The 57671-nt window shown below is 73.3% G+C and carries 5 protein-coding genes (1 of these 5 running past the window's edge); all 5 read right to left on the bottom strand.

The window, feature by feature from the left end:
- Window positions 1-3867, bottom strand: the 5' portion of a protein-coding gene (locus BMZ82_RS41320; protein ID WP_093780172.1) for a type I polyketide synthase. It extends 32757 nt beyond the left edge of the window; the window shows 3867 of its 36624 coding nt (coding positions 1-3867); the start codon lies at window positions 3865-3867; its stop codon lies beyond the left edge, outside the window.
- A 61-nt stretch (window positions 3868-3928) separates the two neighbouring features.
- On the bottom strand, window positions 3929-20731 hold the full coding sequence (locus tag BMZ82_RS41315; RefSeq protein WP_218159053.1) for a type I polyketide synthase: 16803 nt from the start codon (window positions 20729-20731) through the stop codon (window positions 3929-3931).
- Window positions 20721-20984, bottom strand: coding sequence for a hypothetical protein (locus tag BMZ82_RS40355; protein ID WP_143098919.1), 264 nt, complete (start codon window positions 20982-20984; stop codon window positions 20721-20723). The genes BMZ82_RS41315 and BMZ82_RS40355 overlap by 11 nt, the downstream gene beginning before the upstream one ends.
- Before the next feature lie 156 nt (window positions 20985-21140).
- Complete coding sequence (locus BMZ82_RS42065; protein ID WP_256252142.1) at window positions 21141-47993, bottom strand: type I polyketide synthase; 26853 nt, start codon at window positions 47991-47993, stop codon at window positions 21141-21143.
- 109 nt (window positions 47994-48102) lie between these two features.
- Window positions 48103-57671: type I polyketide synthase (locus BMZ82_RS42060; RefSeq protein WP_256252141.1), on the bottom strand; the 9569-nt coding region annotated here is incomplete at its 5' end.

Genomic DNA, 57671 nt, shown 5'->3' with positions numbered 1-57671 from the left:
CGCGGTGAGTTCGTCGGCGAGTTCGCGCGCGCCGGGCGCGTCGGGGCCTCGGCGGCTGGTCAGTACGAGGTGCTGGGCACCGTTGTGCGCAAGCCAGCGCGCGACGTGACCGCCGAGCGCGCCGGTGCCGCCGGTGACGAGGACCGTGCCGCGCGGCCGCCACCCGGGGGTGCCGGACTGCGGGGCGTGTTCGAGACGGCGGGCAAACAGTCCGGTGGGACGCAGGGCGACCTGGTCCTCGGCGGCATGCTCGTCAGCGCCGGCGGTGGCGAGGAGTGCGCGCAGCCGGGCCGCCGCGCGGTCGTCCAGGGTCTGCGGAAGGTCGACCAACCCGCCCCAGCGGCCCGGCTGTTCGAGCGCGACGACCCGGCCCAGGCCCCACAGCAGTGCCTGGTCGGGGTCTGCGGCGGCATCGGCGCGGCCGACCGAGACGGCACCGCGCGTGAGGCACCACAGGGGTGCGTCCAGGGCGGCGTCGGCCAGGGCCTGGCAGAGCAGCAGGGTCGCGGCGAAACCGGCGGTCAGCTCGGGTACGGCCGGGTGCGGGGCGGTGTCGGCGGCCAGCAGCGAGACAAGGCCGGTCAGCGGCTGCGCGCCGTCTTCGGCGGCGAGGGCGGTGAGACGGGCGGCCAGGGCGGCCCGGTCGTCGTTCGGGTGGACGGTGAAGGTGGTGCAGCTCGCACCGGAGCCGGTCAGGACGGCGGCGATCGACTCGGCGCGGTCATGGTCGTGGTGGTGGGCGTGGTCGCTGGGGACCACGAGCAGCCATCGGCCGGTCAGCGGGCCTACGGCGGTCGTGGCGGTGGCGGGCAGGGTGAACGGTTGCCAGGTGGTGCGGTAACGCCAGCCGCCGAGTGCGGAGTTCTCGCGCTGGCGGTGCCACCACGCGCTGAGGGCGGGCAGCACCGAGCCGAGCGCGTCGGCGGTGTCCGCGCTGTCGGGGCCGAGGTCGAGGGTGTCGGCGAGCGCGGTGTGGTCGGCGCGTTCCACCGCGTCCCAGAACCCGGCCTCGCCGGCGGTGGCGGTGGCGAGGCCCTCGGTGTCGGCGGGGGCGGCGGGGGCCTCGGTGAGCCAGTAGTGCTCGGGCTGGAAGGCGTACGTCGGCAGCGTGATCGTACGGGCGCCGGTGCGGGCGAGGTAGCCGGACCAGCCGGACGGCAGGGCTCCGCGCACGTGGAGTGCGGCGAGGGCGCGGGCCAGCGCGCGGGGTTCGGGCCGGTCGCGCCGCAGGAGCGGCACGGCGGCGCAGTCGGCCCCCATGGTGTCGGCGGTCGCGGCGAAGGTCTCCTGGGCGAGGGCCGTCAGGACGCCGTCCGGGCCGAGCTCCAGGAACGTACGCACACCGCGCGCGCCGAGCGTACGGACACCGTCGGCGAAGCGGACGGCCTCACGGACGTGCCGTACCCAGTACTCGGGCGAGCACAGGTCCGCCGCCGTGGCCAGTTCACCGGTGAGGTTGGAGACGACGGGGATCCGGGGGGCGTCGTAGGCCAGCCTCTCGGCCACGCGCCGGAACTCCGCGAGCATCGGGTCCATGAGCGGGGAGTGGAAAGCATGACTGACCGTCAGCCGCTTTACACGCAAGCCCTTTTCACGCCAGCGCGACTCCAACTCCTCGACGGCTTCCGCCGTACCGGAGACCACGATCGAGGAGGGTCCGTTGACCGCCGCCACGGCGAGGCGCTCGTCCAGTTCGGGACGTACGTCCGCCTCGGTCGCCTCGACGGCCAGCATCGCGCCGCCCGCCGGCAGCGCGGCCATCAGCCGGCCGCGCGCCGCCACCAGCGTGCACGCGTCCTCCAGGGACCACACCCCGGACACGTACGCGGCGGCGATCTCGCCGATCGAGTGACCGGCGAGGTAGTCCGGCCGTATGCCCCAGGACGCGAGCAGGCGGAACAGTGCCACCTCGATCGCGAACAGCGCGGGCTGGGTGAAGTCCGTCCGGTCGATCAACTCCGCATCCGGAGAACCCGGTTCGGCGAACAGCACCTCGCGCAAGGGGCGTTCCAGCAGCCCGTCGAAGCACGCGGCGATCTCGTCGAGGGAGCGGGCGAACTCCGGTTCGGTGGCGTGCAGTTCGCGGCCCATGCCGATGCGCTGGCTGCCCTGGCCGGTGAACAGGAAGGCGAGCTTGCCACGGGTGACGCTGCCGTGGACCACCTCGCCGGTGTCGGACTCGCCCGCCAACCGGGCCAGCCCGGCGAGGAGTTCGGTGCCGTCGGTGCCGAGCACGACGGCCCGGTGCGGCCAGCCGGTGCGGGTGGTGGCCAGGGAGAGCGCCACGTCCCAGGGGTCCGGCGCGGGCGACGCTCCCGTGCGGCGCAACTGCGCCAGCAGACGGGCGGCCTGACCGGGCAGCGCCTCGGCGGTGGCGGCGGACACCGTCCAGGGCGTCGTGTGAGGGCGCTGGATGTTCCCGGGGGTGGGTACAGAGGCACCGGGGACGTCAGAGACTTCGGGGGTCTCGGGGGCGTCGGCCGCCGGGGGCTCCTGCTCGATGATGACGTGAGCGTTGGTGCCGCTGATGCCGAAGGAGGACACACCGGCGCGACGGGGCCGGCCGGTCTCGGGCCAGGCGGTCGGTTCGGTGAGCAGGCTGACCGCGCCGGTCGTCCAGTCGACGTGCGGCGTCGGCTCCGCCACGTGCAGGGTGCGGGGCAGCAGCCCGTGCCGGATGGCCATCACCATCTTGATGACGCCGGCCGCACCGGAGGCCGACTGGGTGTGGCCGATGTTGGACTTCAGGGAGCCGAGCCACAGCGGCTGGTCCTCCGTGCGGTCCTGCCCGTACGCGGCCAGCAGCGCCTGTGCCTCGATCGGGTCGCCCAGGGCGGTGCCCGTGCCGTGCGCCTCGACGGCGTCGACGTGCTGCGGGGTGAGCCCGGCGTTGGTCAGCGCCTGCCGGATGACACGCTGCTGGGAGGGGCCGTTCGGGGCGGTCAGGCCGCTGCTCGCGCCGTCCTGGTTGACGGCGGTGCCGCGCACCACCGCCAGCACCGGGTGACCGAGCCGCCGGGCGTCCGACAGCCGCTCCACCAGGAGCATGCCGACGCCCTCGCCCCACCCGGTGCCGTCCGCGTCGGCAGAGAACGCCTTGCAGCGGCCGTCTGCCGCGAGGCCCCGCTGCCGGTTGAACTCGACGAAGATGCTCGGCGTGCCCATGATCGTCACGCCGCCGGCCAGCGCCATCTCGCACTCGCCGGACCGCAGCGCCTGGACCGCCAGGTGCAGCGCCACCAGCGACGACGAGCAGGCGGTGTCGACCGTGACCGCCGGGCCCTCCAGGCCGAAGGTGTAGGCGAGCCGGCCGGAGACCACGCTCGTGGCGTTGCCGGTCAGCAGGTGTCCCTCGGCCCCCTCGGGCACCCCCCGCAGCGCGCCGTACCCCTGCCCGGCCGCGCCGACGAACACTCCGACCTGCCGACCGCGTACGGCGGCGGGCACGATCCCGGCGCGTTCGAACGCCTCCCACGACGTCTCCAGCAGCAGCCGCTGCTGCGGGTCCATCGCGAGCGCCTCACGCGGCGAGATACCGAAGGCCCCGGGGTCGAACTCCCCGGCGTCGTAGACGAATCCGCCCTTGAGGGTGGGTACGGCGGCCAGCGCGCCGGCCTCGGCCGTGCCGTCGTCCGGCGTGGGCCAGCCACGGTCGGCGGGGAACTCCGCCACCGCGTCCACGCCGTCCGCCACCACCCGCCACAGGTCCTCGGGAGAGCGCACCCCGCCGGGCAGGCGGCAGCCGATGCCGACGATCGCGATGGGCTCGCGGCTCGCCTCCTCGACCTCGCGCAACCTGCGCCGGGCGTCCCGCAGATCTGCGGTGGCCCGCTTCAGGTAGTCGAGGTACTTCTCCTCATTGGCCATTACAGGTCCCTTTGCGCGGCTTGTTCGGGGGTTCGACGATCGGCGGGGCTGAGGCGGCAGGTCAGGACGTGCCGAGCTCGTTGTCCAGCAGGCTGAACAGGTCGTCGGCGGTGGCTGATTCGAGTTCGATGTCGTCGGCGGTCACGGTGTTCTCGCCTTGCAGGTCGTTCCAGGTGGTCAGCAGGCGACGCAGGCGGGAGGTGATGCGGTCCCGCTCCTGGTGATCCCGCTGCCTGCTGCCGCTACCGCCGTCACCATCGGCGTCGCCGTCGCCGTCTGCGGCGATGGTTGCCAACAGGGCTTCGAGCCGGTCGAGTTCGGCATGGACCGACGGGGCCGGCGAGCCGCCCGCACGGGGAAGTTCGGCGTCCAGATGCCCGGCGAGCGCGCCCGGCGAGGGGTAGTCGAAGATCAGCGTGGCGGGCAGGCGGCGGCCCACGACGGCACCGAGCCGGTTGCGCAGTTCGAGGGCGGCCAGCGAGTCCACGCCCATCTCCAGGAAGCCCCGTTGGGGTTCCACGCTCTCGGGGGAACTGTGTCCGAGCACCAGCGCGGTCTGGCTCTGCACCAACTCCAGTAGCGCCGCCTCCCGTTCGCCCGCCGCCAGCCCGGTCAGCCGCGCCAGGAACAGGGCGGCGTCCTGCCCGGCCGCCGTGTCGCCGGCCGACTGGACCGCCGCCGCGGTACGACGCGGGGTCACGCGGACCAACCCGCTGAGCAACTTGGGCAGTTCACCGGTAGCCGCTTGGGCACGCAACGCGGCGAGGTCCAGACGGAGCGGCAACAACGCTCCTTCGGGGCGGCCGATGGCCGCGTCCAGCAGCGCGAGCCCGTCGTCGGTGGCCAGCGCGGCCACCCCGGAACGGGCCATCCGGCTCAGATCCGCAGCCGCAAGGTCGCCGGTCATCCCGCCACTTGTCCCACCGGTCGCCCCGCCTGCCGTCCCGCCGCTTGCGCCGTCGCCCTGCGCCCACAGTCCCCAGCCGAGCGAGACAGCGGGCAGGCCGGCTGCGCGGCGGTGCGCCGCCAGAGCGTCCAAGTAGGCGTTGGCGGCTGCATAGTTGGCCTGACCCGCGCCGCCGAACGTCGCGGAGGCGGAGGAGAACAGGACGAACATCGACAGGTCGTGGGCGGCGGTGAGTTCGTGGAGGTGACGTGCCGCGTCGGCCTTCGGTGCCCAGACGGTCGCCAGACGGTCGGGGGTGAGGGCGGTCACCAGGCCGTCGTCCAGGACACCGGCGGTGTGGATGACCGCCGTCAGGCGTTCCGCCGCGAGCAGGGCCGCCACGGCGTCACGGTCGGCGACGTCGCAGGCCACGATCCGTACGGCGGCACCGGATTCGGTCAGCTCGGCGCGCAACTCCTCCGCGCCAGGGGCGTCCATGCCTCGCCGCGAGACCAACAGCAGGTTGCGGGCACCGTGTTCGGCCACCAGATGCCGGGCTACGTGTGCGCCGAGACCGCCCGTGCCGCCGGTCACCAGGACCGTGCGGTCCGGGTCCAGCGCCGCCGGGACGGTCAGGACGACCTTGCCGACATGCTTGGCCTGGCTCACGAAACGGAAGGCGTCCTGGGCCTGCCGTACGTCCCACGCCCGCACCGGCAGCAGCTTCACCGCACCCGTGCCGAACAGCTCCAGCAGCTCGGCCAGCAACTCCGCGATACGGTCCGGACCCGCTTCGGAGAGGTCGAACGCCTGGTACCTCACGGCCAGTTCGGCCGCATCACGGATGTCAGTCTTGCCCATCTCCAGGAACCGGCCACCCTCGGCCAGCACCGACAGCGAGGCATCGACGAACTCACCCGCGAGAGCGTTCAGCACCACATCAATGCCGCTGAACTTCTCCGCGAAGGACGTGTCACGGGAGGACGCGATGTGATCGTCGTCCAGGCCGAGCGAACGAAGAACATCCCACTTGCCCGGACTCGCCGTCGCGAACACCTCGGCACCCAGATGCTGCGCAAGCTGAATGGCAGCCATGCCCACACCGCCGGCACCGGCATGCACCAATACCCGCTCCCCGGGCTGCACTTGAGCCAGGTCCTGCCACGCATACCAAGCCGTCAGGAACACCACCGGCACCGACGCCGCCTCGGCGAACGACCAACCGTCCGGCACCCGGGCCAGCAACCGCCCGTTGGCGACGGCCACCGGGCCGAAGGAGCCTGCGACCATGCCGAGTACCCGGTCGCCGACCGCCAGGCCGGTGACCTCGGTGCCGACCTCCAGGACGACGCCCGCCGCTTCGCTGCCCAGGGGCCCGGCCGGTCCGGGGTACATGCCCAGGGCGTTGAGCACGTCGCGGAAGTTGAGGCCGGCGGCGCGTACGGCGATGCGTACCTCGCCCGCCGCCAAGGGGGCGGTGGCCTCCGGGAACGGAGTCGGTTCGATCGTGTCCAGCGTTCCGCGCGCGGCACTGTCCAAGTGCCAGGGGGCTTCCGGGCCTTCGACGTCTTCGGTCGGGCCTTCGGGGGTGGTGAGTGCGTCGTCCTCGCGGACGACGGCCAGGCGCGGCAGCAGTGCCGTCCCGGCGCGCAGCGCGAGCTGGGGTTCGCCGAGCGCGGTGGCTTCGGCGAGGGCGGACCACGACTGCGGGGTGCCGTCCACGTCGACCAGCACCAGGCGGCCCGGGTACTCGGACTGGGCCGAGCGGACCAGGCCCCAGAGGGCCGCGCTGCCCGGGTCGGCCACGGCATCGGCCGGACCGGTCGTCACGGCGTTGCCGGTGACCACGGTCAGCGGCCGGTCCGCGGCGGCGAGAGTGTCGTCGGCCAGCCAGTCCCGCAGGGTGCCGAGGACATGGTCGGGTACGGCCTGTGCGGCGGTGCCGTCGGCGTACAGCAGCGGGGCACCGGTCGCCAGGTCCTCGGCGGTGAGCGAGTCGGGGGCGGTCACGCGGGCCTCGGCACCCACACCGTGCAGGGCTGCGGCGGCCGACTTCTGGGCGGCGGCGTCGCCGATCAGCAGGTAGGGGGAAGCGGTGGTCGCCGGGGACGGTTCGGGCCTGGCCGGGGCGGCGGACCAGTCGAGGCGGTACAGCGCGCCGCCGGTGGCCGTCGGCTGCGCCGGGCGCAGTTGGTCGGCGCTGACCGGACGCAGCACCAGCGCCTCGATCGAGGCCACCGGCTGCCCGTCGACGTCGGCGACCTCGACGGCCACCGCGTCCGTACCGGCGGCGTCGAGCCGGACCCGGAGGGCGGCAGCTCCGGCGGCGTGCAGCCGCACCCCGGACCAGGCGAACGGCAGGTGGCCCTGGGCGTCGCCGGTCTCGCCCATGAAGTCGCCGAGCCCGGCGGCGTGCATGGCCGCGTCCAGCAGGGCCGGGTGCAGGGCGTAGGAGAGGGCGTCGTCCCGCAGGGCCTCGGGAAGTTCGACGTCAGCGAAGATCGTGTCAGCGCGCCGCCAGACCGCGCGCAGGCCCTGGAAGGCGGGGCCGTAGTCGTAGCCTCGGCGGGCGAGCGCCGGGTAGAAGTCGGCGACGTCCAACGGGGTGGCGTCGGCCGGCGGCCACTCGGCCAGGGTCGCCGTAGCGGCGGCCTGGACGGCGGCCTCGGTGGCGGGGGCCAGTCGGCCGCTGGCGTGGCGGGTCCAGACCGGGTCCGTGTCCTGGCCCCGGTCGCCGGGGTCACCGTGGTCGGCGGCGTCGGGTGCCGAGTGCACGGTCAGCGCGCGACCGCCGTCCGTGTCGGGGGCCCCGACCCGCACCTGGAGCCGTATGCCCTGGCGCTCGGGGAGGATCAACGGCGCTTCCAGCGTCAGATCGTCCACACCGGAGCAGCCGGTGCGTTCAGCGGCCTGGAGCGCCAGCTCCACCAGGGCGGTTCCGGGCACCAGGACGGTGCCGAGCACCATGTGGTCGGCGAGCCAGGGGGTCGTACGGTCGGACAGCCGGGCCGTGAAGAGCACGCCGTCCCCGTCGGCGAGGGACACGGCGGCTCCCAGCAACGGGTGTTCGGCGGACCGCACGCCCAGCGCGCTCGCGTTGCCGGGTGCCGGCGGTACGTCCAGCCAGTAGCGCTCACGCTGGAAGGCGTACGTCGGCAGCTCGACGGGACGCGCCCCGGACCCGGCGAACAACGCCGCCCAGTCCACCGCCACACCCCGCACGAACGCCCCGGCCACACCGGCCACCAGCGACTCCGCCTCGGGCCGCCCCGACCGCAGCACCGGCACACCGGCACCCTCCGGAACCAGCCCGGACAGCACAGCGCCCGGACCGACCTCCACGAACGTCACCACGCCACGGCTTTCCAGCACCGCAACACCGTCGGCGAACCGGACGGCCTCACGGACATGCCGCACCCAGTACTCCGGTGAGCACAACTCCTCGGCCGTGGCCATCTCACCGGTCACGTTCGACACGAGCGGAATGCGCGGGGCGTCGTACGACAGGCTCTCGGCCACGCGGCGGAACTCCGCGAGCATCGGGTCCATCAGCGGCGAGTGGAAGGCATGACTGACCGTCAGTTGTTTGACCCTGATGCCCTGTTCACGCCAGCGCGACTCCAACTCACCAACGGCTACAGCGTCACCGGAGACCACGACCGACGACGGACCGTTCACCGCAGCGACCGTGACCCGCTCGTCCAGCTCCAGCAGTACGTCCGCCTCGGACGCCTCCACCGCCAACATCGCACCGCCTGAGGGCAGTTCGCCCATCAACCGGCCCCGCGCAGCCACCAGCGTGCAGGCGTCGTCCAGGGACCACACCCCCGCCACGTACGCGGCGGCGATCTCACCGATGGAGTGACCGGCCACGAAGTCCGGCCGTACGCCCCACGACTCCAGCAACCGGAACAGCGCCACCTCGACCGCGAACAACGCGGGCTGCGTGAACTCCGTACGGTCGATCACCCCCGCCGCGTCCTCGAAGAGGACATCCCGCAGCGGACGTTCCAGCAACCCGTCGAACCGGGCGCACACCTCGTCCAGCGCATCCGCGAACACGGGGTAGGCGGCGTACAACTCACGCCCCGCGCCCATCCGTTGGCTGCCCTGGCCCGAGAACAGGAACGCGGTCCGGCCTTCCATTGCCGTGCCGCAGACCACGCCCGGCGCTTCCGCGCCCTGGGCCGTCGCGGCCAAGCCGCGTTCCAGCGTGGAGCGGTCGCGTCCGAACACCACCGTGCGGTGGTCGAAGACGCTGCGACCCTCGGCCAGGGAGAAGCCGATGTCCGTGGCGTCGGCTGCCGCGCCGTCGGTCTCGGACCAGGCCGTCAGCCGTTGCGCCTGGCTTCGCAGCGCTGCCGCGCCGCGCCCGGTGACGACCCACGGCACCACCGGCAGGGGGTGCCCGGCCCGGTCGCCCTCGCCGGTCTCGGCCGTCTCGGCGGTCTCTGCGGTCTCTGCGGCGGGGGCCTCCTCCACCAGCAGGTGGACGTTGGTGCCGCTGATGCCGAAGGACGAGATGCCGGCGCGGCGCGGGCGGTCGGTGCGCTGCCAGTCGACGGGCTCGGCGAGCAGTTCGACCGCGCCGGAAGCCCAGTCGACGTGCGGCGACGGCTCGTCGACGTGCAGGGTGCGGGGAAGGAGGCCGCTTTGGAGTGCGAGCACCATCTTGATCACGCCCGCCACACCGGCGGCGGCCTGGGTGTGCCCGATGTTGGACTTCACCGACCCGAGCAGCAGCGGCCGTTCGGCCTCACGGTCCTGGCCGTACGTCGCCAGCAGCGCCTGCGCCTCGATCGGGTCACCGAGCGACGTACCCGTACCGTGCGCCTCCACCACATCCACGTCGGAGGGCGTCAGCCGCGCGTTCGCCAACGCCTGCCGGATGACCCGCTGTTGGGACGGACCGTTCGGGGCCGTCAGGCCGTTGGACGCACCGTCCTGGTTGACCGCCGAGCCTCGCACCACCGCCAGCACCCGATGGCCCAGCCGCTCCGCGTCGGACAGCCGCTCGACGAGCAGCATGCCCGCACCCTCGGACATGCCCATGCCGTCGGCGGCGGCAGAGAACGCCTTGCAGCGGCCGTCGGCGGCGACACCGCGCTGCCGGCTGAAGGTCAGCAGGGCGCTGGGAGTCGACATGACGGTGACGCCGCCGGCCAGTGCCATGGTGCACTCGCCGGAACGCAGCGCCTGCGCGGCCAGGTGCAGGGCCACCAGCGACGACGAGCACGCGGTGTCGACGGTGACCGCCGGGCCTTCGAGGCCGAGGGCGTACGCGATACGGCCGGAGACGACGCTGACGGAGTTGCCGGTGGCGAGGTAGCCCTCGCCGCCCTTGGGAGCGCCCGCGAAGAACGCGGAGTAGTCGGAGCCGTTGGTGCCCGCGAAGACGCCGACCTGTCGGCCTCGGACCGACGCGGCGTCGATCCCCGCCCGCTCCAGGGCCTCCCACGAGGTCTCCAGCAGCAGCCGCTGCTGCGGGTCCATCGCGATGGCCTCGCGGGGCGAGATGCCGAAGAAGCCGGGGTCGAAGTGGCCTGCCCGGTGCAGGAATCCGCCTTCGCGGGTGTAGCTGGTGCCGTCTCGGTCCGGGTCGGGGTCGTAGAGGGCGTCGAGGTCCCAGCCCCGGTCGTCGGGGAACCCGGAGACGGCGTCCGTACCGGAGACGAGGAGCCGCCACAGATCCTCCGGGGACTCGACGCCCCCGGGATAGCGGCAGGCCATACCGATGATGGCGATCGGCTCGTCGGCGGAGGAGATAGAGGAAGAGGCGGGGGCCCTGTGGTCGGTGGCCCGGGCGTCGTCGCCCATGAGTTCCCGGTGCAGCAGGGCCGCGACCGCGAGCGGGGACGGGTGGTCGAAGACCAGGGTGGTCGGCAGGCGCAGTCCGGTGGCCGCGCCGAGCCGGTTGCGCAGTTCGACGGCGGTGAGGGAGTCGAAGCCGCAGTCCTTGAAGGCGCGGGTCGGCTCCAGCGCGTCGGCGGAGGTGTGGCCGAGCACGGCGGAGGCGTCGGCGCGTACCAGGTCCAGGAGCAGCGTGTCGCGTTCCTGGCCGGTCAGCGGGGCCAGCCGGGCGCGCAGCACGGTGGCGGCGGTGTCGGCCGGCGCGCCGTCCCGGCCGTCGGCGCGGGCCGCGGCCAGGGCCTGCCGGGCCTCGGGGATGGTGTCGAGCAGCGGGCGGGGCCGGGCGGAGGCGAAGGCGGGGGTGAAGCGGGCCCAGTCGACCTCGGCGACGGCGATGAACGTCTCGTCGTGGTCCAGCACCGTACGCAGCGCGGTGAACGCGGTCTCGGGGTCGAGGAACGGCAGGCCCTGGCGGCGCAGCCGCTCCGGGTCCACGCCCTCGGGCACGAGCCGGCCCTCCTCCCAGGTGTTGACGGCCGCCCAGACGCCCCAGGCGACCGAGGTGGCGGTCAGTCCCTGGGCGCGCCTGGTCTCGGCCAGCGCGTCGAGGTAGGCGTTGCCCGCGGCGTACGCGGCGTGGTCGCCGCTGCCCCAGATGCCCGCGATGGAGGAGAACAGCAGGAACGTGTCGAGGTGGTCGTCGCGGAAGACCTCGTGCAGGTTCGCCGCGCCCGTCACCTTGCCGGCCAGGTCGGCCGCGAGCTGGTCCGGGGTCAACGTGCTGACGGGAAGCAGCTTGATGGAGGCCGCCGCGTGCACCACGGCGGTGACCGGTGTCCCCTCCTGCGCCAACCGCTGCTTGAGGGCGGCCAGTTGGTCGAGGTCGCTGATGTCGCAGGCTTCGATGGTGACCCGCATGCCCAACGCCTCGGCATCGGCGCGGAGTTGGTCCGCGCCGGGTGCCTGGGGGCCGCGGCGGCTGACCAGGACCAGGTGCTCGGCTCCGGTGGTGGCCAGCCAGGCCACGATGTGCGGGGCGAGAGTTCCGGTGGCGCCGGTGACGAGGACGGTGCCGCGCGCCGTCCAGCGCCTGACGGGCTCGCGGTCGCCGAGGGGAGCGCGTTCCAGACGGCGTACGAAGGTACCCGAGGCGCGGACCGCCACCTGGTCCTCGGCGCCGGGCAGACCGGCCAGCGCGGCGCAGACCCGGGCGGCGGCGCGGTCGTCGAGGACGGGCGGCAGGTCGAGCAGGCCGCCCCACAACTGCGGGTACTCCAGCGCGACGACCCGGCCCAGGCCCCACACCTGCGCAGTGCCGGGGTCCGGCGGCCCGTCGGCCCGGCCGACCGCGACCGCGCCACGCGTGGCCAGCCACAACGGCGCGTGCAGTCCGGCGTCGCCCATGGCCTGGACGAGGGTGAGGGTGGCGGCCAGTCCGGCGGGGTCGTCGTTCGCCAGGCCGAGCAGGGACAGGACACCGGCGATCTGACGGTCGGCGGCGTCGGCGGGCAGGAGGCCGGCATAGGCCTCGCGGGACGGGTCCTCGGTGGCTACCGCGATACGGACCACCGTGGCGCCGAACCTGCTCAGGGCGGCGGCGCACTCGTCGGCGGAAGCGGTGTCGACCGAGCCGTCGGCCGGGGTGATCAGCAGCCAGTCACCGGTAAGCACCGGGGTGTTGGTGGGCTCGGTGACCGGCTTCCAGGTGACCTGGTAGCGCCACGAGTCCAGCGCGGTCGCCTGCTGGTGAACCTGCCGCCAGTTCGTCAGCGCGGGCAGCACCGCGCTGAGCGGGTCGTCACCGCCGACACCGAGCGCCGTGGCCAGCTCCTGGAGATCGCCGCGCTCCACGACATCCCAGAACCGCACGTCGGCACTGTCGGCCTCGGCCGCGTCGGGCCGCGCCTGAGCGGCGTCCAGCCAGTAGCGCCGCCGCTGGAAAGCGTACGTCGGCAGGTCTACATGCCCGGCCCCGGCAGTGGGCAGTACGGTCGTCCAGTCGACGTCGGCGCCGCGTACGAACGCCTCTGCCACCGAAGTCAACAGCCGCTCTGCTCCGCCCTGTTCACGACGCAGGGTGCCCAACGCGACACCACCGCCGGGCGACTCGTCCAACGTGTCCTGAACGGCCGTCGTCAGCACGGGGTGCGGGCTGACCTCCACGAACAAGCCGTGCCCGGCGGCCGACAGTTCGGCGATCGCGTCGGCGAGGCGTACGCGGTGGCGCAGGTTGCCGTACCAGTAACTACCTTCCAGTTCACCGGGCTTGACCCACTCACCGGTGTACGTCGACAGCATCGGCACGGCGGGAGCCTGGGACACAACACCGGACAGCGCTCCGGTGATCTCCGACTCCAGCGCCTCGACCATCGCCGAGTGCGAGGCATAGTCGACAGCAACCCGACGCGCCTCCACACCGGCCTCCACACACCCGGCCAGGAACACATCCAGAGCAGCAGCCTCACCCGAGACCACGACGGACCCCGGCCCATTGACGGCCGCGATACCCACGCCCTCCACCAACAGCCCGGCAACCCGCTCGGCGGAGGCAAAGACGGACACCATCCCGCCACTACCCGCCAGCCGCGTAATCGCCCGCGACCTCAACACGACCACCTGGGCGGCGTCTTCAAGCGACAACGCACCCGCAACGCACGCCGCCGCGATCTCACCCTGCGAATGCCCCACCACAGCAACGGGCGTGACACCCACCGACCGCCACACCGCAGCCAACGACACCATCACAGCCCACAACACCGGCTGCACAACGTCCACACGCTCCAACTCGGCCCCATCACCGGCGAGCACACCGGCCAGAGACCAGTCCACCCACGGCGACAATGCCGCTTCGCACTCCGCGATCGAGGCCGCGAACACCGGGGAGGCTTCGAGGAGTTCACGCCCCATGCCCACCCACTGCGCCCCCTGACCCGGGAACACGAACACCACACCCGAGCCCACAACCGACCCGGAAACAACCTCCGGTGTCTCCGTCCCGGACGCCAACGCCGCAGCGCCGGACGTCAGTTCGGAAAGCTCCCGGCCCGACACCACCGCGCGGTCGTCGAACAGTGCGCGCCCGGTGGCCAGGGCCAGACCGATCGACGTGGCGTCCACGGCGGGTCCGGCCGTGGCGGCGTACTCCGCGAGGCGCTGTGCCTGCGCGGCCAGTGCCGCGGTGCCCCGGCCGGACACCACCCACGGCATGAGCGAACCGCCCGCGAAAGGCGCGGGCCGCTCGGGCCGTACGGGCCGTACGGCGTCGGCGAGCGGACGCGTGGCCGGTGCCTGTTCCAGGATGGTGTGGGCGTTGGTGCCGCTGACGCCGAAGGACGACACCGCCGCGCGGCGCGGGCGGCCGGTCTCGGGCCACGGCACGCTGTCCGTCAGCAGTTCCACCGCGCCGGCCGACCAGTCCACGTGCGGCGACGGCTCGTCCACGTGCAGGCTCTTCGGGAGGACGCCGTGGCGCATCGCCATGACCATCTTGATGACACCCGCGACACCCGAAGCAGCCTGCGTGTGCCCGATGTTGGACTTCACCGACCCCAGCCACAACGGACGACCGCCCGCGCGGCCCTGCCCGTACGTCGCCAGCAGCGCCTGCGCCTCGATCGGGTCGCCGAGGGTCGTGCCGGTGCCGTGCGCCTCGACCACGTCGATCTGATCGGTCGTCACCTTGGCGTTGCCCAGGGCGTCTTGGATGACGCGCTGCTGGGAGGGACCGTTGGGCGCGGTCAGGCCGTTGGACGCACCGTCCTGGTTGACCGCCGAACCACGGACCACGGCGAGCACCGGGTAACCGAGCCGTTGCGCGTCGCTCAGCCGCGCGACCAGCAGCATGCCGGCTCCTTCGCCCCAGCCCGTACCGTCGGCGGCGCCGGCGAAGGGCTTGCAGCGGCCGTCGGCGGCCATCGCGCGCTGGCGGCTGAAGTCGATGAAGATGCCGGGGGTGGACAGCACGGTGACGCCGCCGGCGAGCGCCATGTCGCACTCGCCGGACCGCAGCGCCTGGGCGGCCAGGTGCAGGGCCACCAGTGACGAGGAGCACGCGGTGTCCACGGTGACGGCGGGGCCCTGGAGACCGAGGGTGTAGGAGACCCGGCCGGAGGCCACGCTGCCCGCGCTGCCGTTGCCGAGGTAGCCCTCGACCTCGTCGAGGTCCTCCGGGCGGCCGCCGAACACCCGGGACGCGTAGTCGTGGTACATCAGCCCGGCGAACACTCCGGTACGGGTGCCGCGTGCCGATCGCGGGTCGATGCCGGCGCGTTCGAACGCCTCCCAGGACGTCTCCAGCAGCAGCCGCTGCTGCGGGTCCATCGCGATGGCCTCGCGGGGCGAGATGCCGAAGAAGTCGGCGTCGAACTCGTCGGCGTCGTAAAGGAATCCGCCCTCGCGGGAGTAGCTCGTGCCGGGCCGCTCGCCCTGTGGGTCGTACAGCTTGTCCAGGTCCCAGCCGCGGTCGTCCGGCCACGGTCCGACCGCGTCGGCGCCGCCCGCGACGAGCCGCCACAGTTCCTCGGGAGTGGTGACGCCGCCGGGGTAGCGGCAGGCCATGCCGATGATGGCGATGGGCTCGTCGGCCGCCGTGGCGGGTGTGGCAGGTGTTGCGGGTGTGCCCGGTGCTGCGGTGGCGAGGCGGCCGCCGAGCCGGTCGAGGAGTTCGGCGGCCAGTTCGCGGGGGGTGGGGTGGTCGAAGACCAGGGTGGCCGGGAGCCGTACGCCGGTGACGGTGGCCAGCCGGTTGCGCAGGCCCACGGCGGTCAGCGAGTCGAAGCCCAGTTCCTTGAAGGCCCGGTCCGCCGCGACCTGGCGGGCGGAGTCGTGGCCCAGGACGCCGGCGGCCTCGGTACGGACCAGGTCGAGCAGCAGGTTCTCCCGCTCGGCGAGGCCCAGCGGCGCGAGCCGGGCGGCGAAGGCGTTGTCGTCGGCGCGCCCGGCGGTGAGCCGGGCGGCGGCACGGCGAGTCGCCCCGCGACGGGGGGCGGTGGGAATCAACGCGCGGTAGATCGGCGGAAGTTCATCGGCCCTGTCGGCCCCGTCGACCCCACCGCTCACGCCGGTCACGCTGGCCGCGTCGGCCGCGCGCAGGGCGGTCAGGTCGAGCCGTACGGGAATCGACAGGCTGTCCGGGGCGGCGAGGGCCGCGTCGAGCAGTGCCATGCCGTGCTCGGCGCTGATCGGCAGGACGCCCTGGCGGGCCATCCGGTCGCGGTCGGCGGCGGCGAGGTGGCCGGTCATGCCGGTGGCCTGGTCCCAGAAGCCCCAGGCCAGGGAGACGGCGGGCAGACCCTGGGCGCGACGGTGCGCGGCGAGGGCGTCCAGGAAGGCGTTGCCCGCCGCGTAGCCGCCCTGTCCGGGGCTGCCCGCCACTCCGGCGAACGCCGAGAACATGACGAACGCGGACAGGTCCAGGTCTCGGGTGAGGTCGTGCAGCAGCCAGCCGGTGTCGGCCTTCGCGCGCAGCGGGACGGCCAGCCGCTCGGGGTCCAGCGCCTCCAGCAGGCCGTCGTCCAGCACTCCCGCCAGGTCGACGACGCCGCGCAGGGGTACCTCGGCGTCGATGCCCTCCAGTACGGCGGTCAACGCGTCGCGGTCGGCCGCGTCGCAGGTCACGGCGGTGGCGGTGGCGCCGAGCGCGCTGAGTTCGGCCAGCAGGGCGTCGATGCCAGGGGTCCGGTCACCGCGCCGGCCGGCCAGTACGAGGTTGCGCACGCCGTGCCGGGCGACCAGGTGCCGGGCGACGATGCCGCCGAGCACACCGGTGCCGCCGACGAGCAGCACGGTGCCGTCGGGGTCCCAGACCGTGCTGTCGGGGTCCCCCAGGGTGGCGTCGGTGGGCTCGGGCCGGTCGGCGCGGGCCAGCCGGGGCACGTGGACCTCGCCGGACCGCAGCGCGACCTGCGGCTCACCGGCGACGGTCACCGCGGCCACGGTGGGCAGTACGGTCCAGGAGGCGTCGGTGCCGTCGGTGTCGACCAGCGCGAAACGGCCGGGGTGTTCGGACTGCGCGGTGCGCACCATGCCCCAGACGGCGGCTGCCGCCGGGTCGGGTACGGCATCGCCGTCGGCGGCGGCCACGGCGCCACGGGTCAGGAACAGCAGCCGGGAACGGTCGAAGCGCTCCTCGGCGAGCCACTCCTGAACGGCCGCGAGCGCCCTGGCGGCCAGCCGGTGCGCGGCCGACGGCACGTCGTCGCCCCCGGGTGCCCCGGCGAGCGGCAGCACCACGACGTCGGGCATCCGCACGGCCGGGTCGGTCGCGCCGGCCAGGCCCGCCATGTCGGCCAGGTCCGTCAGGTCGGCGAGAGCGGCGAGATCGCGGTGGCGCTCCGCGACGACCGGCGCGGTCCATCCATCGCCATCGGCTTCGGTGTAAGTGAGCAGCGCCCAGTGCGGCTGGGCCAGTGCAGGGACGGGCTGCGTGGGCCAGGTCAGGCGGAAGAGCGCGTCGTCGGTGTTCCGGACGACGTCCGGGGCGGGGCGGAAGGTGAGGGCGTCCAAGGCGGCCACGGGCTCGCCGGTGCGGTCCGCCAGGGTCACCGACACGGCGTCCCGGCCCGCGACCCCGGCGATCCGCACCCTGAGCAGGTCGGCGCCGGCGGCGTACACCGTCAGCCCCTCCCAGGCGAACGGCATCCGCGCGGGTCCCGGCTTGTCGGCCGCCAGCAGTACGGCCGCGTGCAGCGCGCTGTCCAGCAGCGCCGGATGCAGGCCGTACCGGTCCGCGTCGGCGCTCTCCGCCTCCGCGAGGGTCACTTCGGCGTACACCGCGTCGGCGGTACGCCAGGCCGCTCGCAGGCCCTGGAAGGCGGGGCCGTAGCCGTAACCGGACGCCTGGAGGGTGTCGTACAGCGCGGCGGTGTCCAGCGGTTCGGCGGCGGGCGGCGGCCAGGCCGTCAGGTCGGCGCCCGGCTGGGGCGCGGTGCCGGGCGCGAGTTGTCCGGTGGCGTGCCGGATCCACGGGGCGTCGGGCGAGGCCGGATCGGCGTCCGCGTCCAGTTGGCGGGAGTGCACGGTCAGCGGACGGCATCCCGCGGCGTCCGGCGATCCCACCCACACCTGGAGGGCGACGGAAACGGTGTCGGAGAGCGCCAGCGGCGCTTCCAGCGTGAGGTCGTCCAGCCGGTCGCAACCCACCTGCCCGCCGGTGTGGAGCGCGAGCTCCACGAAGGCGGTGCCGGGCAGCAGCACGGTGTCGCCGATGGCGTGGTCGCCGATCCACGGGTGCGAACGTACCGACAACCGGCCGGTGAACAGCAGCCCTTCACCATCGGCCAGGGCCACCGCCGCGCCCAGCAACGGGTGTCCGGCCGCGCCCAGCCCGTAGGCCCCGGCGTCGCCCGTACGGTGCTCGGTGCCCAACGTCGGCCAGTAGCGTTGCCGTTGGAAGGCGTACGTGGGCAACTGCACGGGGGCTGCATCACCGGCCGGCAGCAGCGTCGACCAGTCCACCGACGCACCGTGGCAAAAAGCCTCGGCCGCCGACATCAGGAACCGCTCGGCTCCGCCCTGGTCGCGACGCAGGGTGCCCAACGCGGCACCCTCCCCGCCCGGGATCTCGTCCAACGTGTCCTGAACGGCCGCCGTCAGCACCGGGTGCGGACTGACCTCCACGAACAAGCCATGCCCGGCAGCCGACAGTTCGGCGACCGCGTCGGCGAGACGGACACGGTGACGCAGGTTGCCGTACCAGTAACCGCCGTCCAACTCACCGGGCTTGACCCACTCGCCGGTGTACGTCGACAGCATCGGCACGGCAGGAGCCTGCGAGACGACGCCCTTCAACGACTCGGTGATCTCGGCTTCCAGCGCCTCGACCATCGCCGAGTGCGAGGCATAGTCGACGGCGACCCGACGCGCCTCGACACCAGCCTCCGCGCACCCGGCCAGGAACACATCCAGCGCCGCAGCCTCACCCGAGACCACCACCGACCCCGGCCCATTGACGGCCGCAATCCCGACGCCCTCCACCAGCAGCCCGGCAACCCGCTCGGCCGACGCGAACACGGACACCATCCCACCGGTACCCGCCAGCCGCGTGATCGCGCGGGACCTCAACACGACCACCCGGGCGGCGTCCTCCAGCGACAACGCACCCGCGACGCAGGCCGCCGCGATCTCACCCTGCGAGTGACCCACCACAGCGACGGGCGTGACACCCACCGACCGCCACACCGCAGCCAACGACACCATCACAGCCCACAACACCGGCTGCACCACATCAACCCGCGTCAGCTCATCCCCATCACCCGCGAGTACACCGGTCAACGACCAGTCCACCCACGGCGACAGCGCCGCCTCACACTCAGCGATCGACGCAGCGAACACCGGAGACACGGCCAGCAGCTCGCGCCCCATACCCACCCACTGCGCCCCCTGACCAGGGAACACAAACACCACACCGGAGCCAACGACCGACCCCGCGACGACCCCCGACACCTCCATACCGGACGCCAACCCCCGCAGGGCGGTGGCTCGTTCGCTCGGGTCGCCGCCGAGCACGACGGCGCGGTCCGCGAACAGTGGCCGACCGATCAGCGCTCGGCCCACCGAGGGGACGTCCAGTGGTCCGGTGCCGACGAACGTCGCCAGTTGCTCTGCCTGGCCGATCAACGCGGGGACACCGCGCCCCGACAGCACCCATGGCGCCAACTCGGCCGTACCGAACGGCCGCACGATGGAGGGCGCGGCCTCGGATCCGGGCGTTTCCTCCGCGTCGGATGCCTCGGGCTCCTCGTGGGACGCCTCCTCAAGCACCAGGTGCGCGTTGGTGCCGCTCATGCCGAACGACGACACACCGGCCCGCCGCAGTCGCTCGCCCGGCGCGGTCCACTCGACCGGCTCGGTGAGCAGTTCCACCGCGCCGGCCGACCAGTCCACGTGCGGTGAAGGCTCGTCCACGTGCAGGCTCTTCGGAAGGACGCCGTGGCGCATCGCCATGACCATCTTGATGACACCCGCTACGCCCGAAGCGGCCTGCGTATGCCCGATGTTGGACTTCACCGACCCCAGCCACAACGGACGGCCGTCCTCGCGCCCCTGCCCGTACGTCGCCAGCAGCGCCTGCGCCTCGATCGGGTCGCCGAGCGTCGTCCCCGTACCGTGTGCCTCGACCACGTCCACGTCGGAGGCCGTCAGGCCCGCGTTGGACAGGGCCTCCAGGATGACGCGCTGCTGGGAGGGACCGTTGGGCGCGGTCAGGCCGTTGGACGCGCCGTCCTGGTTGACCGCCGAGCCCCGGACCACGGCCAGTACCTCGTGGCCGTTGCGCCGGGCGTCGCTCAGCCGCTCCACCAGCAGAAGGCCGACGCCCTCGCCCCAGCCCGTGCCGTCGGCGGCAGCCGCGAACGCCTTGCAGCGGCCGTCCTCCGCCAGGCCACGCTGACGGCTGAACTCCACGAACGCACCCGGCGTGGACATGATCGTCACACCGCCGGCCAGCGCCATGTCGCACTCCCGGCGGCGCAGGGACTGGACGGCGAGGTGCAGGGCCACCAGCGACGACGAGCACGCCGTGTCGACGGTGACCGCCGGGCCCTCAAGACCAAAGGTGTACGCCACGCGCCCGGAGACGACGCTGGCGGCGTTGCCGGTGACCAGGTGGCCCTGGAGGTTCTCGTCGGACTCGGCGAACAGGGCGCCGTAGTCCTGGCCGTTGGAGCCGACGAACACGCCCGTGCGCGAGCCCTGGAGCGCCCTCGGGTCCAGGCCGGCGCGTTCGAACGCCTCCCACGAGGTTTCCAGCAGCAGCCGCTGCTGCGGATCCATCGCCAGCGCCTCGCGGGGGCTGATCTCGAAGAAGCCGGGGTCGAAGAGGTCGGCGTCGAGGAGGAAGCCGCCGTCGCGGGTGTAACTGGCGCCGGGGTGGTCGGGGTCGGGGTGGTACAGGCCGTCCAGGTCCCACCCGCGGTTGGCGGGGAACGACGTCACGGCGTCGTCGCCGTCGGCCACCAGTCGCCACAGCGCCTCGGGGGTGTCCGCGCCTCCCGGGTAGCGGCAGCTCATCGCGACGACGGCGATCGGCTCCTGCTCGCCGGACTCCAGCTCCCGCAGCCGCTGCCGGGCCTTGTGCAGGTCTGCCGTAACCCACTTGAGGTAGTCACGGAGCGTCTCTTCACTCGCCATCGAAGACCACCTCTTCGGGAAAGAATGCCAAAGGCACCGCAATTACCGCCGTGGCCAGATCGCCAGGCGGCGGGAAGGAGAAGGAAAAGCGAAATTCAGCACACTCAGCCCGGACAGCAGCCGTTCGCCCACCGGAAACGACCGTTTCGGAAACTGCTGTTTCGGAAAAGGCCGTTCCGCAAACGGCTGCTGACGCCCGATGTCGGGCGATTCTTCGGCGGCTGTGAATGGTGCTCATCGATTCCGCGGTCATGCCCTGAAGAATGAGTTTTCAGGGCTGTTTTTTCGGGGCTGCTCGGACCGGATATGGGGATTCCGTTCGTGACAGTAGGTCGCGCCGCAACCTAGGAACAACCCCTACCGTGTCCCCTACCCCTGCACCCGTACCCCCCGGCCCCCCGGCGCCCCGTCAGGGGCGGCCGAGGTTGCGGTTGATGAAGTCCAGCAGTTCGTCGTCGCTGGCCGACTCCAGGGTGTCGACCACCGACGCCCCGGGGCTCTCCTCGGTGCCGGTCCACTTGGCCAGCAGGCTCTGAAGCCGCACCGTCACCTTGGTGCGCAGCAGGTTGTCGGCCTCGCCGACCGCCACCGAGGCTTCCAGCCGGTCCAGTTCGGCCAACAGCGCGTCGGCCGGGGCCCCGCCGTCGGGAAGCAGTTCGGCTCCCAGGTGGCGTACCAGGGCGGTCGGGGTGGGGTGGTCGAAGACCGCGGTGGCGGCGAGGGCGAGGCCGGTGGCCGTGGCCAGGCGGGTCCTGAAGTCGACGGCGGTCAGCGAGTCGAAGCCCATCGCGTTGAAGGAGCGGCCGGGTTCGATGGTTTTGGCGGAGGTGAAGCCGAGTGCCGCCGCCGCGTGTTCGCGCACCAACTCCAGCAGTGCGTCGTCGCGTTCGGCCGCCGGCAGGGCGGCGAGGCGGTCGCGCAGCGCGTCGGCTCCGCCGGTTCCGCCGATGTGCGTGGGGGCTGCGGCCGGTGCGGGCCGGGCCGCCACGGCGGCTTCGGGTACCCCGTCCAGGAACGCCGACGGCCGGGCGGAGGTGAACAGCGGTGTGAAGGCGGCCCAGTTGACGTCGGCGACGGTCACATTGGTCTCGTCGCGGTCCAGGGCCTGGCCGAGCGCCGCGAGCGCCGCGTCGGGGTCCATGGCCGTGAGCCCGCGCCGTCGCAGGTGTTCCGTGCGCTCCTGGTCGGCGGCCATGCCGCTGCCCGCCCAGGGGCCCCAGGCCACGGCGGTGGCCCGCAGGCCCCGGGCCCGGCGGGCGGCGGCGAGCGCGTCGAGGTAGCCGTTGGCGCAGGAGTACGCGGACTGCCCGCCGCCGCCCCAGATACCGGAGATGGACGAGAACAGCACGAAGGCGTCCAACTCCCGCCCGTCCAGCAGCGCGTCGAGGTGGGCGGCACCCGTGGTCTTGGCGGCGAGCACCTCGGCGAAGTCGGCCGGCCTGGTGTCGGCCAGCGACGCCGAGGCACTGACCCCGGCCGCGTGGACCACCGTACGGACCGGAGTACCGGCGTCGTCGAGTCGGGCCAACAGAGCTGCCAGCGCGGGGCGGTCGGCGATGTCGCACGCCACCGCCTCCGCACGGGCACCGGCCGCGGTGAGCTCGGCGACCAGTTCCCCGGCACCGGGCGCGGCCGGGCCGCTGCGGCTGACCAGCACCAGATGCCGCACGCCCCGGTCGACCAGCCAGCGGGCGACCTGGCCGCCCAGCGCGCCCGTACCGCCGGTGACGAGGGCGGTGCCGGTGCCGGTGGGGCGCCAGGCCGTCGCGGGTCCTGCCGGGTCGGCGGTCGCCGGATGCGGGGCGCGGACCAGGCGGCGTACGAACAGTCCGGCGGCGCGTACGGCCAACTGGTCCTCGCCCGCGGGCCTGGACTGCGGCGTGGCGGTCAACACCGCGTGCAGCAAGGCCTTGGAACGCCGGTCCAGGGCGGCGGGCAGATCGATCGCGCCGCCCCAGCGGTCGGCGTACTCCAGCGCGATCACCCGGTAGAGGGCGGCCAGTTGAGCCTGCGCCGGATCCGGAGCGGCGGCCTGGCCCGTGGCCTGGTTCGTAGACCCGGTTGCGGGGTCGGCGGCCTCCTGGGTGACGCACCACAGCGGCGCGGCGACATCGGCGTCGGCGAGCGCCTGCGGCAGGGCCACGGTCAGCGCCAGACCGGCGGTCAGCGCGGGGTGTTCCGGGTGCGGACGCCGGTCGAGGGCGAGCAGCGAGAGCACCCCGGTGAGCGGGGTGCCCTCGGCGGCGGTACGGATCCGCCGCGCCAGGGCCGCACCGTCATCGGCGCCAACATCGGCACCAGCACCGATGCCGATACCTGCCTCCAGTCGTACGACGTCCGTGCCGTGCTCGGTGAGCGCGGCGATCACGTCCATGGCCAGGGGCTGGTCGGTGTGGCCTGCCGGGAGGAGGACCAGCCAGCGGCCGGCGCCGGCCGGGGTCGGCGTCCACTGGGCGGGTTGCCAGCGCGTCCGGTAGCGCCACTGGTCCAGCCGGGCCTGTTCGCGCTGCCGGCGGTGCCAGGAGGACAGCGCGGGCAGCGCCTCGCTGAGCGGCCGGGAGCCGTCGAGGTCCAGGGCCGCGCCGAGCGCGCCCAGGTCCTGCCGCTCCACGGCCTCCCAGAACCGGTGGTCCGTGTCGGAGGGGGCGGCTGCCGCCGCGACCGGTGCGGGCGGCGCGCCGCGCAGCCAGTAGTTCTCGCGCTGGAAGGGGTACGTGGGCAGGTGGACGCGGTCGCCGCCGGTGCCCGCGCAGTAAGCGGCCCAGTCGGGCCCGCTGCCCTGCGCGGCCAGTCCGGCCAGCGCCAGCGCCGACGTGCGCGTCTCGTCGCGCTCCCGGCGCAGCACCGGCAGGCAGACGCTGCGGGCGGGCAGGGTCTCACGGGCCATGGCAGTCAGTACGGCATCGGGGCCGACCTCCAGGAAGGTGCGAGCGCCGCGCTCGTGCAGCAGCCGCACACCGTCGGCGAACCGCACCGCCTCACGGGCGTGCCGTACCCAGTACTCGGGCGAGCACAACTCCTCGGCCGTCGCCAACTCGCCGGTGAGGTTGGAGACCACCGGGATACGGGGCTCCGCGTAGGTCAACCGTGCTGCCACGGCGCGTAGTTCGTCCAGCATGGGGTCCATGAGCGCCGAGTGGAAGGCATGACTGACCGTCAACTGTCGTACCTTGCAGCCCTGTTCGCGCCAGTGCGACGCCGCCTTCTCCACCACGGGCAGGAGACCGGAGACCACGACGGCGGTCGGACCGTTGACGGCCGCGATGTCGAGGCGGCCGCCGTGGTCCTCCAGCGTCTTGCGGACCTCGTCCTCGGTCGCCTCGACGGCCAGCATCGCGCCGCCCGCCGGCAGCGCGGCCATCAGCCGGCCGCGCGCCGCCACCAGCGTGCACGCGTCCTCCAGGGACCACACCCCCGCCACGTACGCGGCGGCGATCTCGCCGATCGAGTGACCGGCGAGGTAGTCCGGCCGTATGCCCCAGGACGCGAGCAGGCGGAACAGTGCCACCTCGATCGCGAACAGCGCGGGCTGGGTGAAGTCCGTCCGGTCGATCAACTCCGCATCCGGAGAACCCGGTTCGGCGAACAGCACCTCGCACAGCGGGCGCTCCAGCAGCCCGTCAAAGCACGCGGCGACCTCGTCGAGCGCCTTGGCGAACGCGGGGTGGGCGGCGTAGAGCTCCTGCCCCGCGCCCACGCGCTGGCTGCCCTGGCCGGAGAACAGGACCGCCACGGCACCCGCACCCGCGTCGACCTGTGCCTGAACGACCGTGGGCAGGCTGCGTCCGTCGGCCAACGCGGCCAGCGACTCCAGCAGTTCGTCACGGTCGCCGCCGGTCAGGACCGCCCGGTACTCGAAGGCGGTACGGGACGTGGCCAGGGCGTGGCCCACGTCGAGGGGGCGGGCGTCGGAACGGGCCAGCAGGTGGGTGTGCAGCTCACGGGCGCGGGCGCGCAGCGCGTCGGCGGTCCGGGCCGACAGCGGCCACAGGACGGGCGACAGCGCTCGGCCCGACTCGGGAGCCCCGGGGGCCCCGGGAGCCCCATGGGCATCAGGAGCCTCGGTAGCTTCAGAAGTCTCGGGGGCCTGCTGCGGTTCCTCGATGATCGTGTGGACGTTCGTGCCGCTGATCCCGAACGACGAGATTCCGGCCCGCCGGGGGTGGCCTTCGGACTCCCACGGCCGGGCCTCGGTAAGCAGCCGGACCGCGCCGGCCGTCCAGTCCACCTGCGCGGAGGGCCGGTCGACGTGCAGGGTGCGCGGCAGCACGCCGTGCCGCATGGCCATGACCATCTTCATCAGGCCGCCGATGCCGGCCGCCGCCTGGGCGTGCCCGATGTTGGACTTGAGCGAGCCCAGCCACAGCGGCCGGTCCTCGGCGCGGTCGTGGCCGTACGTCGCCAGCAGCGCCTGCGCCTCGATGGGGTCGCCCAGCGGGGTGCCGGTGCCGTGCGCCTCGACGGCGTCGACGTCGGCGGGGGTCAGGCGGGCGTTGGCCAACGCCTGGCGGATGACCCGCTGCTGGGCGGGGCCGTTCGGTGCGGTCAGGCCGTTGGACGCGCCGTCCTGGTTGACGGCGGAGCCACGGACCACCGCCAGCACCTCGTGGCCCAGGCGGCGGGCTTCAGACAGCGGCTCTACGAGGATCATGCCGACGCCCTCCGCCCAGCCGGTGCCGTCGGCCGCGTCGGAGAAGGACTTGCACCGGCCGTCGGGGGCGAGGCCGCGCTGCCTGCTGAACTCGGTGAACATGCCCGGGGTGGCCATCACCGCCGCGCCGCCGACCAGCGCCATCGTGCTCTCGCCCTGTCGCAGCGACTGGCAGGCCAGGTGCAGAGCCACCAGCGAGGACGAACAGGCGGTGTCCACGGTCACCGCCGGGCCTTCGAAGCCGAAGGTGTACGAGAGCCGGCCGGACACGACACTGCCGGTGTTGCCGGTCAGCAGATGCCCCTCCACACCCTCGAGCGCGGCGGCATCGCCCGGGAGGCCACCGCCCTGGCCGCCACCGCTCAGGACGGCCTGCCCGCTGCCGTACCCGGAGGGCGCGGCACCGACGAACACACCGGCCTGACTGCCGCGCACCGTGCGCGGATCGATTCCGGCGCGCTCGAACGTCTCCCACGCGGTCTCCAGCAGCAGCCGCTGCTGCGGGTCCATCGCCAGCGCCTCACGCGGCGAGATACCGAAGAACACCGGGTCGAACGCGGCGGCGTCGTAGAGGAAGCCGCCCTGGTCGGCGTAGGAGGTACCGGCCTGCGCCAGCTCCGGGTCGTAGAGGGCGGCCAGATCCCAGCCCCGGTCGGCGGGGAAGCCGCCGACCGCGTCGGCCCCGTCGTCCACCAGCCGCCACAGGTCCTCCGGCGAGCGGACCCCACCGGGGAAGCGGCAGGCCATGCCGATGATGGCGATCGGATCGTCGGACGCGGCGGCAGAGGCAGCAGCAGCGACCTGCGGCGCGACGGCACGGGCGAGTTCTGCGCCGGGAAGTTCGGCGTCCAGGAAAACGGCCAGCGCGCGGACGCTCGGGTGATCGAAGACCAGCGTCGCGGGCAGTTTCAGCCCGGTCGCGGCGGTGAGCCGGTTGCGCAGCTCCACCGAGGTCAGCGAGTCGAAGCCCAGATCCTTGAACGGGTGCTCGACGTCGATGGCCTCCGGGGCCCGGTGCCCCAGCACCGCCGCCACCTGGCCGCGCACCAGATCGAACAGCGACTGTTCGCGCTCGCGCCCACGCAGCCCGGCCAACCGCTCGGCCAGCCCACCCGGGGCGGCCACGACGGCGTTACGGGCCAGGGCCCGACGCTGCCCGGCACTCCGCCGCACCAGGCCGCTGAGCAGCGGCGACACGACGGGACTCCGGCGCAGTACGTCGAGATCCAGCCTGACCGCGACGGGCCTCACCTCTGCACCGGTCCACGCGGCGTCGAACAGCGCCATTCCGTCGACGGGCTCCAGAGTCAGCACACCGCCTTCCGCCATGCGCTGCACATCCGTCGCGTCCAGCGCGGCGGTCATACCCGCCGCCTGCGACCAGGGTCCCCAGGCCACAGAGGTCGCGGGCAGACCGGCGGCGCGACGGTACGCGGCCAGCGCGTCCAAGTAGGCATTGGCGGCTGCGTAGTTGCCCTGACCCGCACCACCGAACGTCGCCGAGGCGGAGGAGAACAGGACGAATGCGGCTAGGTCGTGGTCGGCGGTGAGTTCGTGGAGGTGACGCGCCGCTTCCGCCTTCGGCCCCCAGACGGTCGCCAGACGGTCGGGGGTGAGCGCGGTGACGAGACCGTCGTCGAGGACACCAGCGGTGTGGACTACGGCCGTCAGGCGTTCCGACGCAAGCAGGTCCGTCACGGCGTCACGGTCAGCAACATCGCAGGCCACGATCCGTACGGCAGCGCCCAGTTCGGTCAGTTCAGTACGCAACTCTTCCGCGCCGGGGGCCTCCAGGCCTCGCCGGGAGACCAACAGCAGGTTGCGAGCGCCGTGTTCGGCCACCAAGTGCCGGGCCATGTGTGCGCCCAGACCACCCGTGCCGCCGGTCACCAGGACCGTACGATCCGGGTCCAGCGCCGCCGGGACGGTCAGGACCACCTTGCCGACATGCTTGGCCTGGCTGATGAAACGGAAGGCATCAGGCGCTTGCCGTACGTCCCATGCCCGCACCGGCAAAAGCTCCAGCACCCCGGAACCGAACAGCTCCAACAGCTCAGCCAGCAGCACCGCGATTCGGTCCGGACCCGCGTCGAAGAGGTCGAACGCCTGGTAACTGACGGCCAGTTCGGCCGCGTCACGGACGTCAGTCTTGCCCATCTCCAGGAACCGACCGCCCTCGGCCAGCACCGACAGCGAAGCATCCACGAACTCACCCGCGAGAGCGTTCAGCACCACATCAATGCCGCTGAACTTCTCCGCGAAGGCCGTGTCGCGGGAGGACGCGATGTGATCGTCGTCCAGACCGAGCGAACGAAGAACATCCCACTTGCCCGGACTCGCCGTCGCGAACACCTCAGCACCCAGATGCTGAGCGAGCTGAATCGCCGCCATGCCGACGCCACCGGCACCGGCATGCACCAACACCCGTTCGCCAGGCTGCACTTGCGCCAGATCCCGCCACGCGTACCACGCCGTAAGGAAGACGATCGGCACCGATGCCGCCTCGGCGAACGACCAACCGTCCGGCACGCGTCCGAGCAGCCGCTCGTCCGTCACCACCAGGGGACCGAACGCACCCGGCACCAGCCCGAACACCCGATCACCCACGGCCAGACCACCGGCCCCGGCCCCTGACCCGGTCTCCAGCACCACGCCCGACGCCTCGATACCCAGCGGCACCGCACCGGGATACATCCCCAACGCGTTCAACACATCACGGAAGTTCACACCGGCGGCGCGCACCGCGACCCGCACCTCACCCACTCCCAACGGGGCCGTGGCCTCCTCGAACGGAACCAACTCCAGCGCGTCCAACGACCCCCGCACCACACTGTCCAACCGCCACGCCCCCACACCCGACGGCACCGCCAGGACCTCGTCAGCCCCAGGCCGCACCAGCCTCGCGACACTCACCGTGCCCTGGCGCAGGGCGACTTGTTCCTCCGGGCGGTCATCGAGCGCCTCGGCCAGCGCGGCCCAGGACTCCGCCGTACCGTCGACGTCCGCCAGCACGAACCGGCCCGGGTTCTCCGCCTGCGCCGACCGGACCAGGCCCCACACCGCGGCCGCGTCGGCGTCGTCGCCGTCGATCGCGCCCCGGGTCACGATGAGCAGCCGCCGGTCGGCGAACCGCTCCTCCGCCAGCCACTCCTGAACCGCGTCCAGCGCCCTGCCGACCGCGCCCGGCCCGGCGCACGGCAGCAGCACGGCGCTGTCGCCGTCGGGCGCCTCGGCGAGGAGCGCGCACCGGACGCCGGCCAGCGCCTCGGCGGCGTCGAGATCATCACCGATGACGGCCCAGTCGAGGGCCCGGTCTACGGCTTGGTCAACGGCCTGGTCGGCGGGCTCGGCAACCCAGTCCAGCCGGTAGAGCGGGGTCCGGTGGCCCAGGGGCTCGGCGGACACCTCGCGCAGAGCCAGCGACCTGACCGTGACCACCGGGGTTCCCGTCTGGTCGACCGCGAGCAGCGACACCGCGTCCTGCCCGTCGCGGGCGGCGAGGCGTACCCGCAGTACGGACGCCTCGGTGGCGAGTACCGCGACGTCCGACCAGGCGAACGGCAGGCGGCCACGGCCGCTGTCGGTCGCGGGCAGGAGTCCGCCCAGGCCCACGCCGTGCAGTGCGGCGTCCAGCAGTGCCGGGTGGACGCCGAAGCCCTTACGGTCTGCGGCCTCGTCCGGAAGGGTGACCTCGACGAACACCTCGTCGCCCTGTGTCCACGCCGCCGTCAGCCCCCGGAAGGCGGCGCCGTAGCGCAGCCCCATCGCGGCAAGGGCGTCGTAGAGGCCGTCGAGAGCGACCGGTTCGGCGCCGGCGGGCGGCCAGACCGTCAAGCCATGGTCGACAGGGGCACCGGCCCCGGCGGCGAGCACGCCGTCGCCGTGCTTGGCCCAGCCGTTGTCCTGCGCGTCGCCGCTGGGGCGCGAGTACAGGGCGATCTCCCGTCGCCCGCTGTCGTCGGCCTGTCCGACGGTGAGTTGGACATCGACCTCGCCGCGCTCGGGCAGGGTCAGCGGGGAGCTGAGCGTCAGCTCCTCGACCAGGTCGCAGCCGAACTGGTCGCCCGCCGCGACGGCGAGCTCCAGCAGCGCGGTACCGGGGACGACGACGGTGTCCAGCACCCGGTGATCGGCCAGCCACGGGTGGCGGCGCAGCGACAACGCACCGGTGAGCACCGCGCCTTCACCGTCGGCGCGGTGCATCACGGCGCCCAGCAGCGGATGATCCGCCACGCGCAGACCGAGCCCGGCGGCGTCGGCACTGCCCCGCCCGGTGACGTGGCGCGGCCAGTAGCGCTCACTCTGGAAGGCGTACGTCGGCAGCCGGACGGGACGACCCCGCCCGACGGAGTCGGGGAACACCGCAGACCAGTCCACCCGTACGCCCCGCACGTGGAGTCGGGCGGCGGCATGCAGCAACGACTCCGGTTCGGGGCGTCCCCGGCGCAGCACCGCGACCATCTCGGCGGAGGACGGCGACGCCTCGGCACCCAGCACGCCCTGCGCCATGGCGGTCAGGACACCGTCGGGACCCAACTCGACGAAATTCCGCACGCCTTGAGCGTCCAGAGTGCGAACGCCGTCGGCGAACCGGACCGCCTCACGGACATGCCGGACCCAGTACTCGGGCGAGCACAGCTCCTCCGGCTTGGCCATCTCGCCGGTCAGGTTCGACACGAGCGGGATACGCGGAGTCTCGTACGCCAGGCTCTCGGCCACGCGCCGGAACTCCGCGAGCATCGGATCCATCAGCGGCGAGTGGAAGGCATGACTGACCGTCAACTGCTTGACGCGCAGGCCTTGTTCACGCCAACGCGACTCCAACTCCGCGACTGCTTCCGCATCACCGGACACCACGACCGACGTCGGACCGTTCACCGCCGCGACGGCAACCCGCTCGTCCAGGTCAGCCAGTACGTCCGCCTCGGACGCTTCGACGGCCAGCATCGCGCCGCCCTCAGGCAGCGCGCCCATCAGCCGACCACGCGCAGCGACCAGCGTGCAGGCGTCCTCCAGGGACCACACCCCCGCCACGTACGCGGCGGCGATCTCACCGATGGAGTGCCCGGCCACGAAGTCGGGCGTCACACCCCACGACTCCAGCAGCCGGAACAACGCCACCTCGACCGCGAACAACGCAGGCTGAGTGAATTCCGTCCGGTCGATCAGCTCCCCGCCCTCGAACAACACCTCTCGCAGGCCTTCGAACCGGGCGCACACCTCGTCCAGCGCATCCGCAAACACGGGATAAGCGGCGTACAACTCCCGCCCCGCACCCACCCGTTGGCTCCCCTGTCCCGAGAACAGGAAAGCCGTACGGCCCCTGCTCACGCTGCCGGTCACGATGGCCGGTGTCGTCGGGAGGGTGTCGGCCGCGTTGGCCAACTGTGTGAGTGCGGTGCGGAGTTCGTCCGGGGTGGTGCCGAGCACCACGGCTCGGTGGTTCAGCGTGGCTCGGGTGGTGGTCAGGGCGTGAGCGACCTCGACCGGGGGTATCGCCGGCCTTGCGGCGAGATCCTCCGCCAGTCGGCCTGCCTGCGCGGCGAGTGCGGCCGGGCTGTGCGCGGACAGCGGCCAGGCGATCGGACAGTCGACCACGTTGTCGTCCGACCCCTCGACCGGCGCATCATGCGCGGGCTCCGCCGGGGGCATGGGGGGCGCTTCGAGGATGGTGTGTGCGTTGGTGCCGCTGATGCCGAAGGCCGAGACGGCGGCCCGGCGCGGACGTCCGGTCTCCGGCCAGGCGACCTGCTCCGTCAGCAACTCCACAGCGCCCGAGGACCAGTCCACGCTGGGCGACGGCTCATCGACATGGAGCGTCTGGGGCAGGACACCGTGCCGCATCGCGAGCACCATCTTGATCACGCCCGCGACACCGGCGGCGGCCTGGGTGTGCCCGATGTTGGACTTCACCGAGGCGAGCAGCAGCGGCTGTTCGGCCTCCCGGCCCTGCCCGTACGTGGCGAGCAGCGCGCCGGCCTCGATGGGGTCGCCCAGGGCGGTTCCCGTGCCGTGCGCCTCCACCGCGTCCACGTCGGCGGGGGCGAGCCTGGCACTGGCCAAGGCCTGCCGTATGACGCGCTGTTGGGACGGCCCGTTGGGGGCGGTCAGGCCGTTGGACGCGCCGTCCTGGTTGACGGCGGAGCCCCGCACCACCGCCAGCACCTCGTGACCGTTGCGCACGGCGTCGGACAGCTTCTCCACGAGCAGCATGCCGACGCCCTCGCCCCAGCCAGTGCCGTCCGCACCCGCCGCGAACGCCTTGCAGCGGCCGTCCGCCGCCAGACCGCGCTGGCGCGAGAACTCCACGAACGTGGCCGGAGTCGACATCACCGTCACTCCGCCGGCCAGCGCCATCGTGCACTCGCCCGACCGCAGTGCCTGCACCGCCAGGTGCAGTGCCACCAGTGACGACGAGCACGCCGTGTCGACGGTCACCGCCGGGCCTTCCAACCCGAACGCGTACGCCAACCGTCCCGACACCACGCTCGCCGCGTTGCCGGTGCCGAGGTGGCCGCCGAGGTCGTCCTGCGCGTGGGAGAGGAGGGCCGCGTAGTCCTGGCCGTTGGTGCCGACGAAGACGCCGGTGCGGGTGCCGCGTACGGCGTCCGGCGCGACGCCGGCCCCTTCGAAGGTCTCCCACACGGTCTCCAGCAGCAACCGCTGCTGCGGATCCATGGCCAACGCCTCTCGGGGCGAGATCCCGAACAGCCCCGCGTCGAACCGGTCGGCCCCCGCAAGGAAGCCGCCGACCCGTACGTACGACGTGCCCTGGTGCTCGGGATCCGGGTCGTACAGCGCGTCCAGGTCCCAGCCACGGTCACCGGGGAACCCGTCGACCGCGTCCACGCCGTCCGCCAACAGCGCCCACAGCTCCTCCGGTGACCCCACCCCACCCGGGAACCGGCAGCCCATGCCCACGATCACCACCGGCTCGTCCATCAGCTCGCGCACCGGCTCGCCCACCGACAGGCCGGTCAGCGGCGCGATCAGCCCCGTGGCAACCCGCGCCGACGACTCCTCGCCCGCCAGCAGCTCCCGCAGCCAGCCCGCCAGCAGCGTCGGCGTCGGATAGTCGAACACCAGGCCGCTCGGCAGCCGCAGCCCGGTCACCGACCCGAGCCGGTTGCGCAACTCGACCGCCATCAGCGAATCGAAGCCCAGCTCCCGAAACGCCCGGTCGGTCTCCACCTCCGCGCCCGAACCGTAGCCGAGGACGCCTGCCGCCTCCGCGCACACCGTGTCCAGCAGCAGCGCCGACCGCTCGTCGGCGGACAACCCGGCGAGCCGTACGACGAGTTGCGGCGCACCGGCAGTGCCGTCGCCGGACGACGCCGTACCGTCGAGGGCCTGGCGAGCAGCCGGGATCTCGTCGAAGAACGCCGTGTGACGCACGGAGGTGAACGCCGGGGCGAACCGCTCCCACTCCACGTCCGCCACCACCACACACGCCTCGCCGCCCGCGAGCACGCCCGCCAGGACACCCAGCGCAGCGCCAGGCTCCATCGACCGCAGCCCGCGCCGCGCCAGTTCCCGCCCGGCGGAACCACGCGCCGCCATACCGGAGCCCGCCCAAGGACCCCAGGCCACCGCGCAGCCCGCGAGACCGCGTGCCCGCCGCGCCTGCACCAAACCATCGAGATAGGCGTTCGCGGCCGAATACCCCGCCTGCGCCGCACTGCCCCACACACCCGAGATGGACGAGAACACGACGAACGCGTCCAACTCCCGTTCGCCCAGCACCACATCGAGGTTCGCCGCACCCACCACCTTGGCGCGCATCACATCGGCCAGGCTCTCGGCCGACGTCTCCAGCAGCGTGCCCGCGTCGTCCACACCCGCCGCGTGCACCACGGCCGTGAGCGGGATGTCGTCGGAGAGTGAGTCGATCACCCGGTCGAGTGCGTCGCGGTCGGTGACGTCACATGCCTCGACGCAGACCTGCGCCCCCGCCGAGCCGAGCTCGGCCAGCACCTCGGCGGCTCCGGGGGCGTCGAGTCCCTGGCGGCTGAGCAGCACGACACGTTCGGCACCGCGCTCCACCGCCCACCGGGCGACCCGTACACCCAGCCCACCCAGGCCACCGGTCACCAGCACCGTCCCGGACGGCGACCACTCCTCGCTCCGGGCACGGTCGGGCGCGGGCGCGAGCCGCCGTACGAACACGCCGGACGGCCGTACGGCCACCTGGTCCTCAACGCCCTCGGAGTCCTCACCCCTCTGCCCCAGCACGCCGAGCAACCGCTCCGCGACCCGCGCGTCGAACGCCTCCGGTAGATCGATCAACCCGCCCCAGAGACCAGGGAGTTCGAGTCCGGCTACCCGGCCGAGACCCCACACGGCGGCCAGCTCCGGAAGAACGACCCCGCCATCGGAGCCCCCCACCGACACCCCGCCACGGGTGACACACCAGACGCCACCACCGGCATCGCCACCGACACCGGCGTCCGCGATCGCCTGGAGGATCGTCAGGGTGCGCTCGGCGGCGACGGTCTCGGCCCGGCCCGGGGCCCCCGTCGGCACCACCAGTACGCCCGTCACATCGGCGCGGTCCGCGAGACGAGCGGCCAGCTCCGCACGGCCGTCGGCATCGGCCAGCAGCAGCGTCTCCACCTCCGCGCCGGCCTCCCGCAGGACGGCACCGAGCGGGCCGCACAGCCCGGCGTCGGCGTCTTCCGCCATGTCCTGCCAACCAACCACCAGCCAGCGGCCGTTCACCGCAGCACCGGACATCAGGCCCGGCATCGGACGCCACTCCACCCGGTACCGCCAGTCCGCCGTGGAGACCGCTACCGGCGCGTTCTGTCGCGGCCTGGCCGACAGCCAGTACCGCTCCCGCTGGAAGGCATACGTCGGCAACTCGACCCGGCGCGCACCGCTGCCCGCGAAGTACCGGCCCCAGTCGGGCCGGACCGCACCACGCACCCACGCCCCGGCCAACGCCGCCACCAACGACGACTGTTCAGGCCGCCCCCGACGCAGCACGGCGAGGCAGACAGTGCCCTCGGCGTCCTCGGTCAGCGCCTGCTGGGCCATGGCGGCGAGTACGCCGTCGGGGCCGAGCTCGACGAAGGTACGGACCCCGCCCTGACCGTGCAGCGTCGCGATCCCGTCCGCGAAACGGACCGCCTCACGGACGTGCCGGACCCAGTACTCGGGCGAGCAGAGTTCGTCGGCCGTGGCGATCTCACCGGTCAGGTTCGAGACGACCGGGATGCGCGGAGTCTCGTACGTCAACCCCTCGGCCACCGACCGGAACTCGGCCAGCATCGGATCCATCAGTGGGGAGTGGAACGCGTGGCTGACCGTCAACTGCTTGACGCGCAGTCCCTGTTCACGCCAGCGCGCCTCCAACTCGGCGACGGCTACTGCATCACCGGAGACCACGACCGACGTCGGACCGTTCACCGCCGCGATCGCAACGCGCTCGTCCAGCTCCGGCAGTACGTCCGCCTCGGACGCCTCCACCGCGAGCATGGCCCCGCCCTCGGGCAGAGCGCCCATCAACCGGCCGCGCGCCGCCACCAGCGTGCAAGCGTCCTCCAGGGACCACACCCCCGCCACGTACGCGGCAGCGATCTCACCGATCGAGTGACCGGCGACGAAGTCGGGCGTGACGCCCCACGACTCCAACAGCCGGAACAACGCCACCTCGACGGCGAACAACGCGGGCTGGGTGAACTCCGTACGGTCGATCAACCCCTCACCCTCGAACAACACTTCACCCAGGCCCTCGAACCGGGCGCACACCTCGTCCAGCGCATTCGCGAACACGGGATAAGCGGCGTACAACTCCTGCCCCGCACCCACCCGTTGGCTCCCCTGCCCCGAGAACAGGAAGGCCAGCGAACCTGTCACGGGCTGGCCCGTGACGACAGTGGCCGACGTGTGGCCCTTCGCCAAAGTAACCAGTCCAGCGGCGAGTTGGGCGTGGTCGGTGCCGAGGACGACGGCGCGCCGGTCCCAGACCGAACGGCCGGTGGCCAGGGAGAGTGCGATGTCGTGCGGGCGGGCGTCGGGGTGGCGGCGCAGGTGAGCGCCGAGCCGGTCGGCCTGACCGGTCAGCGCGGAGGCGTCCCGCGCGGACAGCAGCAGCGGTACGCAGCCGGTCGGCGCGGCGGCCGGACCGGCGTCGGAGGTGACCGGCTCGGGCGCTGACTGCGCCGGCTCCTCGATGATGACGTGCGCGTTCGTGCCGCTGATGCCGAACGACGACACGCCCGCGCGGCGCGGTCGCCCGCCTCGCCGCCAGGCGACGGGCTCGGTCAGCAGCCGTACCGCGCCGGCCGTCCAGTCGACCTGGCCGGTGGGCCGGTCGACGTGCAGGGTGCGCGGAAGTTCGGCGGCGCGCAGGGCCATGACCATCTTGATCACGCCGCCGACGCCCGCCGCCGCCTGCGCGTGGCCGATGTTGGACTTGATGGACCCCAGCCACAGCGGCCGGTCCTCGGCGCGGTCGTGGCCGTAGGTGGCCAGCAGGGCCTGCGCCTCGATGGGGTCGCCGAGCCGGGTACCGGTGCCGTGGGCCTCGACGGCGTCGATGTCGGCCGGTGCGAGCCCGGCGGCGGAGAGGGCATCGCGGATGACGCGCTGCTGCGAGGGGCCGTTCGGCGCGGTCAGGCCGTTGGACGCGCCGTCCTGGTTGACCGCCGAACCACGCACCACCGCCAGCACGGGATGCCCCAGCCGCTGCGCGTCGGACAACCGCTCCACGAGGAGCATGCCGACGCCCTCCGCCCAGCCGGTGCCGTCGGCCGCGTCCGCGAACGACTTGCAGCGGCCGTCGGCGGCCAGGCCCCGCTGGCGGCTGAACTGGACGAACATGTTGGGCGACGACATGATCGCCGCACCGCCGACCAGCGCCATGTCGCACTCGCCGGACCGCAGCGCCTGGCCTGCCAGATGCAGTGCCACCAGGGACGACGAGCAGGCGGTGTCGACCGTGACCGCCGGGCCCTCCAGGCCGAAGGTGTAGGCGAGCCGACCGGAGACGACGCTGCCCGCGTTACCCGTCAGCAGATGCGCCTCGACCTCGTCGGGCGCTTCCCCGGGCGGCGGACCGTACCCCTGGAAGGCCGCGCCGACGAACACGCCGGTACGGGAGCCGCGCGCCGACTGCGGATCGATGCCGGCGTGTTCGAAGGTCTCCCAGGAGGTCTCAAGCAGCAGCCGCTGCTGCGGGTCCATTGCCAGCGCCTCACGCGGCGAGATCCCGAAGAAGCGCGGATCGAAGCGGTCGGCGTCGTGCAGGAACCCGCCCGCGCGCGTGTAGCTGGTGCCGGGGTGGTCGGGGTCGGGGTCGAAGAGGTTCGCCAGGTCCCAGTCCCGGTTGGCGGGCATCTCGGAGACGGCGTCGGTGCCGTGCGCGACGAGGTCCCACAGAGCGTCCGGTGAGTCCGCGCCTCCCGGGTAACGGCAGGCCATGCCGACGATGACCACCGGATCGTCGTCGGCGCCGACGGCCGTGCGGAGGGCCGTTCGGACGGATGCGGCGGATGCGGCGGACCGGGCGGAGTCCTGTTCCTCGCCCAGCAGCGACAGGCGCAGGTGACCGGCGAGTGCGGCCGGGGTGGGGTGGTCGAAGATCAGCGTGGCGGGCAGCCGCAGTCCGGTCGCCGCGTTCAGGCGGTTACGCAGTTCGACCGCCGTCAACGAGTCGAAGCCCAGGTCCTTGAACGCCTGGTGCGGATCGACGGCTCCCGGGCTCGAGTGACCGAGCACCGCGACGACATGACTCAACGTCAATTCACTGAGCAGCGCCTTACGTTCGGCCGGGTCGACGGCACGCAGACGGTCGACCAGTGAGGAGTCCGCGCCCTGACGGGCCCGCTCCTGAGCGACGTTACGCCGGGCCGGCGGCACCGCGACCAGCGCCCGCAGGAGCGGCGGCACGGTCTCCGGCAACACGTTCCCGCGCAGCCGCGCCGGCTCCAGTCGTACGGGCACCACGACCGCGTCCGCACCGGCCCATGCCCGGTCCAGCAAGGCCAGACCCTGTTCCGCCGTGAGGGGCGCCATACCCGCTCGGGCCATACGCTGAACGTCGGCTTCGTCCAGGGCGCCGGTCATACCGCCTTCCTGCGACCACGGCCCCCAGGCGAGGGAGGTCGCGGGCAGACCGCTGGCACGGCGGTGCGTCGCCAGCGCGTCCAAGTAGGCATTGGCAGCCGCGTAGTTGCTCTGGCCTGCCGAGCCCAGCACACCCGAGAGGGAGGAGAACAGGACGAAGGCGGCGAGGTCTTGGCCGACGGTGAGTTCGTGGAGGTGCCGGGCCGCGTCGGCCTTCGGGCCCCAGACGGTCGTCATACGGTCGGGGGTGAGCGCGGTGACGAGACCGTCGTCGAGGACACCGGCGGTGTGGATGACCGCCGTCAGGCGCTCCGACGCGAGCACAGCCGCTACGGCGTCCCGGTCGGCGACGTCGCAGGCCACGATCCGTACAGCGGCGCCCAGTTCGGTCAGCTCGGCGCGCAACTCCTCTGCGCCAGGGGCGTCCGAACCGCGACGGGAGACCAACAGCAGGTCCCGGGCACCGTGTTCGGTTACCAGGTGCCGAGCCACGTGTGCGCCCAGACCGCCCGTGCCGCCGGTCACCAGGACCGTACGGTCCGGGTCCAGGGGTGCCGGGACGGTCAGGACCACCTTGCCGACATGCTTGGCCTGGCTCACGAAACGGAACGCGTCACGGGCCTGCCGCACATCCCACGCCCGCACCGGAAGCAGTTCCACCGCGCCCGTGCCGAACAGCTCCAGCAGCTCGGCCAGCAACTCCGCGATCCGGTCCGGACCTGCCTCGAACAGGTCGAACGCCTGGTAGGAAACGGCCAGTTCGGCCGCGTCACGGACATCGGTCTTGCCCATCTCAAGGAACCGGCCACCCTCGGCCAGCACCGACAACGAGGCATCGACGAACTCACCCGCGAGGGCGTTCAGTACGACGTCGATGCCACTGAACTTCTCCGCGAAACCGGTGTCCCGGGAGGACGCGATGTGATCGTCGTCCAAGCCGAGACCGCGCAGCACATCCCACTTGCCCGGACTCGCCGTCGCGAACACCTCGGCACCCAAATGCTGCGCAAGCTGAATCGCCGCCATCCCCACGCCACCGGCACCGGCATGCACCAACACCCGCTCCCCAGCCCGCACTTCAGCCAGATCACGCCACGCATACCAAGCCGTCAGAAACACCACCGGCACCGACGCCGCCTCGGCGAACGACCAACCGTCCGGCACCCGCGCCAACAACCGCCCGTCCGTCACCGTCATCGACCCGAACCCACCCGGCACCAGACCGAACACCCGGTCCCCCACCGCGAGGCCGGTCGTCTTCGGACCGGTCTCCAGCACCACACCGGCTGCCTCGATGCCCAGCGGACTCGCGGGCCCCGGGTACATGCCCAGGGCACTCAGCACGTCGCGGAAATTCACTCCCGCCGCCCGGACCGCGACGCGCACCTGGCTCTCGCCCAACCGCGCCGTCTCGGCCTCGGGGCAGGCCACCAGTTCCAGTGCCTCCAGCGCGCCGCGATCGGCGCTCTCCAGCCGCCACGCACCGGATTCGGGAGCCGTGAGCGCGTCTGCGGCACCGACCCGCACCAGCCGGGGCGACCACAACGCGCCCACACGCAGGGCGATTTGCTCCTCCCCTGCGCCCAGCGACCAGGCCAGCGCCCCGGCCAACGCGGCCCAGGACTCCGCCGTACCGTCGACGTCCGCCAGCACGAACCGGCCGGGGTTCTCGGTCTGCGCCGAACGCAGCAGGCCCCAGACGCCCGCGCCCGCGCTGTCGGGATCGCGCACCGCGTCCACCACACCCACCGCGACCGCGCCCCGCGTCACCACCACCAGCCGGGCATCCGCCAGCCGCTCATCGGCCAGCCACTCGCGTACGACGTCCAGTGCGCCGTCGACAGGGCCGTCGGCCCAGGTCAGTACCGCAAACGCAACGCCAGGCAGGTCGTCGTCGAAGTTCAGGGACGCGACATCCGTGGCCCGGCGGAGCAGCGGCAGCGCACCGGCGCAGTCCAGCGGGTCCGCGCCGAGTACGACAAGCTCCGCGCTGTCGCCGGCCGCAGTCCGCCCGGCGGGGGACGCGACCCAGTCCACGCGGTACAGCGGCTCGCTGCGCCGGGCGGGCACTCCGGAGATCTCGCGCAGCGCCAACGACTCGACGTGGGCGACCAGTTGGCCGTCCGCGTCGGCCAGCATCACGTCCACCGCGTCGGTGCCGACCGCGCGCAGCCGTGCGCGCAGCGTCGTCGCACCGGTCGCCTGCACCGAGACGCCCGACCAGGCGAAGGGCACCCGTCCGCGCCCGTCGTCGGTCTCGGGCAGCAGCCCGCCCAGGCCGATCGCGTGCAGTACTGAGTCCAGCAGCGCGGGGTGCAGGGCGAAGGCCCCGGCGTCGCCGTCCGCCTGCTCCGGGAGCGCCACCTCGACGTAGACCTCGTCGCCCCGCCGCCAGGCGGCTGTCAGGCCACGGAACACCGGCCCGTACGCGTAACCCGCCCGCGCCAGTCCGGCGTACAGCTCCTCGGCAGACGCGGGGACGGGCTGCGCACCGACGGGAGGCCAGACGGACAGGTCTGATAGATCTGACAGGTCGGCGTTGTCGGTCCCGGCCGCCGTCTCGCTGTGGCCCAGTGTGCCGAAGGCATGGCGGGTCCAGGGCTCGTCGTCATCGGCTGCGGCGAGAGTGTCACCGGCGCGCGAGTAGACGCTCACCGCACGGCGACCGTGCACGTCGGCCGCGTCCACCCGCACCTGAACCTGCACCGTGCCGGTGTCCGGGATGACCAGCGGGTCGGACAGGGTCAGCTCCTCGACCCGGTCGCAGGCCGTCTCGTCCCCGGCGCGCAGCGCGAGTTCCACGAACGCGGTGCCCGGCAGCAGCACCGAGCCCATCACCTGGTGGTCGGCGAGCCACGGGTGGGTACGCAGCGACAGCGCCCCCGTCAGCAGCACCGTCCCCTGGTCGGCCACCAGCACCCGGCCGCCGACGAGCGGGTGCCGGGCGGCACCGATCCCGTACGCGGCGGCGTCGCCGACCGCGCCGACACCGGGCCGGGGCCAGAACGCCTGTCCCTGGAACGCGTACGTGGGCAGTTCGATCCGCCGGGCACCCGATCCGGCGTAGTACGCCGCCCAGTCCACGCCGCCGCCCCGCACCTGCCATGCGGCGAGCGCGCCGGTCAGCGTCCCGACCTCGGTACGGTCCCGCCGCAGAACGGGCAGGCAGGCGGTGACCTCGCCTTGCTCGTCGGCCGCCAGGGCGTTCTGGGTCATGGCGGCGAGTACGGAGTCCGGCCCGACCTCGATGAAGGTACGGACGCCGCCCTGACCGTGCAGCGTCGCGATCCCGTCGGCGAAACGGACGGCTTCGCGGACGTGCCGGACCCAGTACTCCGGTGAGCACAGCTCGTCGGCGGTGGCCATCTCACCGGTCAGGTTCGAGACGACCGGGATGCGCGGAGTCTCGTACGACAACCCCTCGACCACGCGCCGGAACTCCGCCAGCATCGGAGCCATCAGCGGCGAGTGGAAGGCATGACTGACCGTCAGTTGCTTGACCCGTAGGCCCTGTTCACGCCAGCGTGACTTCAACTCGCCTACGGCTTCCGCATCTCCGGACACCACGACCGACGTCGGACCGTTGACCGCCGCGATCGCAACGCGCTCGTCCAGCTCCGGCAGTACGTCCGCCTCGGACGCCTCCACCGCGAGCATGGCTCCGCCTGACGGCAGCTCGCCCATCAACCGGCCGCGTGCCGCGACCAGCGTGCACGCGTCGTCCAGGGACCAGACACCCGCCACGTACGCGGCGGCGATCTCACCGATCGAGTGACCGGCGACGAAGTCGGGCGTCACGCCCCACGACTCCAGCAGCCGGAACAGCGCCACCTCGACCGCGAACAACGCGGGCTGGGTGAACTCGGTACGGTCGATCAACCCCGCCGCGTCCTCGAAGAGGACATCGCGCAGCGGGCGGTCCAGCAGCCCGTCGAAACGGGCGCACACCTCGTCAAGCGCATCCGCGAACACCGGATAGGCGGCGGCGTACAACTCACGCCCCGCACCCACCCGTTGGCTGCCCTGCCCCGAGAACAGGAAGGCCGTCGGCGCGTTCTCCCGAGCCGTGCCATGCGCAACGGCCGGGTGCGCGTGGTCGCCGGACGCGAGGGCGGTGAGGCCCTCCAGCAGGCCGGTGCGCGTTTCGGCGGTGATGGCGGCGCGGTGGGTCAGGACGGACCTGCTCGTCGCGAGGGACAGTGCGATGTCGGCGGCGGCCAGGGCGTCACCCCGGTCGTCGACGAACTCGGCCAGTCGTGCCGCTTGGGCGTGCAGCCCGGCTTCGGTCCGGCCGGACAGGAGCCATGTCAGCGGGCGGTCTGCGGGGTCTGCGCTTTCGGCGATGTCGGTCGCGGGGGCCTGTTCGATGATCACGTGCGCGTTGGTGCCACTCATGCCGAACGACGACACCGCCGCCCGACGCGGCCCACCGGACGCCTCCGGCCACGCAACGTTCTGCGTCACCAACTCCACCGCACCCGACGACCAGTCCACATGCGGCGTCGGCGCATCCACATGCAACGTCCCCGGCACCACACCACGACCCAACGCCAACACCATCTTCATCACACCCGCGACACCCGAAGCCGCCTGCGTATGACCGATGTTCGACTTCACCGAACCCAACAGCACCGGCCGATCGGCCTCACGGTCCTGGCCGTACGTCGCCAGCAGCGCCTGCGCCTCGATCGGGTCACCCAACGCCGTACCCGTACCGTGCGCCTCCACCACATCGACCTCGGACGCCGTCAGCCCCGCATCCGCCAACGCCTGCCGGATGACCCGCTGTTGGGACGGACCGTTCGGGGCCGTCAGGCCATTGGACGCACCGTCCTGGTTAACCGCCGAACCACGCACCACCGCCAGCACTTGATGGCCCAGCCGCTCCGCGTCGGACAACCGCTCCACCAGCAGCAGCCCGACGCCCTCACCCCACGACGTACCATCCGCCGCCGCCGCGAACGCCTTGCAGCGGCCGTCCACCGCAAGACCCCGCTGACGCGAGAACTCGACGAACGAGCCCGGGGTGGCCATCACGGCCACGCCTCCCGCGAGGGCGAGTGTGCATTCCCCTCGGCGCAGTGCCTGCACCGCAAGGTGGAGGGCCACCAGCGACGACGAGCATGCCGTGTCGACCGTCAGCGCCGGGCCTTCGAGGCCGAAGGTGTACGCCAGCCGGCCCGAGACCACGCTCGCGGCGTTGCCGGTGATCAGGTGTCCCTCGGTCGGGGTGCCCGAGTCGCGCAAGAGGGCTGTGTAGTCAAGGCTGTTGGTGCCGACGAACACGCCGGTGCGGGAGCCGTGCAGGGCGTCGGGGGCGATGCCCGCGCGTTCGAAGGTCTCCCAGGCGGTCTCCAGGAGGAGCCGTTGCTGCGGGTCCATCGCGAGGGCTTCTCGTGGCGAGATGCCGAAGAAGGCGGCGTCGAAGTCGGCCACCGCGTCGAGGAAGCCGCCTTCGCGGGCGTAGCTGGTGCCGATCCGGTCGGGGTCGGGGTCGTACAGCTCGGCGAGGTCCCAGCCACGGTCGTCGGGGAACGGCCCGACCGCGTCCCGGCCGCCCGCCACCAACTCCCACAGCTCCTCCGGCGAACCCACACCACCCGGATAACGGCAGGCCATGCCGACGATCGCGATCGGTTCGCCGTCCGCCAAGTCGGTTGCGTCCTGCGGCTGTTCACTTCCTGCGGCATCGACGTCGCCGTGGGGCAGCAGCAGGGCGAGCAGGTGGCCGCTCAGGGCGTGCGCCGTGGGGTGGTCGAAGACGAGGGTGGCCGGCAGGGCGGCGAGGCCCGTCCTGGCGGTGAGGCGGTCGCGCAGTTCGACGGCGGTGAGCGAGTCGAAGCCGAGGTCCTTGAAGGCGCGCTTCGGCTCGACGGCGGTCGGTGAGGCGTGGCCGAGCAGGGCCGCGATCTCGGCGCGCAGCAGGTCCAGCAGTGCGGTGGCGCGGTCGGTGGCCGGCGTCCGGTCGAGCACGGCGGGCCAGGGGGCGCTACCGGTGGCGGTAGCTGTAGCTGTAGCTGTAGCTGTAGCTGTAGCTGTAGTGGTGACTGTGGCTGCCGGGGTGAGAGCCGCTGCGGCGGCTGGGATCGTCGTGATCAGCGGGCGCGGGCGGGCGAATGCGTAGCCGGGGGCGAAGCGCTGCCAGTCCATGTCTGCGACGACCGCGCACGGGCCCGTCGCGTGCTGGAGTGCCAGCAGTGCGCGGTGCGGGGCCATCGGGTTGAGGCCGCGTCGGCGCAGATGGTGCTCGGCTTCCTGGCCGGCCGCCATGCCGTCGCCCGCCCAGGGGCCCCAGGCGACAGCGGTCGCGGGTAGTCCCTGGCCTGCGCGGTGTTCGGCGAGGGCGTCGAGGTAGGCGTTGGCCGCCGCGTAGCCGGTCTGGTTCGCGCTGCCCCAGACACCGGCGACAGACGAGAACAGCACGAAGGCGTCGAGGTGTTGATGCTGCGTCAGTTCGTGGAGGTGGGCTGCGCCCAAGGTCTTGGCGGCGGTGATGTCGGCCAGGTCGTGCCCGCTGGTCTCGGCCAGCGGGCGGTACTGCGGCTGCCCGGCCGCGTGGACGACGGCGGTGACGGGGTCGCCGTCGGCGGCGAGGCCGTCCAGCAGGGCCGCGAGCTGCTGCCGGTCGGCGACGTCGCAGGCGGCGAGGGTGACACGCGCGCCCAGTTCGGTCAGTTCCGCGCTCAGTTGCTCGGCACCCGGGGCCTCGGGGCCGCGCCTGCTGACCAGGACCAGGTGATCGGCACCGGCCCCGGCTGCCCAGCGTGCGGTGTGCGCGCCGATGCCGCCGGTTCCGCCGGTGATCAGTACGGTGCCGCGCGGCTGCCAACCGACGGTGCCGTCAGTGGCGGTGCCTTCGTCCGTGGGGGCGGGGGCGGGTTCGAGACGGCGGGCGAAGACACCCGTAGCGCGGACGGCGAGCTGATCCTCGGCCCCGGCCTGCTCAACTCCGGTTCGCTCAGAGGCATTCAGCGCCTCGCACAGCCGGGCGGCGGCCCGCTCGTCGACGTCCGGTGGCAGGTCGACCAGACCGCCCCAGCGGTCCGGGTGCTCCAGCGCCACAGCCTGGCCGAAGCCCCACAGCAGGGCCTGGCCGGGGCCGGTGAGCCGGTCGGCACGGCCGGTGCTGACGGCCCCCTGGGTGGCGCACCACAGCGGTGCGGTGATGTCGGCCTCGCCGAGGGCTCGTACCAGAAGCGCGGTGACGGCCAGGGCACCGGACGGCAGGTGCGGTTCGGCGTGCTCGGGGTGCTCAGGGTGCTCGGGGTGTGTGAACAGCGGGCCGAGCAGCGACAGCACACCGTCGAAGGCGCTGCCAGAGGCACTGTTGGAGGCGCTGGTCGCGACGGCGGCGCGCAGCCGGTCGGACAGGGCAGCGGGGCCGGTGTCCGTCAGGGCGTCGGCTTCCACCGTCGCGTAGGTGTGGCCGTGTGCGGTCAGGGCGCGGGTGACGGCGTCCGTGAGCGGGTGGTGGCCTGCGGTGGCGTGCTCGCGTGGCACCACCAGCAGCCAGCGGCGGCTGTCGGCGGCGGCTGCCGGGCCGGGCCGCAGCGGGGTCCAGCCGATCCGGTAGTGCCAGCCGCTGACCGCCGTCCGGTCCTGGCTGCGGCTGCGGTAGTCCGCGAGCACCGGCAGCAGGTCGTGCACCGTGTCGGCGTCGGGTTCCAGGCGCAGGGCGCGGGCCACGGCCGCGTGGTCGTGCTGCTCCACTGCGGTCCACAGCTCGGCGTCGGCGGCCGGTTCGGCCGCGCCCGGGAGTGCGGTGGCGGCCGGTGCGGCCCAGTAGCGGTGGTGCTGGAAGGCGTACGTCGGCAGGTCGGTGCGGCGGGCACCGGTGCCGTCGAGGACGGCCGTCCAGTCGATGCCGGTGCCCCGCACGTGCAGGGCGGCCAGTGCCACGGTCAGGCTGTGCGTCTCAGTGCGAGGGGTGGCGTGGGCGGTGGTGCCCACGTGCAGCAGCGGTACGGCGGTGACCGGCGCGTCCGCCTGCGGTACGCCGTCGCGGACCAGCGCGGACAGGACGGCACCCGGGCCGACCTCCACGAACGTCCGCGCGCCGCGTCCGTGCAGCGTACGGACGCTGTCGCCGAACCGGACCGCGTCGCGGACATGCCGCACCCAGTACTCCGGGAGACGCACCTCCTCCAGGACCGGTTCGCCGGTGAGGCCGGACACGAGGGGGATGCGCGGGACGTCGTACGTCAGGCCCTCGGCGACCCGCCGGAACTCGGCGAGCATCGGGTCCATGAGCGGGGAGTGGAAGGCATGACTGACCGTCAGTTGCTTGACACGGAGGCCCTGTTCGCGCCAGCCGTCGGCCAGCTCGGCCACCACCGTCGCCTCGCCCGAAACCACCACCGCCGTGGGGCCGTTGACCGCCGCGATGTCCACGGACTCCCGGCCGCGTAGTGCGTGCCGTACGTCCGCCTCGGATGCCTCGACCGCCAGCATCGCTCCACCCGGGGGCAGTTGGCCCATCAGCCTGCCCCGCGCCGCCACCAGCGTGCAGGCGTCCGCAAGCGACCACACGCCGGCCACGTACGCCGCCGCGATCTCGCCGATGGAGTGCCCGGCGACGAAGTCCGGGGCGATCCCCCACGACTCCAGGAGCCGGAACAGCGCCACCTCGATCGCGAACAGCACCGGTTGGGTGAACTCCGTACGGTCGACCGGCCCGTCGCTGTCGAAGGCGACGTCGCGCAGGGGTCGGTCCAGGAGTCCGTCGAATCCGGCGCACACCTCGTCGAGTGCCTGCGCGAATGCGGGGAACGCCTCGTACAACTCCCGCCCGGAGCCCGCGCGTTGGCTGCCCTGGCCGGGGAAGGCGAACGCGGTGGCGCCGTCGGAGACCGTGCCGGTGAGTGTGCCGGCCGCGGCCGTGCCGGCGGCGACGGCCCGCAGCCCGGACAGCAGGGCCGCCCGGTCGGGGCCGACGACGGCGGCCCGGACGGGCAGCCCGGCCCGGCCGACGGCCAGCGAGAGGGCGATGTCGGCGTCGGCGACCGCGCCGAGGGCCGATCCCGCCAGGGCGTCCGCGAGGCGGGCCGCCTGCGCGGGCAGCGCGTCCTGCGAGGCCGCCGACAGCAGCCAGGGCAGAGCGCCGGGGGCACGCGTCGCGCCCCCCTCGGTTCCCGCCGCCGATCCTTCGACGGGCTCGCTCGGTGCCTGTTCCAGCACGATGTGGGCGTTCGTGCCGCTCACTCCGAACGACGACACCGCGGCCCGGCGCGGCTGGCCGGTGTCCGGCCAGTCGATGGTCTCCGACAGCGGGGAGACCGCGCCCGCCGACCAGTCGACGTGCGGGGACGGCGCGTCCAGGTGCAGCAGCCCGGGCAGCTTTCCGTGCCGCATGGCCATGACCGTCTTGATGATCCCCGCCACGCCCGAGGCGGCCTGGGTGTGGCCGATGTTGGACTTCAGGCCCCCGAGCCACAGCGGCCGGTCGCCGGTGCGGCTGCGGCCGTAGGTGGCCAGCAGGGCCTGCGCCTCGATGGGGTCGCCGAGCCGGGTGCCGGTGCCGTGGGACTCCACGGTGTCGATCTGGGCGGCGGACAGCCGGGCGTTGTCCAGTGCCTGCCGGATGACCCGCTGCTGCGAGGGGCCGTTCGGGGCCGTCAGGCCGTTCGACGCGCCGTCCTGGTTGACGGCGCTGCCACGGACCACCGCCAGCACCGGGTGACCGAGCCGCTGCGCGTCGGACAGCCGCTCGACCAGCAGCATGCCGACGCCCTCGCCCCACCCCGTGCCGTCGGCGGCGGCGGCGAACGGCTTGCAGCGGCCGTCGGGCGCCAGTCCGCGCTGCCGGCTGAACTCCACGAACGCGTCCGGGGTCGCCAGCACCGCCACACCGCCGGCCAGCGCGAGGCCGCACTCGCCGGCGCGCAGGGCCTGGACGGCGAGGTGCAGGGCCACCGAGGAGGAGGAGCAGGCGGTGTCCACGGTCACCGCCGGGCCCTCCAGGCCCAGGGTGTAGGCGATGCGGCCGGAGACCATGCCGCCCGCGTCGCCGGTGAGCGCGTACCCGTCGCCGCCGTCCTCGCCGGCGCGGACCACCGCGCCGTACCCGGCCGGAGAGGCCCCGACGAAGACGCCGGCCTGTCGGCCCCGCATGGTGGCGGGGTCGATCCCGGCGCGCTCGAACGCCTCCCACGACGCTTCCAGCAGCAGCCGCTGCTGCGGGTCCATCGCCACCGCCTCGCGCGGCGAGATCCCGAAGAAGTCCGCGTCGAACTCCCCCGCGTCGTCCAGGAACCCGCCGTGCAGGGCGTCGCTGGCACCACTGCGGTCGGGGCCGCGCCCGGCCAGCCGGTCCAGGTCCCAGCCCCGGTCCTGCGGGAACGCGCTGATCGCGTCCCGCCCGTCCAGCACCAGGTCCCACAGCTCCTCGGGCGACCGCACCCCGCCGGGCAGCCGGCAGCTCATCCCGACGATGGCGATCGGCTCGTGCGCCTGGGACTCGAGTTCGCCGATCCGACGCCGGGACTGGCGCAGCTCGGCGGTCATCCACTTCAGGCGGGTGAGGAGCTTGTCTTCGTTGGACATGTCACGCCACTTCTGGGAGTGCTGGTTCGGGAAGTGCTGGGAGGGGGCGAAGGTCCGCCGGGGGGCGAGGGGGCTGCCGTCGTCGGTTCGCGTCGGCGCGGGCGGGGCGTCAGTTCGCGCCGAACTCGTCCTCCAGGAGCGCGAGCAGTTCCTCCGCGGTCGCCTCGCCGACCTCGTCGTCCGCAGGTCCGGCGGCGGACGATCCCGCCGTGCCGACGCCGTCCAGTTGGGCGACCAGGGTGCGCAGCCGGTTGCCGAGCGAGGCGCGGGCCTCCGGAGTGGGGATCGCGGCCGACGCCACGGACGCCTCCAGGCGGTCCAGATCGGCGAGGGCGGCCCGCCAGGGATCCTGCTCGCCGTCCGCCAGCTCGCCGAGCAGGTGATCGGCGAGGGCGGTGGGGTTGGGGTGGTCGAAGACCAGCGTCGGGGTCAGCGGCAACCCGCTCTCGCGGACCAGCCGGTTGCGCAGTTCGACGGCGGTCAGCGAGTCGAAGCCCATGTCCTTGAAGGCGCGGCCGGGTTTGACGGCTTCGGCGTCCGCATGGCCGAGGGCCGCCGCCGCGTGGTCGCGGACGAGGGCGATCAGGCCCGCCCGCCGCTCGGACGCGGTCTGGGCGGCGAGCCGTTCACGCAGCCGCGCGCCGGGCGCGTCGGCCGGGTCGCCGGCCGCCGCCGGTTCGGCGTCGGGGGCGGCGGCGTCGCGCAGCGCCTCGGGCAGGTCGGACAGCAGCGGGCGGGCGCGCATCGCGGTGAACAGCGGCAGGAACGCGGGCCAGTCGACGTCCGCCACGGTCAGCGTGGTCTCGTCGCGCTCCAGTGCCTGGGCGAGCGCGGCGACGCCCAGCTCGGGGCTCATGGGCCGCAGACCCTGCCGTACGAGGCGGTCGGCGGCGCCCACACCCATGCCGGGCCCGTCCCACAGTCCCCAGGCCACCGAGGTGGCGGGGCGTCCGGCGAGCCGGCGGTTCTCGGCGAAGGCGTCCAGGTAGGCGTTGGCCGCGCCGTACGCGGCCAGGCCGCCGCTGCCCCAGATGGCCGAGATCGACGAGAAGACGACGAACGCGTCCAGCCGGTCGCCGAGCAGTTCCTCCAGGTTCCGGGCCCCGAGGACCTTCACCGCGCCGACGGCGGCCAGATCCTCGGCGGTGGTCAGATCGAACGCCTCCGTGGCACCGACCCCGGCCGCGTGCACGACAGCGGTGATCCGCTCGCCACCACTCTCCCTTTCGGAGCCGCTCTCGCCGTCGGTCTCGATCCGTGCGATCAGTTCGGCCAGGGCCGCCCGATCGGCGACGTCGCAGGACGCCAACGTCACCCGGGTGCCCGACGCGAGCAGTTCGTCGCGTAGTTCGACGGCCCCGGGCGCTTCGCCGCCACTGCGGCTGACCAGCACCAGATGCTCGGCCCCGGCGCGCGCCAGCCAGCGTGCGACATGCCCGGCGACACCGCCGGTGCCGCCGGTGACCAGCACGGTCCCGGCGGGCCGCCAGCCGTCCGTAGCGGCCACGGCCGCAGCGGGACGGCGGACCACCCGGCGCAGCCACAACCCGCCGTCGCGGACGGCGACTTGGTCCTCGGCGTCCGAGACATTCGAGGACCCCGACAGGGCGTCGGCGAGGGCCTGCGGCCAGTCGGCGGCGGAGTCGAGGTCGGCGGGCAGGTCGATCAGGCCGCCGATGCGGCCGGGGTGTTCCAGTGCGGCCGCCCGGACCAGACCCCAGATCTGGGCCTGTTCGGGACTGCCGGGGGCGTCGCCCGGACCGATGTGCACCGCCTGGCGGGTCAGCAGCCACATCGGCACCTCCGCGCCGGTGTCGCCGAGTGCCTGCACCAGCGCCAGGGTTCCGGCGAGCGGCGTCTCCAGCGCGCCGGGCAGCGCGATCACACCGGTCGGCTGCTCGTCGGGCGGCAGCTCGTCGAAGACCGTACGCAGCCGTTTGGCCAGCGCCTCCCGGCCCGAGTCGGTACCCGGCGCGCAGGGCACCGTGACCACGTCGGCCGCACCGGCACCGCGCAGGGCCGCCTCCACCGGGCCGCCGAGCGGATCACCAGCCGCCGTGACGAGCACCCACACGCCGGTCAGCGATCGGGCATCGGGCCGCCTCGCCGTCCGCTCCGCCGGCCGCCACACCACCGCGTACCGCCAGTCGTCCAGCACCGCGTGCTGCAGCCGTTCCCGGTGCCAGCCGCTCAGCGCGGGCAGTACTTCGGACAGCGGCTGGTCGCCGTCGACCCCGAGGACACCGCTCAGCGCCGCCAGATCCTCACGCTCCACGGCCTCCCAGAACGCCTCCCCTGCCTGCCCCGCCTCGCCCGCCTGGCCGTTCGGGGCCGCGATGCCGTGGCCGGGCCTGGGCGGCGTGGGCAGCAGCCAGTAGTGCGCACGCTGGAACGCGTACGTCGGCAGCTCCAGCCGCACCGCGCCGCTGCCGTCGTAGAGCGCCGCCCAGTCGGGTGCGATGCCCCGTACGTACAACTGCCCCAGGGTCGTGCGCAGTTCGCGCGTCTCCGGTCGCCCGCCGCGCAGGACGGGCACGGCGCGTACGTCATCGTCGTCGGCCAGGGTCTGCCGGGCCATGGCGGCCAGCACACTGTCCGGGCCGAGTTCGACGAAGGTGCGCACGCCGTGGCCGTACAACGACCGCACGCCGTCGGCGAAGCGGACGGCCTCACGGACGTGCCGGACCCAGTACTCGGGCGAGCACAACTCCTCTGCCGTGGCGGTCTCGCCGGTCAGGTTCGAGACGACCGGGATGCGCGGAGTGTCGTACGTCAGACCCTCGGCCACGCGGCGGAACTGCGCCAGCATCGGATCCATCAGCGAGGAGTGGAAGGCATGACTGACCGTCAGTCGCTTGACGCGCAGGCCCTGTTCACGCCAGCGGGACTCCAGCTCCGCGACCGCTTCCGCCTCACCGGACACCACGACCGACGACGGACCGTTCACCGCCGCGACGACAACACGCTCGTCATGCTCGTTCAGCTCGGCGAGTACGTCCGCCTCAGTCGCTTCCACCGCCAACATCGCGCCGCCCGACGGCAGTTCGCCCATCAGTCGGCCTCGTGCCGCCACCAGCGAGCAGGCGTCGTCCAGGGACCAGACGCCCGCCGTGTACGCCGCCGTCAGCTCGCCGATCGAGTGACCGGCTACGAAGTCCGGTGTCACGCCCCACGATTCGAGGAGTCGGAACAGCGCCACCTCCACCGCGAACAGCGCGGGTTGGGTGAACTCCGTGCGGTCGATCAGCTCCCCGTCCTCGAAGAGCACCTCGCGCAACGGGCGGTCCAGCAGCCCGTCGAAACCGGCGCACACCGCGTCCAGCGCATCCGCGAACACGGGGTACGTGTCATACAACTCCCGCCCTGCGCCGACCCGTTGACTGCCCTGCCCGGAGAACAGGAAGGCGAGCGCCGCTGGTGTCGTCGAGCCGGTGACCAGGCCCGGGACCTCGCGGCCCTCGGCCAACGCGGCCAGTGCCGACAGGAGTTCGTCGGTGTGGTCGCCGATCAGTGCGGCCCGGGTGTCCAGCGGAGTACGGGTCGTGGCGAGGGAGAAGCCGACGTCCCACACGTCCGGTTCGGCGGAGTCGGCCAGCCGGTCCCGTAGCCGGGCGGCCACAGCGCGCAGGCCGGAGGCGTCGGCCGCCGAGACGACCCACGGCAGCGGCGGCGCGACGGCCACCCCTGCCACCCCTGCCACCCCTGCCACCGCTTCGGCCTCTATCTCCGCCTCCGCCGGGGCCTGTTCGATGATCACGTGGGCGTTGGTGCCGCTGACGCCGAACGACGAGACCGCCGCCCGGCGCGGTTCATCGGTGTCCGGCCAGAGTGTCTCCTCGGTGGCGAGTGCCAGCGCGCCCGCGCTCCAGTCCACGTGGGTGCTGGGCTCGGCGACGTGCAGGGTGCGCGGGACGACGCCGGACCGCATGGCCAGCACCATCTTGATGACGCCCGCGACACCGGCCGCAGCCTGGGTGTGCCCGAGGTTGGACTTCACCGAGCCGACCAGCGCGGGTGCCTGCCCCGGCCGCCGGTCGCCGTAGGTGGCGAGGAGGGCCTGCGCCTCGATGGGGTCGCCGAGCCGGGTGCCGGTGCCGTGCGCCTCGACCACGTCGACCTGGTGCGCGGCCAGTCGGGCGTCGGCGAGGGCGTCCCGGATGACGCGTTGCTGGGAGGGGCCGTTGGGGGCGGTCAGGCCGTTGGAGGCACCGTCCTGGTTGACGGCCGAGCCGCGCACCACGGCGAGCACCGGATGCCCGAGCCGCCGCGCGTCGGACAGCCGCTCCACCAGCAGCATCCCCACTCCTTCGGACATGCCCATGCCGTCCGCGTCGGCGGAGAACGCACGGCACCGTCCGTCGGTGGACAGTCCGCGCTGGCGGCTGAAGGCGATCAGCCCGCCCGGCGTGGACATGACGGCGACGCCGGCCGCGAGCGCCATCGACGCCTCGCCCGACCGCAGTGCCCGCATGGCCAGATGCAGCGCGACCAGCGACGACGAGCACGCCGTGTCGACCGTCACCGCCGGGCCCTCGAGCCCGAAGGTGTAGGCGAGCCGGCCGGAGACGATGCTGCTTGCGTTCCCGGTCAGCAGGTGGCCCTCCATGCCGTCGGGCGCGTCGTGCAGGTTGCCGCCGTAGGTGGAGGGACCGGCGCCGACGTAGACGGCGGTGCGGGTGCCGCGCAGGGTGGCCGGGTCGATCCCGGCGCGCTCGAAGGCCTCCCAGGAGGTCTCCAGGAGCAGCCGCTGTTGCGGGTCCATCGCCAGTGCCTCGCGCGGCGAGATCCCGAACAGCGCGGCGTCGAAGTCCCCGGCGTCCTGGAGGAATCCGCCGTGCCGGGTGTAGGAGGTGCCGGGGTGGTCGGGGTCGGGGTGGTAGAGCCCGGCCAGGTCCCAGCCACGGTCGCCGGGCAGGCCGCCGATGGCGTCGCCGCCGTCGTCCAGCAGCCGCCACAGCTCCTCCGGCGAACCGATTCCGCCGGGGAAGCGGCAGCTCATGGCGATGATGGCCAACGGCTCGTCGGCATGACTGTCGTGACCGGCGGCAGGGGCGAGTGGGGCGGCCGAGGTACCGGAGGCGGCTGAGGCCCCGAGCAGGGTGTCTCGGAGGTGGGCGACGAGACGGTCCGGCGTGGGGTGGTCGAAGACCAGGGTCGCGGGCAGTCGCAGTCCGGTGGCCGCGCCGAGCCGGTTGCGCAGTTCGACGGCGGTGAGCGAGTCGAAGCCCAGGTCGCGGAAGGCGCGGCCGGGGTCGACGGCGGCCGCGGACTCGTAGCCGAGGACGGTGCCTGCGTGGCCGCGTACCAGGTCGGCGAGGATCCGGTCGCGTTCGGCGGGCGCGGCGGCGGTCAGCCGCCGGGTCAGCTCGTCGCCCGCGCTTCCCGCGCCGTCCGGGGCGGCGGCGCTCGCGGCGGTCCGGCGGGCCGGGGCGGTGCGGACCAGGCCGGTCAACAGGGCGGGCAGCGCCCCGGATCCGGCCTGGCGTCGCAGGGTGGCCTGGTCCAGGCGGATCGGTGCCAGCAGGGTGTGTCCGGCGGTCAGTGCCGCGTCGAACAGGGCCAGGCCGCGCGCGGAGTCAAGCGCCGTGACGCCGGTGCGGGACATCCGGCCGACGTCGGTGGCGTCGAGGTGGCCGGTCAGGCCGCTGCGCTGCTCCCACAGGCCCCAGGCCAGGGAGATCGCGGGCAGTCCCAGGGAGCGCCGGTGCTGGGCGAGCGCGTCGGTGAAGGCGTTGGCGGCGGCGTAGTTGCCCTGTCCGGCGTTGCCGAAGACTCCGGCGGCCGAGGAGAACAGCACGAAGGCGGCGAGGTCTTGACGTGCCGTCAGTTCGTGCAGGTGCCAGGCCGCGTCGGCCTTCGGCCGCAGTACGGCGTCGAAGCGCTCGGGCGTGAGGGCGGACAGCACCCCGTCATCGAGAGCGCCGGCGGTGTGCACGACGGCGGTGAGGGGGTGGTCGGCGGGGATGCCGTCCAGCAGGGCGCGCAGTGCGTCGCGGTCGGCGGTGTCGCAGGCCGTCAGGGTGGCTTCGGCCCCGGCGGCGGCGAGGTCGGCCAGCAGTTCGTCTGCGCCCGGGGCCTGCGGTCCGGAGCGGCTGGCGAGCAGCAGACGCCGTACGCCGTGCTCGGCGACCAGGTGCCGGGCGACCAGTGCGCCCAGGGTGCCGGTGGCGCCGGTGACCAGGACCGTGCCGTCCGGGTCGAGGGCGGGCGGCACGGTCAGCACGACCTTGCCGATGTGCCGGGCCTGCTGGATGTGCCGGAAGGCGTCCGGTGCCCGGCGCAGGTCCCAGCACCGGCGCGGCAGCGGGCGCAGCGCGCCGCTCTCGATGAGGCCGAAGACCTCCTCCAGCATCTCGCGCAGCCGCCCGTCGCCGCTCTCGCCGGTCTCGAACGCCCGGTAGCGCACCCCATGGTGGTCCGCGGCGACCTGCTCCGGGTCGCGTACGTCGGTCTTGCCCATGTCGATGAACCGGCCACCGGGCGACAGCAGTTGCAGCGAGGCGTCCACGAACTCCCCGGCCAGGGAGTTGAGTACAACGTCCACACCGGGGAACTTCTCGGCGAAGCCGAGGTCACGGGAGGAGGCGATGTGGTCGTCGTCCAGGCCGAGTTGACGCAGTGCGTCCCACTTGCCGGGGCTCGCGGTGGCGTACACCTCCGCACCCAGGTGCTGAGCGATCTGTACGGCGGCCATGCCGACGCCGCCCGCCGCCGCGTGGATGAGGACGGCCTCGCCGGTGCGCAGCTCGGCGAGGTCGACGAGGGCGTACCAGGCGGTCAGGAAGGCCACCGGTACCGAGGCGGCCTGCTCCCAGGACCAGTCGTCGGGGATGCGGGCGACCTTGAGCCGGTCGGTGACCGCGAGGGGCCCGAACCCGCCGGTGAGCATGCCCGCGACCCGGTCGCCCACGGCCAGGTCGGTGACGCCGCGGCCGACCTCGACGATCCGGCCCGCGCCCTCGCTGCCGAGCAGCGCCTGGTCGGGGTACATGCCGAGGGTGATCAGGACATCGCGGAAGTTGACGCCGCAGGCGCGTACCGCGATCCGTATCTCGCCCTCGGCCAGCGGCGCGGCGGCGGGCGGCCACGGCACGGCGGCCAGATGGTCCAGCGTGCCGGGGGTGGTCACGGCGAGCCGCCAGGCCTGGGAGTCCGCGTCCGCGTCCGCGTTCGCGTTCGCATTCGCGGGTACCGGCAGTGGGGCGTCGGCGGCGGCCCGGGACAGGCGCGGGGCGCGGGCCTCGCCGAGGCGCAGCGCGGCCTGGGGTTCGCCGGTCGCGACCAGCGCGGGGAGCGCCTGCCAGGAGGCGGGGTGCCCGTCGGTGTCGACCAGGACCAGCCGGCCGGGGTTCTCGGACTGCGCGGCGCGCAGGAGACCGGTCAGCGCGGACGCCACCGGGTCGGTGTCCTGCCAGTCGTCGGCCGCGCAGCCGTCGCGGGTGACGACGACCAGACGGGTCTCCGCGAAGCGGTCGTCGGCCAGCCAGCCCTGCACGTCGCGCAGGGCCCGCTCCAGAACGGTACGAACCGCCTGCGGGGCGGCGGGGCCGTCGGGGGTGGGCCAGCCGGTGAGCACCACGGCCGGGACCGGACCGGAGGCGGCCAGTGCGTCCCGGTCTGCGTGCCGAGGCAGGTCCAGCGCCTTCGCGAGGCCCAGATCGTCGGCGCCGAGCACCGCCCAACCGGCGGTGGACGCGGCGTCGGGCAGTCGCGTCGGGGTCCAGGCCACCCGGTACAGGTCCTCGGCGGCGCCGGTCGACAGTCGCGCCGTGTCGACCGGCCGCAGCACCAGGGCGTCCACGGTGGCGACGGGGCCGCCCGCCGGGTCGGTGAGGGTGACGGTCAGGGTGTCCGCGCCGCTGCGCGCGAGCCTGATGCGCAGCGCCCGCGCGCCCACGGCGGACAGCGTCACGCCGGTCCAGGCGAACGGCAGCCGGGGGCCGGTGACCCCGACGCCACCACCACGGGCGTCGCCGTTCGCGTCGTCTTCGAGGAAGCCCGCGAACCCGGCCGCGTGCAACGCCGCGTCCAGCAGCGCGGGATGCAGGCCGTAACGCGCCGCCTGCTCACCGTGGCCGTCGGGCAGAGCCGCCTCGGCGTACACGGCGTCGGCGGTACGCCAGGCGGCCCGCAGCCCTTGGAAGGCCGGGCCGTATCCGTACCCCGCCTCGGCCAGCCGGGGGTAGAGGTCACCAACGTCGAGCGCCGTCGCCCCGACCGGCGGCCACTGCTCCTGCCCCACACCGTCGACCGGGCGGGCGGCCTCGGCCACGGTTGCAGCGAGCACGCCGGTGGCGTGCAGTGTCCAATCGCCCTGTAGCTCCTGCTCCTCCGCGTCACCGTCCGTGGCTTCGGGACGCGCGTGTACGGTCAGGGCGCGCCGCCCGGTGGCGGGGTCGGGGGCCGCTACCCGCACCTGGACGCACACCGCCGCACGGTCGGGGACCACCAGGGGCGTGTGCAGGGTGAGTTCGTCCAGCAGATGACAGTCCGTCATCTCCCCCGCGCGCAGCGCGAGTTCCACGAACGCCGTGCCCGGCAGCAGTACGGTGCCGGCCACCGCGTGGTCGGCCAGCCACGGTTGGGCACGGATCGACAGGCGGCCGGTGAGCACCAGTCCGTCATCGTCTGCCAGGCTCACCGCGGCGGCCAGCAGCGGGTGTTCGACTGTCGTCAGACCCAGCCCGGCGGCATCGGCGAGCCCGCTGTCCGGGTTCTCCAGCCAGTAGCGCTGCCGCTGGAAGGCGTACGTCGGCAACTCCACGCGCGGCACCTCGACACCGCCGTACAGCGCGGCCCAGTCGACCCGGGCCCCCTGAGTGAACGCCTCGGCGACCGAACGCAGAAACCGCTCGGCTCCGCCCTGGTCACGGCGCAGGGTGCCCAACGCGACACCGTTCCCGTTCCCGCCCGGCGACTCGTCCAACGTGTCCTGAACGGCGGTCGTCAGCACCGGGTGCGGACTGACCTCCACGAACAAGCCGTGTCCGGCGGTGGACAGTTCGGCGATCGCGTCGGCGAGGCGCACGCGGTGACGCAGGTTGCCGTACCAGTAACCGCCGTCCAGCTCACCGGGCTTGACCCACTCGCCGGTGTACGTCGACAGCATCGGCACAGCGGGGGCCTGCGAGACGATGCCCTGCAACGACTCGGTGATCTCGGCTTCCAGCGCCTCGACCATCGCCGAGTGCGAGGCATAGTCGACGGCGACCCGCTTCGCCTGAACCCCCGCTGTCTCGCAGCGCTCCAGGAACGCGTCCAGCTCGTCCACGGGCCCCGACACCACAACGGAACCAGGCCCGTTGACGGCCGCGATACCGACACCGTCCGACAGCAACGACTCCACCTGATCGGCGGAGGCGAACACGGACACCATCCCGCCACTGCCCGCCAGCCGCGTGATCGCCCGCGACCGCAACACGACCACCCGAGCAGCGTCCTCCAGCGACAACGCACCCGCGACGCACGCAGCCGCGATCTCACCCTGCGAATGCCCCACCACAGCAACCGGCACCACACCCACCGACCGCCACACCGCAGCCAACGACACCATCACAGCCCACAACACCGGCTGCACAACGTCCACACGCTCCAACTCAGCCCCATCACCCGCGAGTACACCAGTCAGGGACCAGTCCACCCACGGCGACAGCGCTGCCTCGCACTCGGCAACCGCCG

It is taken from the genome of Streptomyces sp. yr375, from assembly GCF_900110755.1.
GTDB lineage: Bacteria > Actinomycetota > Actinomycetes > Streptomycetales > Streptomycetaceae > Streptomyces.
The sequence above is the reverse complement of the archived record's forward strand: the minus strand, read 5'-3'. Positions and strand labels throughout refer to the sequence as shown.

What these genes read in the sequence shown, in the direction of transcription:
- BMZ82_RS42065 (WP_256252142.1), bottom strand. Translation starts at nt 47,993, where the DNA reads ATGTCCAACGAAGACAAGCTCCTCACCCGCCTGAAGTGGATGACCGCC.
- BMZ82_RS41315 (WP_218159053.1), bottom strand. Translation starts at nt 20,731, where the DNA reads ATGGCGAGTGAAGAGACGCTCCGTGACTACCTCAAGTGGGTTACGGCA.
- BMZ82_RS40355 (WP_143098919.1), bottom strand. Translation starts at nt 20,984, where the DNA reads ATGACCGCGGAATCGATGAGCACCATTCACAGCCGCCGAAGAATCGCC.